Source organism: Candidatus Pelagibacter sp. HIMB1506, assembly GCF_052047935.1.
Lineage (GTDB): Bacteria > Pseudomonadota > Alphaproteobacteria > Pelagibacterales > Pelagibacteraceae > Pelagibacter.
This window is the reverse complement of sequence record NZ_JBNAIS010000001.1, coordinates 230,686-288,356: the sequence shown is the minus strand read 5'-3', so window position 1 is coordinate 288,356 and position 57,671 is coordinate 230,686. Positions and strand designations below refer to the sequence as shown.

The following is a 57,671-nucleotide window of genomic DNA, read 5'->3' as shown; positions in this document are numbered from 1 at the left end:
TGTGATTGAGCTTCTGGAATATGTTTTGTATGTTTTCCAATTACAATTCCTAATTCTACTTCCCAGTCTAATTTTTTTGAACCAGACACAATTTCGATATCATCGTTAGGACCATTGATACAACTTGTTGCTTTCATAAAAGTAATTGGCTCAGATGGAACTTCTGCTCCTGTTTCAGCAGCGTGATCTGAAAAGTTTAAACCAATTGCAATAAATTTTCCTGGTTTTGTAATACATGAACCAATTCTTTCACTTGAAGATATCTCTGGAAGACTTGCTAAATCAGCACTTTGTAATTTTGAAATAGTTTCAAAATTTAAATGATCAGGATTTAAATCTGAAATATGTGAACTGATATCTCTAATTTTACCATCATTGTCTAAAGCCGCTGGTTTTTCTTGTCCTTTTTGACCTACTCTTAATAATTTCATAATTGTCCTTCTGTTATTAAATTATATTGAAATTCCACCATCAACAGAAATTGTAGTTCCTGTTGTAAATGTTGCATCATCACTTGCGAGATAAACTGCAACTGCAGCAATCTCTTCTGCAGTTCCTAATCTTCCCATTGGTTGTCTTGCAATAAAATCTTTTTTTGCCTGAACTGGATCTGGGCTCTGGTTTACTCTGTCTTGCCAAGATGGTGAGAAAACTGTTCCAGGAGCAATTGAATTACATCTGATATTTTGTTTTACAAAATCTGCTGCAATTGCTTTAGTTAAACCAATGACAGCACCCTTTGTTGTTCCATAGACAAATCTGTTTGGAAAACCTTTTAAGCTTGAAGCACATGAAGACACATTAATTATACTTCCACCTTTTTGTTTTACCATTAGTGGTAATATCGCCTTACACATAAAATACATTGATTTCACATTTACATTTGATGAGAAATCCCAATCTTTTTCATCACATTCAAGAATTGTTCCATGATGAACAAATCCAACTGCATTAAATAATACATCTACTTTATTAAGAGTTTTAGTAAATTCTAAGATAGCGTTGTTATCAGTTGAGTCTAATTTGGTAACTTTAATATCTGGATATTCTTTATTTAATTCTGCTAAAGTTTTATCGTTTAAATCTGTAGCTGTTACATGAGCTCCTTCTTTATGAAATGCAATTGCTGTTGCTTTTCCAATTCCTTGTCCTGCTGCTGTTACAACAATTTGTTTTCCATTAAGTCTTCCGCTCATTTTTTATTTATCCTTTCAATCTCGTTATAAAGTGAACTGTGATCAGTGTTACCATGACCATTATCAACTAAAGTCTTATACATTTCTTTAACTAAATTTGAAATAGGTAAATGAGTGTTATAAGAATTTGCACATTCTAAAATATTATTCATATCTTTCAAATGAGTATAGGTCTTACCCTTAGGACTAAAATCTTTATCAATCATCCTTTTTCCATGTGTTTGAAGTATTTTACTATCAGCCCATCCACCAGAAAGAGCTTTGATTAATTTATTTGGATCTGCTCCAGCCTTTTCACATAATGTTATGGCTTCTGCAACAGCTCCTATTGTAACTCCAACAACAATTTGATTTGCTAGTTTTGATACCTGTCCACTTCCAACAGGTCCAACTAATGTTGGGTTTCCCATTGCTTTTAAAATTTTTTCAGATTTATCAAAAATACTTTGTTCACCGCCAACCATGATAGCTAGTGAAGCTTCTTCTGCTCCGATTGTTCCTCCTGAAACTGGTGCATCTAAATAATTTACATTTTTTGATTTTAAATTAGTTCCATGTTTTGCTGCTGTCGTGGGTTTTACAGAGCTCATATCTATAACTGTTGATCCTGATTTTAAGTTGTCTAAAAAATCTGAACTAGAAGTTATTGCATCTACAGCACTATCATCAGTTAACATGGTAATGACAAAATCACTATCCTTAACTACATCGCTTATTGTTTTTGAAATTTCTGCACCAAACTCTTTTAGTGGTTCTGCTTTTTCTATTGATCTATTAAAAGCTTTTAATTTAAATCCAGATTTTAATATATTTTTAGCCATTGGTAGGCCCATTAGGCCTGTTCCAATAAATCCAATTGTTATCATGGTTTAGGTTTAAACTCGTGGAAATTTTGTGTCATTACTTCAGGGAAGAACATAACACATGCTAATACAATTAACTGAATTACTATAAATGGAGCAAAACCTCTAAAGATATCTGTTAAAGATATGTGTGGAGGAGCAACCGATTTTAAATAGAAAGCGGCGGGTCCAAATGGTGGACTTAAAAATGAAACCTGCATATTTACACAGAATAATATTCCAAACCAAATCGGATCAAAACCAAGTGCAAGTACTATAGGTAAAAATACTGGCATTGCTAACAATACAATTCCAACCCAATCCATAAATGCTCCCATGATTAAAAACATAATCTGCATCATAAAAATTAAATACATTGGTTTTAAATCATAAGCTAAAATTGTTTCTGCAACGTATTTTGGGCCACCAGCAAGAGAATAAGCTCCCGCTAAAACTGTTGCACCAAATGTAATTGTCAAAATAGTTCCAGATGCTTTGAAAGTTCTTGTTAATGCATCCTTAAATAAAAACCATGTCAGTTCTTTTCTTGCAAAAATAATAATTAAAGTAGCAACAACACCCATTCCTGCTGCCTCAGTAATACCAGTCATTCCAGAATAAATTGAACCTAATACAATAATTACAATTCCAATTGGTGGAAGTAGACCTGGAAGGTAAGACATTTTTTCTTTTAAAGTTAAAGCCGGCTCATCACTTAATGGAGCTAAATGAGGCTGTAATCTTGTTCTAATAAGAATGTATGTAATAATTAAACCTGAGATCATTAAACCTGGAACAATTGCTTCTTGGAATAACATCGTAATAGAAGTCTCTGTTGTTAATCCATAAATAATTAAAACAATTGATGGAGGTATCATTGTTCCTAAAGATCCAGATGCACAAATAATACCAATAGACATGTCTTGATCATATTTAAGTCTTAACATTTGTGGTAATGCAATTAATCCTAATAAAACTATTTCTCCTCCAATAATTCCACTCATTGCAGCCATGATGGTTGCCATGATTGCAGTAACTACACCTACTCCACCTCTAGTTTTTCTTAACCAAGCGTTTAATGCATCATAAAGATCTCGTGCAATATTAGAGCGTTCGAGCAAGGAGGCCATAAAGATAAACAAAGGTACTGATAAAAATGAATAAGTAACAACCAGTGAGTAATACCTTGAAAGCAATATTCCTAATGCATGCTCACCTATGTATAAAAATACTAGTACTGCACCCATGAAACCTGATGCAAATCCCATCGGAACACCAATAGATATAAGTGCTAATAATCCAACTATTAATATTATCGAGAGTGTTCCTATTTCAAATTCCATCTTACTTTAATTCTTTAGAAGGGTCGTATTGTTTCTCTTTTGGATTTCTCCAATCAATGATTAGGTTATTTACAGATTGAACTGCTATAAGAAATACACATAAAAGTGTAAGTGGTTTCATTGTAGCTGGAATTGGAGGATCCCAATAAGTTGCAAATCTTTCCCAGGTAGTGAAAGATCTGTGTGCATCTTCCCATCCACCATAAATTACTGCTGTAGCAAAAAGTACAATAATAATAGTACTAATTAAGTCAAAAATTCTTTGAGTTGGTCTTCCCACCCAGTCGTAAAGTAAAACTATTCTAATATGGCTTCTTAATCTTGTTGCATATATTCCACCAACCAAATAGCAAACACCTGCAAGCCACAAACATAACTCATTTGCCCATAAAGTTGGCTTAAATAAAACATATCGCATAAAAATTTCATACATCATCACAATTACAATTACAGGAATTAGATATTTTATTGTGTGACTTAAAAATAAGGAAACTCTATCAATCCAATTAATTGGAAAATCATCTTTACTCGCTACTTTTTCGTTTTGTTCTTGTAACTCTTTATCTATCATTGAGTAAAAATTTTAGATTTTATTCGAAGGGCCTTTTCAGGCCCTTCAAAATTTATTTATTACATAATACCATTAGCTTTCATGTAAGCTTTGTGTATTTCGATTAAAGCCGCAGCTTCTGGAGATTTAGTCTTCCATTCTTCCCAAGCAGCAAGTGCAGCTGTTCTGAATTTAAGTCTATCTTCTCTAGACCAGTCATGAAGAGTAACGCCCATTTCATTTAAAGCTTTAACAGCTTCAGCGTTTTTTCTCTCAACTAGACTAGTAATAGTTCTTCCAGCAATTTCTATTCCAGCTTTCATAGCACCTTGCTCATGTGGCTTTAACTTGTTCCATACTTTTGTGTTACAAGCTAAGTGGTCAGCCGGCATAGAGTGGAAACCTGGGTATGTAGCATATTTGTTTTGCTCATAGTGTCCACCAGCATAGTTAGTTGCTAAAGATGAATAGTCAGCACCATCGATTAGACCAGTTTGTAAAGCTGTAGGAACTTCACCAAAGTCCATAACGATTGGCTTAGCGCCTAAAGTTGTAAAGATCATACTTTCCATTCCTGGAGGTGATCTAAATTTAAAGTCTTTCAATGAAGCAACATCTGGAATTGGTCTGCTAGATATTAAAGACTCATGTCCTGGTATCCACCAACCAATTAAAGTCATTCCATATTTGTTGTATAATGCATCAACAGCATCTTGAGCACCTGGGTAGTTCAAGAATTCATATTGTTGGTATGGGTTATCGTATCCACCCATTACATCACCTGCGAATTGGAACGCTGCATTTTTACCAGTTTGGTAACCAGCACCAGTCATATCACAATCGATAATTCCAGTTTGTGCAGAGTTAAATACCTCAGCAGATTTACCTGTTACTGAAGATGAGTAGAACATTTCAATTTTCAAGCTTCCACCAGAAAACTTTTCTACATTTTTTGCGAACTGAGCCGCAACTTCACCATTTGGTGAGCTAGCAGTAAAGTGAGTTTCAATCTTTAAAGTCTTTGCATTTGCAGAGCCAAATAAAGCAACTGAAACCATAGCCACCGCTGCTAAAGTTTTAGATATTAATTTAAACATTATCTTCCTCTCGTTTATGTTTTTTCGAAAGTTAATCATAAATGATTTTCTATTTCAATTAAATCGGTTTAATTATTATATATAGAAATTATATATATTTTATAAACACATAGGTTAGAATTGCTCTAAACTACTTCTGAAATCAAAGGTTTTTCATTAAAAAAACAATAGATATTGTCTACCGCCATCATGCTCATTGCAAGACGTGTTTCATGTGTCGCACTACCTACATGAGGAAGAACAAAACAGTTATCTAGTTTTAAATATCTGTTATCTAAATTTGGTTCATTGTTGAAAACATCTAAACCGGCTGCATAAATTTTTTTATTTTCTAGTGCATCAATCAATGCATCGTCATCAATTGTTGAACCTCTTGATGTGTTTATGACAACTGCATGTTTTGGTAATAAACTTATTGTATCTTTATTAAGAATATATTTTGTTTCTGCGGTAGCTGGTGTGTGTATGCTTACAAAATCACAATTTGGTAACATCGAATTTAAATCTGAATAATATTTTGCACCATCTTCTAAATCTGCAGACAACTTATTTCTATTATAATAAATTATTTTCATTCCAAATGCTTTTGCACTTTTAGCAGCCATTCTTCCTATTCGTCCCATACCAATAATACCTAAAGTTTTGCCAGTAACTGAGTTACCAATCATAAATTTAGTTAAGTCAGGTTTTTGATTTTTCCAATTATCAGTTCTAACTAAATTATAAGCTTCGCCAATTCTTCTTGAGGCAGCTAATATTAAAAGAATAGTTAGCTCTGCAACAGCTTCGTTTAATACATTTGGTGTATTGGTAACTTTTATTTTTTTTTCTAAAGCTGAGTTAATAGAAATATTATCGTAACCTACTCCTACCTGAGCAATGATTTTTAATTTACCATTTAGATTATTGAAAAAATTTTCTCCAATTTTATCAAATCCTGTAGAAATCATCCCATCATAGTCATTTATTATCTTAATTAATTCACTTTCTGGAATTGGCTCATCTTTTGGATTTAATGTTACATCAAATTCTTTACTTAATTTTTCTTCTGCTAAATCTGAAATTTTTCTAGAAACTAATATCTTTGGTTTCATTTAATGAGAGTCTCTAGGTAAACCTTTTGTATGAGATATATCCAAATATTTTCCTCTAGAATTAATACAAGCACCATCATCTAATTGACCTACTGTATTTCTGAATATTTCTTGCCAAGGAGTTTGATTATTTGCTTTAAATTTCTTTCTATTTTTTCTTCGCTTCTTAAATTCAGGTTGAGAAATTAGTAAATCAACTCTTCTTTTATTTAAATCAATTTTAATTTTGTCACCTGTTTTAACTATTCCTAAATCTCCTCCAACTGCAGACTCTGGAGATACATGAAGTATTGAAGGACTTTCAGATGTTCCACTTTGTCTTCCATCTCCTAAAGTAGGAAGATGTCTGATACCTTTTTTTAACAATCTGTCAGGTGGTTGCATGTTCACAACTTCTGCAGAACCAGGGTAACCTACTGGACCACATCCTCTAACAATTAGTATTGAGTTCTCATCAATTTTTAATTTCTTATCATTAAGTCTTTTATGGTAATCTTCAGGACCTTCAAAAACTATCGCCTTACACTCAAAAGCATTAGGGTGTTTAGGGTTTGATAAATATTGATCTCTAAATTCTTTACTAATTACTGATGTTTTCATTATTGCAGATGAGAAGAAATTGCTTCTCATAACTAAAAACCCAGCTTTTTCTGTTAGAGCATTTTTAAATGTTTTGATTACTTTGCTATCTACATCAATTTTCTTTTTCAAATTTTCACCTACTGTTTTTCCAGTTACAGTCTTTATATTGGTATGAATTTTTTTATTCTTAATTAATTCTTTCATAACAGCTGGAATTGCACCTGCTCTGTGAAAACTTTCCATTAAATATTCACCAGCTGGCTGGCAGTTTACTAGCAAAGGAATATTATGACCTAATTTTTGCCAATCAGATAAATCAAACTTAATTCCCATGTGTTTAGCTATTGCACTTAAATGTGTTGTGCAGTTACTTGATCCACCTATTGCACTTGCAACCACTACTGCATTTTCAAATGCTTTACGTGTCATAATTTTTGATGGTGTTAAATCTTCATGAACCATTCCGACAATTCTTTTTCCAGTTTCATATGAAATCTGTTCTCTTTCTCTGTAAGGTGCGGGAATTACAGCTCCTCCGGGTAGAGACATGCCTAAAGCTTCTGCAACTGAATTCATTGAAGATGCTGTTCCCATAGTATTGCAATGACCAGCACTTGGTGCAGAAGATGCAACCATATCCATAAATTCTTCGTATTTAATTTCTCCCTTAGCTAACATTTTTCTAGCTTCCCAAACTACTAATCCAGATCCAGCAAGTTTTCCTTTGTAAACTCCATCTAACATTGGACCACCTGAAAGAACTATTGCAGGAATATTAACTGTGGCTGCTGCCATTAAGGCTGCAGGAGTAGTTTTATCACATCCTGTAGTTAAAATAACTCCATCTATTGGATAACCATACAAAACTTCTACCAAAGATAAATAAGATAAATTTCTATCCAACATAGCTGTTGGTCTTTTTCCGGTTTCCTGAATAGGATGAGTTGGAAATTCCATAGGAATTCCTCCAGCTCTTCTGATCCCATCTTTAATTCTTTTAGTCAAAGACATAAAATGTCTGTTACATGGAGAAAGATCACTGCCTGATTGAGCAATACCTATAATTGGATTTCCAGATTGTAATTCTTTTCTTGTAAGACCATAATTTAAGTACCTTTCTAAATATAAAGCCGTCATGTCAGGGTTTTTTGGATTATTGAACCACTGTTGACTTCGGAAACTCTTTTTTCTTTTTTTAGGCATAATTAATATAATGGTTTGTTTAAGTTATTGGTTATATAATAAATTTATGAATAATCTAATAGTTTTAAATGGCAATGACAATGTTGGCGTAAGTCAATTTATCATACCAGAAAAAACAAAAATTGAAGGACATAATATAAGTACGTTGGATCCAATCCCTTTTGGTCACAAAGTATGTTTAAAAGAGATTAAAAAAGGTGATCCTATTATCAAATATGATCAAATTATTGGATTTGCTTTAAATGATATTAAACCAGGAGAGCATGTTCACTCTCATAATTTAGAATTTAGAGAATTTAAAAGAGATTTCAAAGTAACTGATAAATCACACAATGTTGACGAAAAAGCAGATACTTTTTTCAATGGAATATTAAGAGATAACGGCCAAGTAGCTACAAGAAATTATATTGGAATAGTTAGTACCGTTAATTGCTCTGCAACAGTTACAAAAATGATTGTTGAAAAAATAAAGTATTCAGAAATTTTAAAAGATTATCCAAATATAGATGGAATTGTGCCAATTACTCACTCAACAGGATGTGGGATGAATACTGAAAGTGAAGGAATGCAAATTTTTCAAAGAACGATTGATGGTTTTAAAAATCATCCAAATTTTTCTCATGTTTTTGTTATTGGTTTAGGTTGTGAGTGTGCCCAGGTAAGTTTATTTGATGAGTCTCTTAAAAAGCACAATAGAATTCACTTCTTAACTATCCAAGATGAAGGTGGAACTAAAAAAATTGTTGATAAAGTATTATCTCAAATAAAAAACCTATTATCTGAAGCAAATAATGTTCAAAGAACATCTCAGCCTGTTAGTCATTTAACTTTAGCCTTACAGTGTGGAGGATCTGATGGTTATTCAGGAATTACAGCAAATCCTGCATTGGGAGTTGCTGCAGATATTTTAGTTAAAAAAGGTGGAAGCTCAATATTATCTGAAACACCAGAAATATATGGAGCAGAACATTTATTAATTAATAGAGCTAATTCACAACAAACTGCAGATAAATTAATTAAAAGAATTGAATGGTGGAGACATTATACATCGATAAATAATAGTTCTATGGATAATAACCCCGCACCAGGAAATAAAAAAGGTGGACTTACAACTATTTTAGAAAAATCTTTAGGAGCAGTTGCTAAAGGTGGAAACTCAATTTTACAAGACGTATTGAATTATGCTGAACCTTTAAAAAATAAAGGTTTCAATTTTATGGATTCACCTGGATATGATCCAGTATCTGTTACAGGGCAAGTTGCATCAGGCGCAAATGTAATTTGTTTTACAACTGGAAGAGGATCTTGTTTTGGATGTAAGCCAGTTCCAAGTTTAAAGCTCTCAACTAATTCAGCAATGTTTGAAAGAATGTCAGAAGATATGGATATTAATTGCGGAACAATAGCTGAAGGAAAAGAAAAAGTTGAGGAAGTTGGTCAAAAAATATTTGAATTAGTAGTAAATACTGCATCAGGAAATAAATCAAAAAGTGAAATCAATGGCTACGGTGACGAGGAGTTTAATCCTTGGCAAGTAGGCGTTGTAATGTAAAAAATTTCCTAAAGTGCAAAATCAAACATCTTTATTAAACGTAATTTTATTAGCTGCAGGTGGTTTCTTTATGTTTGTTTGTATGGATTCTAGTGCAAAATACCTAGGTACAGTCATGCCTATTCCACAGGCTATATGGGGAAGATTTTTTTTTCATCTAGTATCTTTAATTGTGTTTTTTTTAATTTTTAAGCCAAAAGTAAACTTAAAAAAAAATTTCAAAGTTCAAATAATTAGATCAACATTAATGGTGACAGCTACAACGTTTATGTTTTTTTCTCTTCAAAAGTTTGACCTAGTAGATATTTATGTAGTTTTCTTTACAGCCCCATTAATCGTTGCTTTACTTTCTGCTTATTTTTTAAAAGATATTTTGACTTTTAAAGGAATTCTTTTGATGCTCCTTAGTTTTAGTTCAATTGTTTATTCTTTAAGTCCTAGCATGAAAATATTTAGTGTAGATTTAATTTTTCCAATCGTTCCACCTATATGTTGGGCGCTTTACCAATTTTTTACAAAAGTAGTATCAAGTGATAACGATCCATTTGCAGCAATATTTTATACTTCTATTTTGGGAGCAATAATATTTAGTATTTATATTTTTTTTAAATGGGAACCATTAAGTAATAATATTTTTTGGTTATACTTAGCGCTACTTGGTTTTGCAGGCTTTGTAAGCCACTCTTTAATTATTTATGCAATTCAATTATCAAATTTATCTTTTGTAACTAATTTTCAATATTCTCAATTAGTTTGGTCTACAATTTTTAATTTTTTCATTTTTGGTGTACCATTTGATATAAATAAGATTGTGGGTGTTGTGGGTGTAATAATATTTGGTTTATTATTTATAAGAACTGAAGGTAAAAAAACTTAAAATTGGAGGTTTGATGAAAAATATTGGTTTTATTGGTGTTGGTTATATGGGTTATGGAATTGCTAAAAACATCATTAAGCACAAAAATAATCTTTTTGTAATTGCTAACAAAAATCGTAAACCTATTGAAAAGATAGTAAGTGAGGGAGCTAAAGAAGTTAAATCTTTTGAAGATTTTGCATCTAAAAATTTAGATGCTTTGTTTATGTGTGTTACCAATACACCTATTGCGAAATCTATTTCAGAAAAATTATCAAATATCTTAAGCAATAAAACAATTGTAATTGATATTACTACTCACAATAAAACGGGCTCTATTGAAACTGAGGCAATTTTTAAATCAAATAATATCAACTACGTTGAATGTCCAGTAATGGGAGGACCTGTTCAAGCAGAAGAAGGTGTTTTGGGTGGTATAGTTGGGGCGTCAGATGAGAATTTTAAAATAGCAGAGCCTTATTTTAATATATTTTGTAAGGATTATTTTCATTTTGGTCCAGTAGGTATGGGTGCAAAATCAAAACTTTTAAATAACTTTTTATCTTTAGGAAATGGAGCATTAGTAAATCATTTAGCAAAATGTGCTACTGGATTAGGATTAGATCTAAAAAAAGTATTTGATGTTGCAAAACTAGGATCTGGAAACTCTGCGGCTCTGAACAGAGTTTTTGATAATTTACTTAAAGGTGATTACACAGGATTTAAATTTACTGCAAGTAACTCTGTTAAAGATTTAACTTACATTCAGGATCTTTTAAAAGATTTTCCTGAAGCTGAAAAAGTTGCTGAACTAAATAAAAATTATTTTCAAAAAGCTGTTGATGATGGTTATGGAGAAAACTTTATTAGTGAATTAATTAATAAAAAATAATTGAAGGAAGTTAAATAAGATATCGGGAATCTACTAAAGCAGTAGGTTGTATTCAACTTATATATTTGCACTAAATGCAAATAAATTTATTGAAAATAATTTTGATATAATTACCTTTTTATATGAAGGAGGTTTATGTTAAAATTGCTACCACCTGATACTTAGCTGAAGATCGTTAGATATAAAAAAACTTAAAATAATAAAATCCGTTTGGATTTAATGCCAAAGAGGCAATAAAAAGGGAGCTCTTTAGGTATCAACTAAAGAGCGAACCCTTAAAAAAATTAATTTTTAGACTTTAATATTTCTAGCGGAAGTGGTGCTTCAGGATATTTTTTTTCACATAACTTTTCATAAATTTCACAAAAGTTAAAAATTGTTTTTACAACTTCGTTTTCATCTGTTGAGTTTAATTTTGTAATTAACATATCTCGATCTTTTTCTAACTCTTTAATTTGTTCACCTGAAAAAAATTCTTCAGTTTCAATTTCCCAGTAAGTATCCTCTAATTCTACTTCACTTAATTCATTTAATTTTTTTTGTAACATTATAATTGTTTCATCATCAGTTTCTGTGTTTCTCATAGGAGAATTTTTTAATTTGCCTAAACATTTGTCTCTTAAACCATCAATAAAATGATCATAAGGTTTTCCTAAACTTAATTCTTTAAAATGATTACTAATAAAATATTTTTTGATTGCTGAATCTGTAGAAATTTTTTCTTTACCCTTAATTATTGCAACCTGAACATATATCTCTTGAGAAACGTATTCCTCTATATGATCTGTTACTGATACTGGAAGCATTGTTTATTTTAAGACTTTAGCCTGTCGTTATTTACATCAAAAGCAGGTCCATCAATAACTTTTGATTTAACATCTTTTCCTTGGATTTTAATCAAAAACTCATTTCCAACTTTAGCAAATTCAGTTTTGACATATCCAAAGGCTAAACTTTTGTTTACTCTATACCCATAAGCCCCTGATGTAGTGAGACCCACTAAATTACCATTAGAGTAAATTGGTTCATTTCCATGAGCATCTGCATCTACAGCATCAACTTCCATATAAACTAATTTAATTTTTGGACCATTTTTTATTAAATTCGATACAATTTTGGATCCTTTAAATTCAGATTTTTTTTCAATATTAAAAAACCTTTCCAAGCCTGCTTCAACTACGCTAATTTCTGGAGTTAATTCTGACCCCCAACCTCTGTATCCCTTCTCAATCCTCATAGAATTCATTGCATGAGCTCCAAAATCTATAATATCAAATTCCTTACCAGCTTCACTTAATAACTCATATAGTTTTTCCATGTCATTAAAGTCATGATGCAGTTCCCAACCTAGTTCACCCATATAGTTTACTCTTAAAGCTTCTACAGTAATGTTACCTAAACTTATTTCCTTACTTTTTAACCAAGGGAAATTTTCATTTCCTAAATCTGTATCTGTTAATTTTTGTAAAACCATTCTTGATTTTGGTCCTATAATACCAATTACACCTTTGTCTAAAGTTATATTTTTAATTTCAACTTTTTCGTTTTCTTTTTTATTCTGATTTAGCCAATCCAAATCTCTAATTTCTGATACTGCACCTGATAATGCGTAATAATGGTTATCTTTTAATTTAGTTAAAGTTAGTTCAGTTTGAATTCTTCCAATATCATTTAAAAGATGAGTTAAAACAATACTTCCATCTTTTTTTGGAACTCTATTAACACAAAGTCTTTCTAAAAAGTTATAACTATCTTCTCCAGTAATTTCATATTTTGAAAAAGTTGATAAATCTATCAAGCCTACATTGTTGTGAACATGTAGACATTCTTTTTGAATTATGGGAAATAAATTATTTCTTTTGTAACTTAATTCTTCTTTAGTATTATCTTTATTAAACCAAGCTGGTTTTTCCCATCCATATAAATCAAAATATTCAGCACCTTTTTCTTTCAACTTTTGGTAAATTGGCGTTGTTTTCATTGGTCTTCCAACCTCTACAACATCATTAGGCATTGGAGTTACATACATTCTTCGATATTGCTCTTTTGATTTTTCAACTGAATAATTTTTATCAACCCAGCTCATGTATCTTCTTGGTTCAAATTCCATCATGTTTATTTCTGAGTCACCATGCACAATCCACTGAGCCATGTATTTTCCAGCTCCCCCTCCATGAGCAATTCCAATACTTGCTGCACAAAACATCCAAAAGTTTTTTAGTCCAGGTGCAGGACCAGCTAAAAAATTATCATCAGGAGTATGTGTAATAGGACCACATATAATTCTTTTAATACCTACATCTTTAAACTGTGGAATACGATCCATTCCTTTTTCTAAGTGTTCTGCAATTCTATCAAGATCTGGATCTAACAATTCCATATCAAATTTCCAATCCATTCCATCTAAAGCCCAAGCTGCTACATCTTTTTCATAAGGACCAATTAAAAGTCCTTTGCCCTCTTGTCTTAGATAAGAAGAAGAGTCTGGATCTCTCACAACTGGCAATTCTTTACTTAATTTTTCTATTTCAGTATGTGCTTCTGTAACTAAGTATTGATGGATCATATTTATACTTGGAACATTTTTTAAACCAACCATCTGTGCTACTTCTGGACAAAAACTTCCTGCAGCATTAACAACATGCTCACAAACAATATCACCCTTTTCAGTAATTACTTTCCACTCTCCTGAAGGTAATTGTTCAATATCAGTTACTCTATTTTTTCTATAAATTTTGGCTCCACCATTTCTTGCACCTTTAGCCATTGCATTTGTTGTGCTGGTTGGATCTGTATAGCCATCTTCTGGAGTTAAAAAAGCACCTTTAATTCCATCTAACTTTATAAAGGGATGATATTGATGAATTTCCTCTGTTGATATAATTGAGCAAGGAGAACCAGCTATATCTAAAATTCCTTTAGTGTAATCAAACCACTCAAGATCCTCTTTGGTATATGCTAACCTTAAACTTCCTGTTTCATGAAATCCTGTTGGTTGCGCAGTTTCTTTTTCTAGTGACTTATAAAGGTTAGTTGAATGAAGATGAATTTTTGCAAGATTTAAACTCGTTAACATATGAGGACATTGACCTGCAGCATGCCAAGTTGATCCTGAAGTAAGTTCACTTTTTTCAATTAATACAACATCATTCCATCCTTCTTTTGTAAGATGATAGAGTAAACTAACTCCCATTATACCACCGCCAACAATCACTAGCTTGGCGTGAGATTGAATTTTATCCATAAAAAAAGAAACTACTTAGATTTTAAATTAATTAAACAAAATTAATTTTAATTAACCAAAATGGGTATATGAATTTATTAATGAGGTTTTCTATATTTGGAATGACAGGCCTTACAATTCGCCCACATTAATTTTCCTAGAGTTCCTCTGATATCATCTGCATCTTCTATAATAGAAGTGAGTTTAATCATATCATCAGCAGATTTTTGCATTAATGAATTAAAAGCATCTTTTTCTTCCCAAATTATAGTTAGTGCTTCTGTTTTAAATCCTTCTTTAGAATTTTCTGGAAATAGATCTAATAAAGTAATGTAATTTTCACTCATTTCTTTCATTAGTTCTATCGCTTCATCAAAATCTCCATTTGAAGAAAAAGATTGTACCCTCTTAGCGGTACTATAATTCTTACTAAATAGTGCTTTTCTACTTTTAATAATATCTTCTACTGACAACTCAGCATTAGCTAATGAGCCAGAAAACACCATAATTAAAGATAATATTATTGTACCAAAGATCTTCTTGGTATGTTTTAATAAGTTATGCATGTTAAGAACACCTTAACAGAATATGGACTGATTTCAAAGTTAATGCACTGGTTAAGTGCAATCTTGCTTTTAATTCAAATTCCTCTTGGCTTTTATTTAGTTGGTTTAGATTTTGGTGAGGAAAGAATAACTATTGAAAACATTCATGTATTGATTGGTCTTGGAATATTTTACGTTATAATTTTTAGATTACTTAATAATTTGATTAATCCTGTTCCAAAGTTAGGACCTGCTACTTTTATGGGGCAAAGGTTTATTGCTAAACTAAATCACTTATTTTTATACATCACAGTCTTATCAATAACTATTTCAGGAATTTTAAAGAAACTATTTAACGGTGAACCTCTAGTGATTTTTTTAAAAGAAATAAAAATAAAAGACAATTTTGAACTAGCTGATCAATTTTATAACATTCATATAATATCAAACTATGTACTTATTGGTTTAGTTGCTTTACATGTAAGTGCCGTAATAATTCATAAATTATTCTTTAAAGAAAATTTATTAAAAAAAATATTATAATAATTAATAATCAGACATGGAAAAATCATCTATTGGATATATCTTAAAATTATCTATTCCAATTTTTTTTGCCAACCTTGCGATTCCATTAGTGGCAATTATTGATACGTCTTTAATGGGTAACTTAGGTAATGTTTCTTATTTATCTGCAACCTCTGTTGCAGCAAATTTATTTTCAATGATTTTTTGGAGCTTTGGATTTTTAAGAATGGGAACAGTCGGTATGGTTTCTCAAGCTAATGGAGCTGAAAATTATAAAGAAATTATTAATATTGTTTTAAGAAATTTGTTATTTGTAATTATACTTTCTATTGTCTTATTTTTTGCTCAAAATTTAGTTCTTAAGATAAGTTTACAAATATTTGATCTAAATTCACAAACTACTTCTTTTTATGAGGAATATTTTAAAATTAGAATTTATTCAGCTCCAGGCGAACTTACTATTTATATTATAACAGGTCTTTTTGTTGGATTACAAAAAACTAAAATTTCAAGTATTGCAGTAGGATTTTTCTCAATATTAAATATTATATTGAGTATAATTCTCGTAACTCAATACAATTTAAACATTAAAGGTGTTGCTTATGGAACTCTTTTTTCTGGGATAATTACCTCTACTGTTTTTTTAATTTATACTTTTTTTTATTTAAACAAGCTTACAAAGATTAATTTTATATTAAGGGAAATTGTTGATCTAAATAAATTAAAAAATATTTTTAATATTAATTTTAATATTTTTATTCGAACTATATTACTTACTTTTTCTTTTTTGTGGTTCACATACCTTGGATCAAAAATTGGAGAAGAGTATATAGCTGCTAACGCGATATTAATTAATCTCGTCTTTCTATCAGCATTCATTTTAGACGCTTACGCATTTTCAACTGAAGGAATTATTGGTTATTCATTGGGTAAAAAAGATAAAAATTTATTCAGTTCAATTGTTAAAAATTCTTTTATTTTAAGTTCAGTTACAGGCTTAGGTATTTCTGTTGTTTATTATTTTATACATAAGAATGTGATTTATATGATGTCTGATATTGATCTAATAAGATCTTTAAGTTTAGATTATTCAATTTGGATGATTATCTTGCCTTTTTTTGCATCTTTTTGTTATCAATTTGATGGTATTTTTATTGGAGCCTCTCAAACAAAAGAAATTAGAAATGCTATGTTTTTTTCTGTTTCTTTATATTTATTAATTTCTTTAGTTCTTACAAATTATATTTCAAATCATGGGGTATGGATATCACTAACGATATTTATGATTTTGAGAGCTTTGTCTTTATTTTATTATTTAAACAAGATTTATTTAAGATTTAATGACAGTTAATCCCGTATTTTTTTAATCTCCAGTAATTGTAGGGCCATGGAGTTAAAAAACCTACTATCAGCATAATTGGAATAACCCACCAAGTTAAAATGGCACCACCTGTTAAAACAAAGTCAGTCAAATTCATCATTACTTCCATACTAATCATTGAAATCAAACTCATTCCAGAAGCTGTCTTCAAAGCATTATTAAATACAAAACCTTGTCTCATTAGGATTATTGTTTCTAATATTATACTTGTAATTAAACCGTTTATTATTGCTAGTATCATTATTCCTAATACTGGAAACGGAATTTGTGTAAGTTGAAAAAATAAAATTGTTCCAAAATCTCCAATGGCACAACCTAACAAACACCAGGCTGTATTCTTTGCGCTTCTTCTCCAAGTATGTTTACAAGACCAATGAAAAGTTGATGCTGTCATTATTTAATTTCTAATCCTTTTTTTTTCCATTTTTCCAACCCACCAATTAAGTGAAAGCAGTTACCAAAATTATATGATTTAGAAATTTGAACTGCCAAAGTAGATCTGTGTCCATGAGCACAGTAAAAAAGAATTTTTTTATTTTTTAAGCTATCTTTATTTTTTTCAATGTAATCATGCATGGAAGGAAATGGGACTATATTACTGTTATCTAATTTACCTTCTTTATCTATTTCATTTTGCTCTCTTAAATCTATCAGAACTGTATTCTCCTCTTTTTTGATCTTGTTAAACTCCTCTGGCTCAATTCCATTGTTTACTTTTTGGCGGTTTAAATCAATGCCCAACTTAAGATTACTTGGAACTGCAACATCCATCATTTTGGGATCTGGTAAATTTAAATTATTCATAATATCCACGTACTCTTCTACTGATTTTACCTGTAATCTTGGATTAAATTGTCTTTCTTCTATAATAGTACTTACCATTTCTCCTTTATAATCATGCGCAGGATAAACTAGAGTTTGATCAGGTAGTTTTAATAATTTGTTAAATATTGAATTATAAGAGTCTTTAGGATCTCCGTTTTGAAAATCTGTTCTACCAGTACCTCTAATTAATAATGTATCTCCTGTAAACACTCTATCACCCATCAAAAAACTAAAGCTCTCAGAAGTATGGCCAGGAGTGTATAAAGCTTGTAGATCAATTCCATCTATTTTAATTATCTCTTCATCTGATACTCTCATTGCAACTACATCGGCAGGAGTTTTATTACCCATAACAGTTACACAATTAGTTTTATCTCTTAGTTCAGCAATTCCAGAGATATGATCTGCGTGAATATGGGTATCTATCACCTTTACTAATTTTAAATCTAATTGATTTAACAAATTAATATACTGATCAACTTTTTCTAAGACTGGGTCTATTATTAAAGCTTCTCGTCCCCTTCCAGATGCAATTAAATAAGTATAAGTACTAGAAACACTATCGAATATTTGTCTAAAGATCATTTTAGATAAATATCAAAAACCAATAAGAAATTAAACCAGACAAAATAGTTGCGATTATATTTCTTGAAAAATAACCAACAATTACCGCAACAATTGCAGCAAATATTTTAGGGTCATTCATTTCAATGAACTGACCGTAGTCATTTATAAAAATTCCTGGAAATATTATTGCAGGAAACACGGCTGATGGAACATAAGCTAACACAGCTTTTATTTTATCTCCCAACATGTCTCGACTTACTAGAGCTACCATCGTCATTCTAGTAAAGTAAGTTAATATTCCTGCAACAATAATTGATAACCAGGTCATTTTATTTTTTTAACCTCAATATTAAAGCCGCAACAAACAAAGCAAGTATAGGTGAAATAATTATATAAGATCTAAATGGAGCATCATAAAATAACAATGAACTCAATCCACACACAATCATTACAATTAAGTGATCAATTTTTTTTAAATCTTGTATTACGATAGCTATAAACGTAAGTGGTATTGCAAATTTTAATCCAAGTTCCTCTGGAACAAATGAACCTAAAATAATCCCTGACAATGTAGCAATTTGCCAACAAACCCACATCGTGCAACCTGTACCAATCAAATGATAATGTAAGTATTGCTCTGATTTGTTTTTTTTAAAAAATTTATTAGATTCTGCAAAACCTTGATCAACAATAATATAAGAGATTAATAATTTTTTTATTAATGATAATTTTTCTAGGTACTCTGATAAAACTGCTCCATACAAAAGATGTCTTGAATTAATAACACCGACAGATGTTGCTGCTACCAATCCAGATGCACCACCTGATAGTAATTGTAAAAAAACAATTTGTGATGCACCACCAAAAATTATTATAGACATCGCATAAACTAATAATGGGTCAAAACCCAATTCAACACCGATAGCTCCACAAATTATTCCAAATGGAATCACCGACAACATGTGTGGAGAAATATCCAACATGCCTCTAGTAAATAATTGTTTTTTTGTAAGCATTTATTTGGGTTCTATTAAAAACAAACTATGTGATCAATATTTATCGGTCGTTTAATCCCAAATTTTTCGTCAATTTCATGTTGATGAACGTGGTGAGAATGGACAAAAACAGGAATTAACAAATCACTACTAGTTTTTAGAGTATATATAAAATTTGTTCCTCTAAACTTTCTATCTACCACTTCTAATTTTAAATTGCTTTTATCATCATGTTCTAAATCTTCAGGCTGTAACAATAACTGGACTTTAGATCCTTTTGGATAATGTTTTGTAAAATTACCTTTAATTGTACCTAAATCATCATTTTCTAAAGTATTTTCATCTGTAACTTTTGCTGGAATTAATATTCCTCTGTTTAAAAAATTAACTACATCAACAGAATTTGGGAAGTGATAAACATTATAGGGATCATCAAATTGTTTGAGTTCTCCGTCTAAAATAATTCCACATTTGTTACCTAAATAGAATGCTTCGTAAGAGTCGTGTGTAACAATTATTGTTGTAATTTTTAAGTCTTTTAAGATTTGCTTTAACTTTACCTGTATTTCTTCTTTGAAACTTTGGTCTATATTCGACAAAGGTTCATCTAATAGTAACAAATCAGGATTTGATAACAAAGATCTGGCTAAAGAGGCTCTTTGAGCTTCTCCAGAACTAATTTCATGAGGATATTTTTCTAAGATTTTTTCTAAATGAAGAAATTTCACTATTTCTTTAAAATTTAAACCTTTCTTCTTTTTTTTATTTCTCTCAGCCCCAAAATTTATATTTTCCAAAACATTGTAGTGAGGAAATAGAGAGTTGTCTTGAAAAGCCAAAGATATATTTCTATCCTCAGGTTCAACATGGTTTTCTTTAGATGAAATAATTTTATTTTTTAAAATAATTTTACCAGAATGAATTTTTTCAAGACCAGCTATTGTTCTTAATATTGTAGTTTTTCCAATTCCAGAGGGGCCTAACAAACAAACTATGTCTCCTTCATTTTCAATATTAAATGAAACATTGGTTACTTTATTTTTAGAGCTTGCAGCAAAAGTAACATTCTCAATTTCTAAAAAATTATTTCTCATTTTATTTATCTTTAAACATATACTTAGATGTAATTAATATAAAAATACTTGCAATCATAATAAGTATTAATGAAGGTGCGGCAGCAGCTTCTAGTAAATCTTGTGAAGCAAATATATAGGCTTGAGTGGCAAATGTTTCAAAATTAAAAGGACGCATAATTAATGTAATTGGTAATTCTTTGATTATTTCGATTGATAACAATATAGCAATTAATAAGACTGAGTTTTTAAGATAAGGGATATGAATATTTAAAAAAGTTTTTAATTTTGAATAACCTAATAGATATGCACTTTCATCAATTGAATAATTAATTTTTAAATATCCAGATTTAATACCGTTGTTAGCTAAAGAATAAAATCTTACAAAATAAACAATTACTAAACCAATTATAGATCCAATAAAAATTTGTTTTATATCAAAAAAATAAAAAACATTTTCATCAAACCAAGAAATAAAAGTTATGAAGGCAACAGCTAATATTATGCCTGGTATCGCGTAACCAGTAATTGAAAAAGTTGTTAGTATGTTTAGTAACTTATTTTTGCTAATTCTATTTCCATAATTTGATATGAAAGATAAAAATATTAAAAGGAAGCCTGATAAGAAGACTAATATCAATGTGTTTGACAGTAATTCTACAATATTTAAATCTATAAAATGTTTTGGAAATTTAATTGTCCAATACAACATTTGCAAAACCGGGAATATAAAACTTGCAAGAAATACAAATGAACAAAATATTATTGCCATTAAAGATTTATAACCAGTTAATTTTTTGAGAGTTTTCGTTTTAAAATTTCCTTTAGCAGGCGAATGATACTGTGCTTTTTTTCTAGATATATTCTCTAAAAAAAATAATCCAAATATAAAAATTAAAAGAAAAAAAGATATTCTGTTTGCTAAAGCCAAATCATCAAAAGATATCCACGCATCATAAATTCCAGTGGTTAAAGTCGATATCCCAAAAAAAGATACTGCACCAAAATCTGATAAAGTCTCCATAGCAACTAAAGATAATCCGGCAATAATTGCTGGTCTTGCTGATGGTAAAATAATATTAAAAAATGTTTTTTTTGTTGAAAAACCTAGGTTTTTTCCAAGTTCTAGCAAATTTTGAGACTGATAATGAAATGAAGTTCTTGTTAACACGTAAACATAACCAAATAGTGAAAATGAAATTGAAATTATAGCTCCTAGCATTCCATCAAATTTAGGTAAAAAAGAATTATAATTTCCATCACCGAATAAGCTTTTCATAATTGAAAAAGCTGTTCCATAATTTTCAAAAAAAGCAGTTAATGAATATGCATAGATATAAGCTGGAACTGCAAAAGATAAAATTAAAACCCATTTAAAAAAATTAACTCCAGGAAATTTGTAAAATGAAACTAAATAAGCAGATCCCACACCAATTACAAAAGTTGTAATTAAAACTCCAATTACAAGAATTATTGAATTAGAAATGTATTCATACAAAAATGTATTTTTAACAATTGATAAATAGTCACTTGTTGGTTCAAAAAAACTACTAAATACAGTTACAATTGGTATTGCAACTATCATAGAAATGAGCAAAGAGCTCAAAAACCAAATATTAATTTTATTACCCATTTTTAACGAAGTACTAATGGTATTAAGTAGGGTAATAAACTTTATACCAAAAGTACTTAGTGTTAACCTCTTTTATTTCCAACCAGACATCAACATTACTTCTAATGCATCAGCCTGATTTTTTTTATAGTCTCCAACTTTTGTTTTTAAATCCTGTTTAAAATTTTCACCCATTTTTTTTATAAGAGGGTGTGGTTCAACACCATCTATCATTGGGTATTCAAATGTATTGTTTACTATATGTTGTTGTGCTTCTTTTGTTAAAAGAAATTCTAGTAATTTTTTTGCATTTTCAGGATTAGGAGAATTTTTTAAAATACCTCCACCACTTATATTCATATGTGTCCCTCTATCATTTTGATTTGGGAAATAAGGTAATACCTTTTGAGCAGCTTCTTTTTGATCTTCTCCTTTTTGACCGGATAACATCAAAGCATAGTAATAAGTGTTTGCTATAGCTAAATCAGCTTCACCAGCGGCAACAGCTAAAATTTGAGCTCTATCATTTCCTTTAGGATTTCTTGCAAAATTTGAAACTAATTTTTTTGCCCATTCTAAAGTTTGTTCTTTACCATTATTTTTGATTAATGATGCAACAAGAGATTGATTGTAAATATGATTAGATTTTCTAATTACAATTTTTCCTTTCCATTTTGGATCTGACAAACTTTCATAAGTTGTCCCTTTTAAATCTTCTAAACTTACTCTTTCTGGTGAATAATAAATAATTCTTGCTCTTTTAGCGATACCCGTCCAATTATCAGATCTAAAGTTTGCTGGCACTGAAGCTTCGATCTGCGCTGACATAGAGTTCTGAAACATACCTTTTTCGTCAAAAGCACCTAGTCTTCCAGCATCTGCTGTAATATACAAATCAGCTTTGGAGTCTTTTCCTTCTTCAGTAATTCTTTTTTGCAACGCTTTGTCTTTGCCTGAAACTACGTTAACTTTTATACCTGTTTTGTTCGTAAACTTTTCATACAACTGAATGTCAGAGTCGTAATGTCTTGCACTAAAAACATTTACTTCACCTGCTAAGCTCATTTTGGCAAAGAAAAATAAAATTAATGCTAGTAATGTTATATTTTTCATTTGTTTCCTTTTCTTTACCCTAGTTTTTTTGAGAATGAGAATTATTCGCAATGCGAATGATTATCAATCGCATATATTGACGCATATATCAATATTTTTTTTTATATTGCTTAATATAGGGAATTTTTATTTCCAGTCGCCGATTTTACTAAATAAGAAATTTCTAAATGCTTGAACTCTAGCAGTATTTTTTAATGACTGAGGGTAAACAAAGTGCGCTTCTGTTATAGGCCCTTCTACTTTCGGAAGTACTTTAATTACGTTATTAGAATTTATTACTAAATATTCAGGAAGTGCAGCCAATCCTACCCCAGATTCTACAGCTAACAAGAGCCCCATTACACTATTTACCTTCATGATTGATTTTCTTTTTTTACCATCATGCATTCCAATTTTTAGTGCCCAATCTGGATTATAAACTGGAGAAGGTGCACCTTTTCCAAATGAAATAAATTTATGTTTATTTAAATCGTTTATTGTCTTTGGCATTCCATTTTTTTCTAAGTACTTATTTGATCCATAAATATAGTATTTGATATCGACTAGCTTTTTTTGAATATAATTAAGCTGTTTTGGTCTTCTCATAAAAATTCCAATATCAGCCTGTCTTGTACTTAAATCTAATTCTTTATCATCAAAGACTAATTCAATCTCAATCTCTGGATTAAGTCTCATAAATTCTTGAATTCTAGGCGTTAACCAGTGAGTACCAAAACTTCTTACTGTTGTTATGGTTAATTTTCCTGTTGGCTTATTCTTCTGATCACCTAAAGATGTTTCAACTTCTTTCAACTTACTTATTACTTCATGTGCAGTTTTAAAAACATACTCACCGTTTTCTGTAAGAGTTAATCCTCTTGCATGTCTTTCAAAGAGTTGTACTTTCAAATCTTGTTCTAGGGACTGTATCTGTCTACTGATTGCAGATTGGCTAAGGTTTAAATTTACAGTAGCATTTGTAAAACTTCCAGCTTCTGCGACTGCATGAAAAATTTTTAATTTATCCCAATCCATTATTTATTTACATCCACTAATACTCTTCCAGAAATTTCTCCTTTTAATATTTTAGGATAAGTTTCAATTAGCTCTTCTAAACCTACTGTTAAAACTGATTTTTCAAGCAATTCAAAATCAATTAATTTTGAAGCTTCACCCCACATAAATTCTCTTCTTTTTATACTGCAATTTGCAGAATCCATTCCCCAAACCTTAATACCTCGTAACATAAAAGGAAGCAAATTGGTGTTAAGCTCATTACTATTTGCATTTCCACATACAGCTATAATTCCATTAGGCTTTGTTTGTGCAATTGCGTTTGCTAAAATTTTTCCTCCAACAGTATCTACCACTCCGTCCCATAAACCTTTATCTATTGGTCTTGGGTCTTTATCAAATTCAGCTCTATTTATAATGTTTTTTGCACCTAAAGATTTTAAATAATCTGACTTACTATCTTTTCCAGATACAGCAGTTACATTGTATCCTAATTTTGTTAAAACCATTATTGCAACACTGCCAACGCCTCCTGTTGCCCCTGTTACCAAAACATCATTTACTTTTTCTCCAAGCAAAATACTTTCTCTTGCTTGAATTGCAAAAGCACTCATTAAAGAAGTTAAGCCTGCTGTCCCTAAAATCATTGCCTGCTTGCTACTTAAGTTATCAGGTTTTTTTACTAGGAAGTCTGCATTAACTTTTGCTATCTGAGAATAACCACCAAAAAATACTTCTCCAACTCTAAAACCAGTTAATATTACTTCATCGCCTGATTTAAATTTTGAATTTTCACTTTCAATTACTTTTCCTGAAAAATCTATTCCTGGTATGTGCGGATACTCTTTTACTAGTCTTCCACCATTCTTTAGAATCATTCCATCTTTAAAATTTAAATCTGAATATTCTACCTGAACAGTTACATCCCCATGTTTTAAAAATTTTCTATCTAAAGATTTTACTTCTCTAGAAAAATTTTCTCCTTCTTGATTAAGAACTATTGCTTTGAATTGATCAGACACTTTAATCTTTTAGCGTAGTGCTAATAAATCGTAAATATCTATTTTGAAAACTTAAATCTTCTTTAAATTGACCTAAATAATAATTTGTTACCGTAGTTGCTTGTTCTTTTTTAATTCCTCTCATAGTCATACACTGATGAGTTGAATCAATTGTTACTGCAACACCTTTTGCATCTAATGATTCCATTAAAGTATTTGCAATTTGCATTGTAAGTCTTTCTTGAGTTTGAAGTCTTTTAGAAAATACTTCAACTACTCTTGCGAGTTTACTTAAGCCTACAACTCTTTCTTTCGGAATATAAGCAAGATGAGCTTTTCCAATAATTGGTGCCATGTGATGTTCGCAATGACTTTGAACAGAAATATTTTTTTGAACAACCATGTCATCATATCCCTCTACATCACCAAAAGTTTTATCCAAAATTTTATCTGGATCTTCTTTGTAACCTTTAAAATATTCTTTAAATGCTTTAACAACTCTTTTTGGAGTTTCTAATAAACCTTCTCTATTTGGGTCTTCACCCATCCATGTTAAAATTGTTTTAAAAGCTTCTTCAGCATCTTTGTCTGAAACTTGCTTATTTTCATTTAACTTGTTGTCAGTGTCTTTTACTAATTTCATAGCGCCTTTTTATACAGTAATTACCTAATTTTAAAATATTTATTATATCTAGATATGTGCTACATAATCACATTCTATGTTCAAAAAAAGAGAAAATATCTACGATATCGAGGAAGGAAATCTTCTTTCACCAAAATTTGATAATGATGGCTTAATACCTGTCATTACAATGTGTTCAAAAACCAAAGATATTTTAATGCACGGCTATATGAATGTTGAAGCATTAAAAAAAACAATTGAAACTAAAGAAGCTCACTACTTTAGTAGATCTAGAAAAGCAATCTGGCACAAAGGTAAAACAAGTGGGTTCACTCAAAAAGTGACTGAGATCAGAATTGATGATGATCAGGACTCAATTTGGTTAACAGTTGATATAGGTGAAGGCGCTAGTTGCCATGTTGGATACAGATCATGCTTTTATAGATCTATTCCTATGGGACCAATTGATAATGGACGTAAAGTAGAAATGGAATTTCTAGAAAAAGAAAAAAAATTTGATCCTGAAGAAGTTTATAAGGGACAACCAAATCCTACTAAAATTTAATGAGTGAAAAACAAAAAAATGTTCTAGGCGAAGATCTGGAAGAATGCTCCAATGATCCATTAACAGGTTGGTTTCGTGATGGTTGTTGTAACACTGACGAGAATGATCATGGACTTCATACAGTTTGTGCTAAAGTTACTACCGAATGCTTAGAGTGGATGAAAGAAGCAGGTAATGATTTAATTACTCCACATCCTGAATTTGGGTTTCCAGGTTTAAAAGATGGAGATGGATGGTGTCTGTGTGCTAGTTGGTATGCAAGAGCAATTGAAGCTGGTAAAGGATGTCCAATATTTCTGAAAAGAACCCACGAAAACACTCTTAAATATGTACCTATTGAAACTTTAAAAAAGTTTGCGATAGATTTGTCCTAATTTACATATTTCCATATCTTGGTCCACCGCCACCTTCTGGTGTCACCCAAGTTATGTTTTGTGAAGGCTCTTTAATATCGCAAGTTTTACAGTGAATACAATTTTGCGAATTAATTACAAACTTATTAACATCATTTTCTTTCTGCACTTCGTATACTCCAGCAGGACAATATCTTTGTGCAGGTTCATCGAATTTTTCTAAAGTGTATTTAATTGGTAAATCAGGATCTTTAAGTTGTAAGTGGACAGGTTGATTATCAGCATGGTTAGTTCCTGTAAGATAAACTGAACTAGTTTTGTCAAAAGTTATAACATTGTCATATTTTGGATAATTTATTTTGGGCATTTGACTAGCAGGTTTTAATGTTTCATGGTCTGCATGTTTATGTTTAAGAGTGAAAGGAAGTTTTCCTCTAAACAAAATTTGATCAATACCTGTAAAGATAATCCCCAAAATTAATCCCCAACTAAAACTAGGTTTTACATTTCGGGCCTCAAATAATTCTTTATATAACCAACTTTTTTTAAATTTATCTTCATAAATAGATAAATCCTTATTTTCTTTTAAGTGTTCGTTAATAGTTTCAGCTGCTATCATTCCACTTTTCATTGCGGTATGAGAGCCTTTTATTTTAGGCATATTTAATGTACCAGCATCACATCCTACTAGTAAAGCACCTGGCATAAACATTTTTGGTAAACTTTGAAATCCTCCCTCGATTAATGCTCTTGCGCCATATGAAATTCTTTTTCCTCCCTCTATTATTTTTTTAATTGCTGGGTGAGTTTTAAACCTTTGAAACTCATCATATGGAGATAAATGCGGATTTTTGTAATCCAATCCTATTACATAGCCTAAAAACACTTGTTTATTTTCAGCGTGATACATAAAGCTTCCACCGTAAGTATTGTTATCAAGTGGCCATCCAGCTGTATGCATTACTAGTCCTTCTTCATGATTTTTTTCTTCTATTTCCCAAATTTCCTTAAAACCAATTCCATATTGCTGGGGATCTTTTCCTTTACTCAGTTCAAATTTTTGAATTAATTGTTTTCCTAGATGACCTCTGCAACCTTCAGCAAATACTGTTACTTTTCCTAAAAGCTCAATGCCTGGTTCAAAACTATCTTTTTTGTTACCCTCTTTATCTATACCCATATCTTGGGTAGCTACTCCTTTAACAGACCCGTCATCGTTATATAAAATTTCACTTGCTGGGAAACCTGGAAAAATTTCTACACCCAAAGCTTCTGCTTGTTCAGCTAACCATCTACATAAGTTAGCTAAACTAATAATATAATTTTTATGATTTTGTTGAACTGCTGGCAAAAGCCAAGTTGGCCAACTTAAAGATTTTGTTTTTCCTAAAAATAAAAATTTTTCTTTTGTTACTTTTGTTTTAATTGGTGAGTTAAGTTCTCTCCAATTAGGTAATAACTCATCTAGAGCTCTTGTTTCAAAAACATTCCCACTCAAAATATGAGCTCCTATTTCTGAAGCTTTTTCAAGCAAACAAACATTCAAATTTGAATCTAATTGTTTTAATTTAATTGCAGTCGCTAATCCTGATGGGCCACCACCAATGATTACAACATCATATTCCATAGATTCTCTAGACATAATCTAATTTTTAACTGTAAGGATTATTTTTGTATAGTGTTTAATTTGTTCAGCTCTTCCATGAACTGAGGCAAAGCTTCAAAGAGATCTGCTTCAAGACCATAATCAGCAACGCTAAAAATTGGGGCCTCACCATCTTTATTAATTGCAACTATAACTTTACTTTCTTTCATACCCGCTAAATGCTGAATTGCTCCTGATATTCCAACAGCTATGTATAAATCTGGCACAACAACTTTTCCGGTTTGCCCAACTTGATGATCATTGCTTATATAACCTGCATCAACTGCAGCTCTTGATGCTCCAATGGCTGCTCCAAGCTTATCAGCAATTTCAGTAATTAATTTAAAGTTATCTCCACTTTGCATTCCTCTTCCACCTGATACAACAATTCTAGCTGTACCAAGTTCAGGTCTATCAGATTTAATTTCTTCTCTTTTTACAAATTTTGTATTTGAAAATTCTTCACCAGCATCAATTTTCTCAATTGGTGCTGAGCCTCCTGAGCTTTCACAAGGTTCAAATGAAGTTGGTCTAATAGTTACACATTTTTTTGCATCATTACTTTTAACTGTTGCAAAAGCATTTCCAGCATAAATTGGCCTAACAAAAGTATCAGATGATATTACTTTTATAATGTCACTAACTTGTGAGGTATCAAGATGAGCTGCAATTCTTGGCATTAAATTTTTACCAAATGTATTTGCTGAACAAATGATATGAGAATAATTTTCTGCTAACTTAACCACAACTGGAGCAAAATTTTCTGCAGTGAAATTTTCATAGTGTGGTGCTTCAACACTTAATACTTTTTTAATTACTGGAAGTTCTGATAATTGTTTTGATGCCTCTGCGCTATCATTTCCAATTATCACAGCATGAACTTCGCTATCAATTTGTGAAGCGGCTGTAGCCGCATTTAATGTAAATGGTCTTAACTCTTTATTATTATGCTCTGCTATAAGTAAAACTGCCATTATATTACCTTTGCCTCATTTTTTAGTTTTTGAACTAATTCTGCTACATTAGCCACTTTAATGCCCGCTTTTCTTTTTGGTGGCTCTTCTACTTTAATTTGTTCTACTCTTGGAGAAGTATCAATACCTAGATCAAATGCAGAAATTTCTTCAATTGGTTTTTTCTTTGCCTTCATAATGTTTGGAAGAGAAGCGTATCTTGGTTCATTTAATCTTAAATCGCAAGTTACAATAGCAGGAACATTTATTTCAATTGTTTCAAGTCCCTCATCTATTTCTCTAGTAACTTCTAGCTTATTATCTTTTACATCAATCTTTGATGCAAAAGTTGCTTGTGGCCAATTTAATAATGCACTCAACATTTGACCTGTTTGATTACAATCATCATCAATTGCTTGTTTTCCCATAAAAACTAAATCTGGATTTTCTTTTTCAACAATCTTTTGTAAAATTTTTGAAACAGCTAAAGGTTCTAGTATTCCATCTGCTTTAACATGAATTCCTCTATCTGCTCCAACTGCTAAAGCCTTTCTAACAGTTTCTTGAGCTTTTTCTTCACCTACAGTTATTGCAACCACTTCAGTTGCCTTTCCTGCTTCTTTAATTTTTACTGCCTCTTCGATTGCATTATCATCTGGTGGATTGGTTGACATTTTTACATTGTCTGTAACTACACCAGTGCCATCCTCTTTGACTCTGATTTGAACGTTATAATCAATAACTCTTTTTACTGCTACTAAGATTTTCATTAAGCTCTCAACAAATTATTTTCTGAATCGTATGGACTTTCATCTAAAACGGTAGCGTCATACATTTCACCCAATATATCAACTTGTAATTTGTCGCCCACATTAGAACAATGAGGTTTTACCATTGCAAGAGCAATTGATTTATCTAATCTAAATCCAAACTCACCACCCGTTGCTCTTCCAACGACTTTACCGTCTTTAAATATAGGATTATTTCCTAGAACATCTGCATCTTTAGTATTGTGAACTTCTAAAGTTACTAATTTGTTATCAAAACCTTTTTCTCTCCATTTATTAAGTGCCTCTAAACCAATAAAGTTTCCTTTATTTGGGTGAATAAATCTATCTAGTCCAGATTCGTATGGAGAATATTCAATTGATAATTCTGTTCCTACTAGTTTGTAAGATTTTTCAACTCTTAAACTATTCATTGCTCTGATACCGAATGGTTTAATTCCTAAATCTTTACCAGCTTCCATTAATTTATCAAAAATATGATTTTGATACTCGATTGGATGATGAAGTTCCCATCCAAGTTCACCAACAAAATTTACTCTCATGGCATTAACTGGTGCATATCCTACATTTACATTTTTTGCTGTAAGCCATTTAAAGTTTTCATTAGAAAAATCATCTGTTGAAACTTTTTGCATTAGTTGTCTTGCTTTAGGGCCAGCAACTACCAATACACCTGTACTATTTGTTAAATCTTCAAAAATTACAGATCCATCATCTGGCATCCATTTTTGAATCCAATCATGATCTAATCTTAAATTTGCTCCAGCTGATACTAAGTAATAACTATTTTCAGCTTCTTTCATAATTGTAAATTCTGAATGCACACCACCTTTGGTATTTAATGCGTGGCATAGATTTATTCTTCCAATTTTTTTTGGAAGTTTGTTTGCAACTAAATAATCTAAAAATTCCTCTGCTTTAGGTCCTCTTATTCTGCATTTTGCAAAAGCAGTCATATCTAAAAGACCAACATTTTCTTTTACGTTTTGACATTCCTTTTTAATTGCATCAAACCATTTTGATCTTCTAAACGACCAATCATCCTTTTGTTCCATTCCATCTGTTGCAAAAAAGTTAGGTCTTTCCCATCCAAATTTTTGTCCAAAAACTGCTCCTAAATTTTTCATTCTTTCGTAACATGGAGCTGTTCTTAAGGGTCTTGCTGCAGGTCTTTCTTCGTCTGGATAGTGAACTATAAATACATGACTATAAGCTTCTTCATTTTTAGCCTTCAAATAAGATTTTGTTGCATAGTTTCCATATCGTCTTGGCTCAACACCCAACATATCAATTGTTGGCTCACCATCTACAATCCATTCAGCAAGTTGCCAACCAGCACCACCTGCTGCAGTTATTCCGAAACTGTGACCTTCATTAATCCAAAAATTTTTTAATCCCCAAGCAGGTCCAACAATTGGATTTCCATCAGGTGTATAACAAATTGCTCCATTATAAACTTTCTTTACTCCAACTTCTCCAAAAGCCGGAACTCTATGTATTGCTCCTTCAATATGTGGGGCTAATCTATCTAAATCTTCTTGAAATAATTCGTATTCAGAATTCTTTGATGGTCCTTCTACATAACATGCTGGTGCACCATCTTCATAAGGTCCTAAAATTAATCCACCCGCTTCCTCTCTCATATACCATCTACTATCGCTATCTCTTAAAACTCCCATTTCTGGTAAACCGTCTTTTTTTCTTTGTTGAATTAAAGGATGAGGTTCAGTCACGATATATTGATGTTCAACAGGAATAACTGGGATATCTAATCCAACCATTTCACCAGTTTGTCTTGCAAAATTTCCAGAACAAGAAATTACATGTTCACACTCTATTGATCCTTTATCTGTTTCAACAATCCATCCATCTTTTGTTTGTCTCATTGATAGAACAGTTGTGTTTCTATAAATTTCTGCTCCCCTATTTCTTGCACCGGTAGCTAAAGCTTGTGTTAAATCTGCTGGTTGGATGTATCCATCTTCTGGGTGTTGAATTGCTCCAACTAAATCATCTGTATGACATAGAGGCCAAATTTCTTTTACTTGTTGTGGAGTTAAAAATTTTACATCTACTCCAATTGTTCGAGCTACACCTGCATACTGATGGTACTCATCCATTCTATCTTTTGTACTTGCCAAACGAATATTTGAAACAACACTAAAGCCAACATTTTTTCCAGTTTCTTCTTCTAAAGTTTTATAAAGATTTACTGCATACTTGTGTAGCTGACCTACAGAGTAACTCATATTAAATAATGGCAATAAACCTGCTGCATGCCAAGTTGAACCTGAGGTTAATTCTTTTCTCTCAACAAGGACTACATCAGACCAACCTTTTTTTGCTAAATGATAAAGAGCACTGACACCAACTACTCCACCACCAACTACTACGACTTTAGTTTTTGTTTTCATTTCGTGATTCCTACTAAATTTTTATTAGTAACGAAACAAAAATGTATCTGTGGATAATCAAATTGAGCTGCCGAGTGGAATTGGACTTGAGACCATTGTGGTCAACCAACAATCTTTTAAAACTCCTTCGTCTGTATATTTTTCAACCTGCCAATTGAACTTGTGATAAATTTTGTCCTTATCTAAAATAATGACCTCAAATTGGGCCCATTTGTCACTACTGCCAAGCTCTGTAATAGTGTGGCTTAGATGATTAATCATCATTTTATAGGAGGCTCCTTTGATCATTCGCTTAAAATTATCTAGGGGACCTGTTACTCTTTTATTATTCGGGTGAGCAAAGGTCCAGGTTTGCTCTATCCCTCTATCTTTATATTCCAAATCATTTTGTTTGAGACCATTAAGTTGAATTTCAACAACTTCTTTTGGAGTAATATTTTTGCTTGGGTTTATCAACTCTGAATATGAATAAACAGTAGTTAATAATAGAATTAATAAAGTGCTAAATATTATTCGCAGTTTTTCTAACATCTTCTAAGAACTCTTGTCTTTTTGAGTCGCTTACAAAAGGTACTGCAAAATATCTTCGATAGGTAATGTTATATATGCCACACATATGAAATACCCCTCTTTTGAGTCTTCTAATCGGTAAATTTAAAAAAAATGTAGTGATAGCTAGTCTTGGTGAACCATATGTGCAAAAAATTACCGCTTTCTTTTTTCTTAAATTACCAATTGGATAACCATAGTTTCCAACTAGTTGCTTAAATCTAAATGCCCATGGCGGTGCCAACACTTTATCAATCCATCCTTCAACAATTGCTGGCATTCTAAAATTCCATATTGGCGCAACTAATACAATTGTATCACACTCTTCTATTCTCTTACGATGATCTAAGACTTCAGCACTTGGGTCTTCTCCAGCAAATACAGGATCAAATTTTTCTTTGTATAAATCTACAACGTCTACTTTGTTACCTTTTAATTCAGAGTGTTTGATAAATTCATTTTTAATTGCTGCGTTAAATGAATTTTCATTATAATGACCGTAAACTAGGAAAATTTTTTTCATAATTTTTAATTAACAAAAAAAACCAAAAAAACTATAAAATTATTGTTTATTCTGAGGTTTTGTACTTACTATTGTTAATTATATAGACAAATAAAATAGGCAAAATAAGTGTAAGTAAAGTTACAACAATTAACAATATCCCAAGCTCTGAATAATCAGCAGTAGTTTGAATTTCTCCTGAAACTTTATCTTTTACTTCTCTAGTAACTGTAAAAATTTGATTTAAATATTTTGTCCCTAAAGCACTTGCTGAAAGAGCTAAATTTGTAAAAGAAGCAAAAACTGCAAAAAAAGTTGCTTTAAGATGTGAAGGGGCATTTTTAGCAATCCAAGCTAATAAAGGTATCATTGATACCTGACCTAATGGAGACTCTAAAGCTGTATTTAGTATCGCTATAAATTTAGCATCAACTACACCACCTGTTATTGAAGCGGTCCAATTATGAAATCCATAATACATTCCAACACTTGGTAAAAATAAAATTGCACCAGCTATACTTAATACAACAATAATTTTTGCAATTGAGTTATTGGCCATAAAAGGTCTCAATAAAACAATTCCAGCCAATGTTAAAATTGATGCCAGTAAAGACAAAATTGAAAAAAATTGTTCATTAAAACCAAGTTCATCAATTTCAAACCACGTTAGACCAGGACCAGGACCTGGCATTGCTCTAAATATAAATATAATTACTGCAGTACCAACAATTGTTAACCTTAAATTTTCTGGCAACTCTTTGATGAGCTTAAACATCAAAAATAAAATTATGATAACTGAACCAATGAAAACAATTTCTTGTGCAAAAGGAACTTTGAACGATCCGATAGATAAAGTGAAAATAACAAAAATTAAGCTTCCTCCAAGGATCCACCAATTAATTTTTGTTTTCTCAGTTCCTCTTTCTTCTTTAAATTCAAGTCCTTTAGATTTTAAATTTTGAATTTTCTTATTCCTTAAATATTTTGCTAAAAATACCCCTAAGATTGAAACAACTGGAATAACTAACGCATATAAATAAATTTTACCGTATAGAGAAATTTTAGCAGACTGATCTAAGCTATCTACATCTCTAAATAAAATTACATTCACCAACGCAACTAAAACAGTGCCTCCAATAATTGCAAAACGACCAAGAGTTTGCATTGTTGTATGCATAATTTTAACTTGATCTTTACTGTAATCATTTCCACTCTCATCAGTTAATGGGACAGCTTCAACAGTCATAGCATCAGCAACAACATCTTGAATTACATAACCAACAGGTGCTAAAATTACGCTAATCACAAACCAAGTCTCAACTGTGAAAATTTCAGACATGTCTTCTGTATGAATTATAAGTCCATACATAATCAGCAAACTTAAAGCGATTAAAGAAGCGCCAAAGTAAACCATATAATTTTTTCTATTCCATATAAGATCTACCAAATGTCCTAAAGGCATTTTTAATGCCCATGGAATTCCAGCCCAGAACCCAAGTCCAGCTAAAAAAGCTGCAGATAAATTTAAGTAATCTTTAACAAAAAAAGTTCCAACTATTCCAGTTAATCCAGAAATACCAGCCGCAACATAAACCATCAAAGGAGGCAAATAAGTCCATTTAAATTGTCGACCTAAATCTAAAAAAGTACTGTCTAAAAATTTTAAAACTTTATTCATAAAAATTATTTCTACTCATTATAAACAATTAAGAAAAATTATAAATTTATCTTGAGGAGCTTAAATTGAATGATTTAACTAAGTAAAATCCTACAAACATTGAAACAACAAAAGTTATTGAGTAAATATTCAATAAAGCAACAGATGTTATCGCTGGACCAGGACATAACCCTCCTAAGCCCCATCCAGCACCAAATAATGCTGAACCTAATATTAATTGATTATTAATTGTTTTGTTATTTGAATAATTAAATTTCTCTGCAAGTAGTGGTTTTTCTTTTTTCTTAATTATATGAAACAAAGGAGATGAAACAGCCAAAGCTCCCATCATGACAAATGCAAGAGAAGGATCCCAATTTCCAAATAAATCTAAAAAGCCTAATACTTTTGCTGGATTAACCATTTCAGATATCACTAAACCAATACCAAATATTATACCTGAAATAAGGGAAGCTAATTTGTTCATAATAAATTTTTAATAAATACAGTTAATATTCCAACAATCATAAATGTAATTGTTGCAATAATTGATCTTAAAGAAAATCTTCCAATACCACTTATACCGTGGCCACTTGTACAGCCACCACTGATCCGTGTTCCGATTCCAACCAACAAACCCGCTGCTATCATCAAGACATAAGAATTAGAAATACTAATGTCAATTCCTCCTTTAGAAAATAAGGAATAAATAAATGGTGCAATAATTAATCCCAATAAGAATAATAAATTATCAAATTTATTTTCTTTTTCTGTTAACGCATTACTTGCGATACCACTTATTCCTACTAAACGACCGTTCAGTAAAAAAAATACCACTACTGCTAATCCAATTATCAATCCGCCAGTAAAGGCAGGAATTGGTGTAAAATTTTCTATGTTCATAAAATTAATTACTCAAAACAGGAAAAGCCTGTCTGACTTTTAAAAAAAATTTTTGATATTCCATTTTAGTACATTTGTTTTCTACGTATTCTATATTATTTTTTTCTACAAGTGACTTAGCATTTTCGTCTCTTATTCCAAGTTGTAGCCATAATACTTTAGCGCCAATTTTCACAGTATCTTCAGCTATGCCAAAGGCTTCTTTAGAAGGTCTAAAAACATCTACAATGTCTATAGGATCTTTAATCTCTGTTATCGAAGCATACACTTCTTCACCTAAAATTTTTTTACCCTTAGCTGATGGATTAACTGGATAAACTTTATAACCATACTCTTGCATATATTTCATGACAATAGTTGAGGGTTTTTTTAAATCATTACTGACACCAATCATTGCTATAGACTTAGAATTTTCTAAAATCCTCTTTATGTCACTCATTTTGTTATTTCTTTTCTTTTTTAATTTGTTCCTCGCAGAATTTTCTTGCTTCTTCCAAATCAGTAATTTTAGTCTCAGATAATTTTTGACTTCCGGCAATACAAGCATCCACTGCTCTTTTAAAATTATGATCTTTAAAATTTAACACAAAGTACATTCCAAAAATAATAAATAAAATAATGAGTATATTTTTTTTATTCTTCATTATTATTTATGTTTCCAATTTGGTTTTCTTTTTTCTAAAAAAGCCGAAATACCTTCTTTGGCATCCATTGCCATCATATTAACAGTCATCATTTTGCTAGTGTAAGCATAAGCTTTTCTTAAAGGCATTTCTAATTGTTTATAAAAAGCTTGTTTTCCAATTTTAATGGTCAAATTTGATTTAGATGCAATTTTTTTTGCTACTTTTAAAACTTCATCGTTTAATTTTGATTTAGAAAAATGATCATTTATTAAACCAATTTCTTTTGCATAATTTGCTTTGATAGGTTCTCCTGTTAAAAGCATCTCCATCATTGGTTTACGATTAATTTTTCTACTAACCGCCACCATTGGTGTGCTGCAAAACAATCCAATATTTACACCAGGTGTCGCGAATAAAGCGTCTTTGGTGCTATATGCGAGATCACAACTTGCAACTAACTGACAGCCTGCTGCAAAAGCTGCCCCATGAATCTTTGCAATAACTGGTTTTTTTCCTTCAACAATTTGCAACATAACCTTAGAGCAAAGATTAAATAACTTTTGATATTTATCTTTTTTTTTTAGACTTCTGACTTCTTTTAGATTATGGCCAGCACTAAATCCTTTTCCTGCGCCCTCTATGATTATTACTTTAGTTTTTTTATCAGCATCTAATTTTTTTAATGATTTTAATAAATCGGAAAGATTTTTAAATGAAAGAGAATTATATGTTTTTGGTTCATCAATTATTATTGATGAAATCTCAGAATTAATTCTCTTTATTTTAATATTACTAATCATTTAATCAGTTAATCCATCGGATCTAGCCTGATTTCTTTCTATATGAATTGGCAAAACTTTACCATAAATTGCTTTTGAGTGTTCTGGGGTATTTACTCTATAAGGATCTAAGACATAAGCAGGAATACACATATATCTGGATTTTTGACCTTCTACTTTTGTAACTCTATGAAGAGTAAATCTTCCTTTAAAAATTTGAAGATCTCCTGGCTCTAATTTAAGCTGCCTTACTCTTGATCGATCTCCTTCTAAAACTTTTTTTACCTCATCAAAATTTTCGTTTCCTGGTGCTCTAATATTTGGACAATATTCAAAAACACCTCCTTTTTCAGGTTTCTGTATCATCAAGCTTAGAGTGAATTCACAACTATCAAAATGCCAAGGAAGAATTCCATCTGGTTTCATAACATTGTACGCATGACAAGCCAAAGGGTCTGCCCATCTATAAATAGGCGAAATACCTAAACATGCAGAAACAAATTTTAAAAGTTCTTCTGTTTCATAAAGATATTTCATTTCTGAATTTTTTGGAAAGCAATCAGAATTTAAATATCCATTATACCTTTCCATAAAATTTCTTTTTGGATGTTTTGCAGGTAAACTTGGATCATCTTTAGCATAAAGATATGCATTGATACTTTCTTTTGACATATAAACTTCATCAAGTTGTTTTTCCAATTCTGTATTCATTATCTCTAAAGATTTAGGTAAAATAAAATTTGGAATAGTTGAACAACTATATTGGTCTAATTCTTCCTTACATTTTTTTATTAAATTTTTAATGATTGGAGAATTTAAATCGTGAATAGGATATTTTTTTAAATCAACAATAGTGTTTAATCTATCATTCATTAAAGGTTATTTTAATTTACCTTCTTCTCTCATTTGAGCTCTAATTTTAGTAGCTGAAATTTTTTGAGTTTCTTCATCTAAAACTATTTCCTCAATTTTATATCCAACACCTCTTCCGTAACAAATATTTGTAATATTAGGAACCAACATAATTTTAAATTGACCTTCAAACTCAGGATTTAATCTTTCTTCAATATTTTTTTTTACAGTTTCAAAATCAAACGGATTGTCATCAACACCTTGTACATCTCTTATTTGAATACAAACTTGTTCTGTTTTTTTAATTATTTCTTTAAACAGTTTATAGTGCCCATCATGAAAGGGTTGCCATCTTCCTAACATTTGCGCTGTAGGTTTTTTATTATCCCATTGATATGTCATTTTTTAATCTCCTCAATTATTAACGGTGCCCATTTCTTAGCATCCTGAGTTGTTACATGGTAGTCAAAGTTTTTTGGATTAACAAACATTTGGTTAGTATCTTCAAATCTACCTTTTTTTATTGTATCTACCCAAATTCTAAAATCTGCTGGAAACAAGCTTCTTGCCTCTGGTGTTGGAGCAACAAAGTCTGCAATTACATAATGACCCTCGGCTTTTAATTTTAGAGCAAATTCAGCCATTCTTTTAGCTTGTCTTACTCTACCTTCCTCTGAAAAATCCCAATCATCAGCTGCTTTTCTAACTTCATCAGCATTTAATCTTTTTGCATTTAAATGAGGCGCCATTTCATCTGCTAAAGTTGTTTTACCTGCACCAGGTAATCCCATTACTAAAATTATTTTCATTAAATATCTTCTAACGGATGATGGGACATTAATTCAAGTCCATTTTCACCAATTAAGTATTGTTGCTCAAGCTTGACACCTTCTTTACCACCTACTTTACCTATATAGCTTTCAACTGTTATAGTCATATTTTTTTGAAACATTCCACTTCGTTCACCACCATCTGTTGGATATCTAATTGCAGGCCACTCATCGCAAAGACCTATTCCATGTACCATTACAGAGTATCTATTTGGGTAGTAATCTTCAGGTAAAACCCATGATTTATCTGTGAATTCTTTAAAAGATAAACCATCTTTAATTAGTCTTGAATTGTAATCTATTTGTTCAACAGCCATTGAATATAATTTTTTTTGTTCCTCATTAAATTTATTACTAACTACAAATGCTCTAGAAATATCTGCACAGTATCCATAAGGTCCTACCATGTCTGTGTCAAAAGCAACTAGTTCACCATCTTGAATGACTTTGTTTCCACATTCTTGCATCCAAGGATTTGTTCTTTCTCCTGACGCTAACAATCTACACTCAATCCATTCACCATAATTTTCTATATTTGTTTGATGAAGAATTGACCATAACTCATTTTCTGTCATTCCTGGTTTTAATTGTTCTCTCATTTTAACAATGCCTATTTCAGCAACATCTATTGCTGATCTCATACATTTAATTTCTTCAGATGATTTAATTACTCTTGCTTGTTCTAAAATTAATTTAGCATCAACCACTTGAATTTGTTCTTTATTTAACGCTGAAACCGCGGGACCATTTAAAACATCAATAGCAATTTTTTTAGATTTAAAATATGAATTTGATAAATCTTTAACTTCATTAACCCATTTTTTTAATTGTACTTCAGATTGATCTCCGTTACTAAAATAATCCCAAGTTATTGCTAGTCTCAATTCATCTATGAGATGAAGATGTTCAGATAACTTTTCGCAATTAAAATATTCATAAAGAATTACAGGGCCATTAACTGGAACAAAGCAGTATCGAGTTAAATTATGCATATTATAAACACTCATGTTTACTGTGTCTAATGCATAACGAACATTTACTGGATCAAATAAAAAGCATGCTTCTAAATTATTTTTTTCTAACTCTTTCCTGACTCTATCTAAACGATATGATCTTAGTTTATCAAAATCTATTTCGTCTTCTCTTAATCTTTTTTTGGTAATAAAATTCTGTTTTGGTTTAAATTCTGGAGCTATTTTTCTACTAAATCTCATTTTGTAACTTTATAAATTCCTAACCATGCATTTACATTTTTACTAGCAATGTAATCTGATTTGAAGAAATCTTTTTCTTCCCACAATTTGTTCTGTTTAAATTGATCTATTTTAGTATCAAAACTATATTTCTTAAAAATACCCTCATTTATAGTGAAACCTATATAACCACCTGACTTAGTGATTCTTAAAAACTCATCTAAAGCATTATTTTTGACATGACCAAATGTGAAGGTTCCAACGCATAACACACTATCATAAGTATTATCTGCTTCAGGAATTTCTTTATTTAAATCTAATTTACTTAATTTTTTGTAAAGATTTTTTGGAACTGAATTTAAAAGATCTTGCGATAAATCTATTCCATGAAAATTATTAAACCCAAATTTCTCTAATTCTTGCGCAACTAGCCCTGTACCACAACCTGCATCGAGTATTAATGCATCTTTATTTTGCTGATGTTTTTTAAATGCTGCAACTGTTTCTTTTGGACCTGTATAGTTCCAATCAATCATATCTTTATTATATTTGTTATTTTCAGCCCAATCTGCGTAATAACTCATCACGTCTTCTGTTTTGTCTAATTTATAAATGTTTAAATTTTTAGATACGTCTTTATCCTGATCAGACATTAACTTCTCATTTTTTGACCACTTGGATCATAAAGTGGTTCTTTAATAATTGAGCAATTAAATAAATCTCCATTTATCTCTACTTGAACTTTATTTTCGGATTTAATTTTATCCTGATCAACAAAAGTAAAAGCAACACTCTTATTTACAAAATGAGCAAAACCACCTGAAGTAACATAACCTATACTTTGATCTCCATTCATAACAGCTTCATTATTTGTTACATCAATATCATTGGTTTCAACAATTAAAGGTGTAAGTTTATGTGAGGAGTTTTCCTTTAGTGCACTCTCTTTACCTATAAATTCTTTATCCCAATTGATAAAAGCATCTAATCCTGTTTCTTTAGCAGTAAAATCTGGTCTATAATCTAATGTCCATGCTCCCCAATTTTTCTCAAGCCTCATAGACATTAATGCTCTTCCACCAAAGGATTTAATATTAAATTCTTTTCCAGCTTCCATTAGTTCTTCGTATAATTTTAATTGATAATGAGGTGCTACATATATTTCGTAACCAAGCTCTCCAGTAAATGAAATTCTATTTACTAATGCAGGAACTCCTCCAACAAACATTCTTCTTGAGTCTCTAAATTTAAATTTTTCATTTGAAACATCGTCTCTTACAATTTTTTCTAAAACCTTTCTTGAATTAGGTCCTGCAATAGATAAACCATGATACTCATCAGATCTATTAGAATAACTTAAATTAAATCTATCTAAATGACTCTCAAACCAACGTCTATGCATTTCTTGAGCAGCACCAGATCCAAATACCATGAATTCATTTTCATCCAAACAAGCTACAGTTAAATCTCCACACAATTTTCCTCTATAAGATAACATTGGTGATAAAGATATTCTTCCAGGTTTAGGAAGTCTTCCAGCCATAATATGATCTAAAAATTTTCTAGCATCTGGTCCTTTGAATTCATGTTTCGAAAAATTTGCAACTTCTATCAAGCCAACATTCTCTCTTACATTAATAACTTCCTTTGAAACATAATCATGCGATCTTGATCTTTTTATCGTTGGTTCTTCGTGAGCATCTTCTTTATTATTTGCAAACCACAAAACATTTTCTAAACCAAAACTATCTCCCATCACAGCTCCTTGATTAACAAAACGATCATAAAGTGCTGTTGTTTTTTGTTTTCTTCCTTTTGGTAAAGTTTCATTAGGAAATGTCATGATAAATCTTCTTTCATAATTTTCTGAAGATTTTATTGTTCCATATTGAGGAGATGCATAATCTCCAAATCTTGCAACATCCATTGCCCAAACATCAATAGAAGGTTCACCATCAATAATCCATTCAGCAATACATTTTCCAACACCACCCCCTTGGCAAAATCCAGCCATCACACCAACTGCAACCCAATAATTTTTCATTCCAGGCACTGGACCAATCAATGGACTTCCATCTGGACCAAAAGTAAATGGTCCATTAACTATATTTTTTATTCCTGCTCGCTCTAATGCTGGCATTCTCTCAAACCCAATTGCTAATCGATCTTCAATATTATCTAATTTCGGTTCCAATAATTCATGACCAAAATTCATTGGTGTCCCTTGTACTTTCCAGGGAGTAGATTTTGGTTCATAAGTTCCAAGCAACATTCCTTTTCCTTCTTGTCTAAAATAAATATTTCCCTCAAAATCTGTTCCGATAGGCAATCTTTGGTCACCCATTGCTTCAATTTCTGGAATAGGTTCTGTAATCAAATAATGATGCTCCATTGGTTGAACTGGAAGATTTAATCCTGCTAATTGGCCAACTTCTCTTGCCCACAAACCACCCGCATTAATTACTATTTCAGCATTAATGTTTCCTTTTTCAGTAAAGACATCCCAGGTTCCATCTTCTTTTTGTTTCGTGTCTTTAACAACTGTATGAGTGTAATATTTTCCACCATGAACTTTTGCAGCTTTTGCAAAAGCATAAGTAACACCTGATGGATCAACTTCACCATCAATAGGATCCCATAAAGCTAGAAGATATCTTGAAGGATCAATTAAAGGATGTTTCTTTTTTACTTCTTCTAAAGAAATAAATTCTTGGTCTAGTCCCATGTATCTTGCTTTTGATCTTTCTCTCTTTAAATAATCAGCCCACACTTCATTTGAAGCTAAATAAAAACCTCCACTAGGTTTAAATCCTGTTGAATGACCAGACTCTTTTTCAATCTCTTTATATAAACCAATTGTGTAAGCCATCATCCGAGAGATGTTTGGGTCAGAAGAAATTACATGAACATTTCCGGCAGCATGCCATGAAGAACCTGAAGTTAGTTCATTTCTTTCAAGTAAAATACAATCTTTTAATCCAAATTTTGATAAATGGTAAAGAATAGAACATCCAACTACGCCACCACCTATGATTACAACTTTGGCATGTTTTTCCATTAATATTTAATTTCCTTATTTACTTTTTTTAAAGATTTATCAGTACCATGATGAAAATGTTTACTCATATCTGGCATGTATTTCATTGAAATTGGTTTTTTACCAATTGCAACAGACATTTCTCTAACATGATGAGCTTCGGCACCACAACAAATCCCAATAAAATTTATTTTATTTTCAACACACTCTTTTGCAAATTCTGCCATTTCAAATCTGTTACAAAATAAATTATCTAAAGCTACGGGAAATGCATTCCCACCAGGAATACAATCACAACCATGATCGGTAATATTTAAAAAACCAGGTTCTTTCTCAGTAGTTCTGTATGGAACTGGAAGCCCTGATACGTGACAAGAAACTTTGTCTCTAACTTTTTTTAAAAGTTTCATTGTCATCTCTGGTCCTCTATAACAATTTAGACCAACTACATCGGCGCCTAGATCTTCCATCATCTTACATGCATCTTCAGCACTATGTCCTTCTCTCGTTTTATCGCCTCTAGGAATTGCAAAATTACAAACTGCAATCAGCCCAGCGTCTTTGATTGCTTTTAATGCAATTTTCATTTCATCAGTCCAACTAATTGTTTCGGCAATAACAAAATCAACTCCAGCCTCTTTTGCCCAAGCAACTTGTTCTTCATACATTTGTTGACATTGTTTGTGGGTATTAGGATCACCAGGATCAAATACGTTTGTGTTTGCAACATCTCCACAAACCATCAAATCTAAATCTTTAAATTCAGCTGCAGCGTCTTTTGCAATTTTAAGAGCGCCTTTTTGCATTGTTTCTAACAAATGTTCTTTACCAATTATTCTTAGTTTTTCTCTATGACCATAATAAGTAAATGCCTGAACTACATCTGAACCAGCTCTGATAAACTCTCTGTGTAATTGATTTACTACTTCAGGATGCTCCAACACAACCTCAGGAACAAATGGACCTGCTGAAAGATAACCTCTTCTTTCCATTGCAAAAAGGTATCCTTCTGCACACATGATAGGACCCTCATTTAACCTTGTAATTAAATCTTTTTTCATAATTTATCCTTTCATTTTGTTAAATTTGCTGCAACCCATTTGTGAAACATCAAAGTAGGCGTATCCATTACAGGCGAAAAATTTCCACCATTGTAAGCCGGTGAACTTCGCCCTTTTTGCATTCCTTCTATTGCAGTAACATCTTCGTTCATAACTTCTCGCCAAAATGCAAAATTTTTTTCTCTTATCCCTTTAAACTCGTCGCTCGAAGCACTTTCGTCTCCAATATAATATAATTCAAAATGCTCTTTTGTCTGATTATTTGAAATTGGTTCTAACCAAAACGCATAAAAATGGTCAATATGAATTCCTAGCATTACATTTGGATATAATGATACATATTCTGACTTTTCAGAAAGTTCTGCCGGCCAATTTGGAAAACATTTAAATTTTATATTTCCATCAAACTGTTGTGAATATTTATCACTTCCTTGTCCAGAAAAATTAAAATTTTCATCTTCAATATGATAATGATCTGCAATATTTGAAACTCTATTTAATTCTGGATGTATCCATGGCAAATGATAGCTTTCACAATAATTCTCAATAGCAAATTTCCAATTACTTTTTACTTTCATATTAAAGTAACCATTGTCAGAAGCATGTCTTATTAATTGCTGATCTTTTTTAGAAATAAATTTAGACCATCTATCTTCTAAAGGTTTAATAAATTCTTCAAATGGTTTTGCATTAGAATTAATATTTATGAAGATTAAATCCATCCAAACTTTTGATTTTATTTCTTTTAGGTTGCTATTATTTTTATCAAATCCTCCTACATCATGTTTTCCTAACCCACCTATATGAGGAGTAACAGTTAATTTGCCATTAAAATCATATGACCAGGAATGATAAGGACATCTTATTACATTTTTTAATTTACATTCTTGGTCAACTAATTTGAAACCTCTGTGACTACAAACATTGTGAAAAACTTTTATTTCATTCTCTTTGTTTCTGACTATCAATATTGGAATATCTAAAAGATTAAAAGGCTTTGCGTCACCAGGATTTGGAACAGAGCTTGCAACACCAACCATAGTCCAATTATTTTTAAATACTTTTTCTTTTTCAAATTCTAAATAATCATGACTCAAATAACACTCATTAGGTAACCCATGAGCTTTCTCTATAGGATTTTTAACAACTTCTATTTTTTTAGGATCTAAGATGTCTGATAATTTTTTATTTAAATTCATAAACCTCCTTTAATTAATTAATTAAAAAATTAATTTAGGGTTTAAAAATTACGACTCTCTAATAATGATTTGCTGAAAAACTGTTTTGCAATTTAAAATATAAACAAACTCTTTGAAAAAAAAATTTGCAGAAAATTTCATGTTAAAACCATAACTAAATTTATTGCATAGTTAAAGACAATTTGACTTCAACTCATAATTGAATTTAATTTGCAATATTTCTCTCAATATGTTCAACTTGATTTTTAAATGAATCAAATATTGGGAGATATAATGAAAATTAAAAGAATACTTCTTTCCCTAGTCGTTGTTTTTGGTCTTACTTCTTTTGGAAGTGTAGCTAATGCTGCTTGTGGAAATATAACTATCGCTAATATGAACTGGGCCTCAGCAAACTTTATGGCTGAAGTTGATAAAATTATATTAGAAGAAGGTTATGGATGTTCTGTAGAATTGGTGCCAGGTGCAACAATGCCTACTTTTACGTCTATGCAAGAAAAAGGTGAGCCAGATGTTGCTCCAGAATTTTGGGCTAACGCTGCAATAGTTGCTTTGAACAAAGCTGTTGATGAAGGCAAAATGCATTCAATCAACAAAGCTCCAATCACTGGTTTAGGTGAAGGTTGGTGGGTATTACCTGCTACTCTAGAAAAGCATCCTGAGCTAACAACTGCCGCTGCAATTTTAGAAAGACCTGATCTATTCCCTCATCCAGAAGATCCTTCAAAAGGTGGTTTCCACATTTGCCCTCCTGGATGGAACTGTGAATTAAGTAACAGAAATCATTTTAGAGCTTGGGGCATGGAAGAAAAAGGTTGGGCAATTGTTGAAACTGGTTCTGCTGCAGGACTTGATGGTTCAATTGCTAAAGCTGCTGAAAGAGGAGAAAATTGGTTTGGTTACTATTGGTCACCAACAGCTTTAATCGGAAAATATGATATGAGAGCTGTAGACATGGGTGAATGGGGTGGTAAAGATAACTGGGACAACTGTATAGTTTTACCAGAGCAAGAATGTGCTGACCCTAAAAAAACTTCATGGGTTAAATCAGAAGTTTTCACTATTGTAACAGATAACTTCAAAAACACAGCTGGAAGTTCTGGTATGGATTATTTCAAAAAAAGAACTTATCCTGGTCCAGTGATGAACGGTATGTTGGTTTGGATGGGTGAAAACCAAGCAGAAGGTGCTGACGCTGCAATTGAATTCCTAAAAACACAAGAGAGTGTTTGGTCTAAGTGGGTTTCAAGTGACGCCGCTGCAAAAATTAAAAAAGCACTTTAATAAATAAAATTATCGAACCCGTTTAAAAACGGGTTCGATTTTAAAAAAAATTTATGGATTTCTTTACTAAAATTCCAGTAATGGATAGGACAGCCTTAAGAGAGTTAAAAAAAGGTATTGATTTTAGCTTTAAAGAATTTTCACGAGCGTATGGAGATGGGATTGAAGGTTTTTTTGATCCCCTATTATATTTTTTAATTTGGCTAGAAAAACTTTTAGTAAATAGCCCTTGGCCAATCGTTATTGCAGTCTTTGCAATATTAGCATGGATAGGTTCAAGAAGTATAAAATTAACTATTGGAACGATTGTTTGCTTTTTGATAATTGGTTATTTTGGTATGTGGAAAAACTGTATGGCTACAGTTGCCATCATATCAGTTTCGACGTTAGTTTGTATTGTAGTTGGAATCCCAATTGGAATTTTAATGTCTAAATCTTCAAGAGCAGAAAAAGCAATTTTACCCATATTAGATATGATGCAAACTATTCCAAGTTTTGTTTATTTAATTCCTATAATCATGCTACTTGGTATAGGAAAAGTTCCAGGGCTTTTAGCTGTTTGTATTTATGCTTTACCTCCAATTGTAAGACTGACCAATCTGGGAATTAGAGAGGTAGATAAAGAAACTCTTGAAGCAAGTGAGGCATTTGGAGCAACTCCAATGCAGAAACTTAAATCTGTTCAAATTCCATTGTCACTTCCAACAATTTTTGCTGGGATTAACCAAACGATCATGATGGCTTTAGCAATGGTTGTTATTGCATCTATGATAGGTGTAAAAGGCCTTGGAGTGCCTATTTTACAAGCAATTTCTAACCAATATTTGGCATTAGGAATGATGAATGGTTTAGCTATCGTTGCCTTAGCAATTATCTTCGACAGGGTCACTCAGCAGTACGGACAAAGAATTCAAAAGCACAGAGGTCAGCTTAAAAAGTAGACCAATTGTCATAATCGAATTTTCTAGACTCATATTTCAAAATCAATAAAGATCCGAAATATGAATTTTTCTTTGGAGATTGGTCCTAAAACAGATCTTGAAACTGTGCCTCCATTAAGTGATGTCTATATCACGATGCTTCCAGGAGGAGATTATAAAGAAACGGCAGACAAAGCAGTAGAGCTTGTAAAAAAAGGATTTAATCCAGTTCCACATTTTCCAGCAAGATCTATGGTAGATGAAAATGAGCTTAAGGATTATGTTACAAGATGCAAAGATGGAGGAGTGAAGCAAGCACTAATTATTGGAGGAGGAAGAGAGCCTCTTGGAAAATTTGATAGTTCATTTCAACTTTTAGAAACAGGTTATTTTGAAAAAATGAAAATAGGAATAGCTGGACATCCTGAAGGGAGTCCTGATATATCCGACACAGATTTAGAAAAAGCAATGATAGATAAAAAGCCTTACGCTGATTATATAGTAACTCAATGGTTATTAGATCCTCAGCCTATTATTGATTTTATTTCTAAACAAAGCGTACCAGTGCATGTTGGAATCACTGGGCCCTTAAAAATATCTAGCTTAATTAAATTTGCTAATATTGTTGGGGCAAAAAATTCCTTAAACTTTCTTAAATCTAATTTTAGTAAGGCGTTAGATTTATTGAAACCTAAAGACCCTAATGATTTAATTGGGAAAGTTAAATCGCACACTGATAACTTCCACATTTATACATTCGGCGGCTTGAAGGAAACTAACAAGTGGTTGAGGGAGAATAGTTATGTCTAATGAATTTGACTATACTAAATTAAAACATGTTACTTCTGTTGATCAATCAGACAGAGAAGTACCATATAACTTAAGACAAAGTGGGCCAACAAAAGTTGAAATGTTAATTTCAACAAGGGTAAGAAAATCACCTTATTGGCATTTATCAATGCAGGCAGGTTGTTGGAGAGCAACTGTATACAATCGTATTTATCACCCAAGAGGTTATGTAAAACCTGAAGATGGTGGAGCTATGGTTGAATACGATGCTATCGTAAACCATGTAACAATGTGGAACGTTGCTGTTGAAAGACAAATAAGAGTTAAAGGTCCAGATGCAGAAAAATTTACTGATTATGTGATCACTAGAGATGCAACTAAAATTTCACCAATGAGAGCAAGATATGTAATCCTATGCAATGCATATGGTGGGGTTTTGAATGATCCAATTCTTTTAAGAATTTCTGAAGATGAATTTTGGTTTTCATTATCAGACTCTGATATTGGTTTATATCTTCAAGGTGTAAACGCAGATGGAAGATTTGATTGTAAAATTGAAGAAATTGATGTGAGCCCAGTTCAAATTCAAGGTCCTAAATCAAAAGCATTAATGAAAGATTTATGTGGAGATCAAGTAGATTTCGATAATATGCCTTTCTACGGATTAGCTGAAGCAAAAGTTGGTGGAAGAGATGTTGTGATTTCACAATCTGGTTTCTCAGGAGAAGCTGGTTATGAAATTTATCTAAGAAACTCTACTTTATATGCTGAGGATATGTGGAATGCTGTACTTGAAGCTGGAAAAAAACACAGCTTAATGGTTATTGCTCCTGCTCACCACAGAAGAATTCAAGCAGGAATTCTTTCATGGGGACAAGACATGGATCAACAACACAATCCGTTCCAATGTAATTTAGGTTATCAAGTTTCTTTGTCTGGAAAAGGAGAATGGAACAAAACCGCTGATTATGTTGGTAAGGCTGCACTAGAAAAAATGAAAGAGGAATTAAAAGCAGGTAAAAAACCATACAAACTCCAACTAGTTGGTATGGAATTAGGTGGTAAACCTATTGATAATTATGCACCTGACTTTTGGTTAGTTTCTCCTGAAAGTGGTGGAGATCCGGTAGGATTTTTAACGTCACCATGGTGGCATCCTGAAAAGAAAACAAACATTGCAATGGGATATGTTCCGTTCGATGGAACATTAAATGCAAATGGTTTTCCAAAAGGAAAAGTGGGAACTAAATATAAAGTTCATCTACCTGCAGAATATTCAGAAACTCCAGGAACACCTGTTGATGCTGTAGTAGTGGATATTCCATTCAAAGAGTCTTTCAACGCAAACACAAGAGAAGTTGTAAAAGGCTAAATTTATTTAGGGGGAGTTATTTAAACTCCCCCAAATTTCAATGACAAAAGGGTTTTTAATAGCAATTTGCATTATTATTGCGATTGCTTTAATAGTATTTCCATTAATTGTTTCATATAAAGCTCAAAAAAATAAAAGAGATAAAAATTAATGTTTGGTGAATTTTTAAATATAATTTTCAAATCAATAAAATTAGATAAAACACTTTATTCTGATAACAGAAATTTTGGTGAAGCTTCCATATATTTTGCGGGATTGATAATGATTTTAGATGGAGTTGCTGGTGCAGTAGCAGCTAACACTGTCATTAAAACAGCAATAGGAATGTCTGGTCTAACAGCAATAGTTACTTGGTTAATATGGGCGATCTTTATTTTTGTGATAGGTGTTAAACTTTTTCCAGATAAACAAACCAAAGTATCATTTAAAAAAGTTTTAACTGCAGTTGGTTTTGCTCATGCTCCTGGTTTACTAAGATTTTTTGCAGTAACTCCAGATTTAATGATACCTATAATTTTTCTTACTCAATTTTGGATTTTTGCAGGTTTAATCATTTCAACAAAAGAAATTTTAAATTTAAAATCTAATTTTAAATCTTTTGGTATAATCTTATTATCTTTTTTGATAATAGCTTTTCTTTCAATTACATTCGTAATGAGTAGAATGAACATGCTTCCAACTAATCAGATTAGCTAGATTGGGAAAATAGTTTTAGAAACTCTACACGATTTACAAATTTTAAAGCCAGTTAAAATTAAATTTTGAGATACACTCTCATCCTCTTCTTTACACTCATCACAAATATTATTTAAATCTTCACTGTTATCTTGATCCTTAATTTCATCAAAATTATCAGTCATTATCTGTTAGGCCTGCACCTGCCCCACCTTGTTTTAAACTCTCAGACTCTTCAACAAAAGTATCTTCAGATAATTTGTACAAATTCTTCCACTCTTCCTCCAAAAAGTTATCAATATTTTCTAGAAAACTGACCTCTAAATGATTTGCAATAGACGGAAATTCGTTATTAGGAATATTAGAATAAATATTTAAATTTAGATTTAAAATAATTTCTTTTTTATCTAGATTTATATGAATTTTTTTACCAATAATTTCTGATGCTCTGCTTACAAAAGCTAAAAATATTGAAGGGTAAGCAACATTATTTAGTTCAATTTTTTTTAAGAATTCCAAAGATTTTGATTGGTCTAAAAAACTAATTCCAAGAATAATTGGACAATAAGGTTTTACTGAAGTTTGATTTTTTTCTAATATTAGATTTAAATTTTGAAAACTATTTTCTTTTCTTTCAGAAAAATATTTATTTATATGCTTTACACCTGGAAGACCAAAGGACTCTAATAGTCTTACGCACTTTGCTGTTTCTTCAGCAACTCCCCATGAATATCCGCTAGCTTTAGTTGCTCTTTTAACAGTGGTTTCGATTTCACTTAATGATTTCATATTAAATTTTAGTTTTATAAACCCACTGCTCATCATAATTTTTTAATTCATGAGGTAATGGTGCTCCTTGAAACATACAAATTCTTAACCACTTGTCAGATCTTGGGTCAAATTTTAACGCCCCAAAGAAAGATAGCTTCAATCTCAACATATCAATAGGCATTATGTTTTTACCAATTGTATTATCTTGAATTTCTGAATAAGGAAATTTTTCAACTATAAAAACCCTTCTAATAACATGTCTTAAATCAGAGTTTTTTATTAAAAAGTCAGATACGGTTTGACTATTTTTAGAAACCAATAATATTTCGTAAAGTTTTTTTATGTCTCTGGCTATGGCTAAAGGTTGCTCTAATTCTGAGCCGTGTTCTTCAAATCTATCAGCTAATCTTGGCTCTTCTTTATTTTTTGAGATAAACCAAAAATTTTGATTATTTTCTTTTTTTTCAAAATTTATTTCTAAAATATTTTGATATTTTTTCTCAATTATATTTCTTAAATCTTCAACAGTCCTATGAGTTGGTATATTAAAAAATTTTTCTTCATCAGAGCTCATTTCTTTTACTAAAGGTTCAGTTATTTCACTATATGGTTCCATCATAATGGATACTATGTATTCAATACATTCTTCACATGTTTCTTTCTCAAGCCACTTATAAATACTGTTGAAAGGATATTCTCCTGTAAAATCAAAATCATTCTCAATGAATTTCAAAAATTTTTGAACATCTTTTAGTAGATTATTAATTTTATTTTTTTGATATTCACTATCAGTGTTCCAACTTGTAATGTTTGTTAGTGATTTTTTTACACAATCAATAAAAAGTTCACCATCCTTTTTATTTACATTTTGAATTTCTCTAATTTTTTTTAAAGCTATTTCTCTACTTAAAATCCAGTTATTTAAAAGTGTTGGATGATTAACAATAAAAGGTGCCATTCCTAATCCAGTAGAATTTCCAATACCTAGATTTTTAGAGATTTGCTCGTCTAGTTTGACTGCTTTTTTTGGGTTCTTGTGATAAGCAACATGATTTACTTGGTCGAAAGTGAACTGTCTTACAAGATAAACCAGCATCATTTCTAATCTAAATGGTCCATTAATTTCCTCACGATTTTTTATTCTAAACCTATCTGCTAAACCAAATTTACCAGATCCATAAACAGCAGTAGTTCTGTATAAATAACCCACTTTTGATAATAAATTTAAATCTGGTTGTAATCCTTGACTTAAACTCTCTGTTACATGGTTAAATAAACGTACAGATTTATTCGCTCTTGATAATGTAAGTTCTTTATAAGAAAGTCTTCCTACTTCTTGTTTGGGAACTTCATTTTTTAATCTTTCAATATCTTTTTTACCTGGTACTCCATCATGAAGAGTAAAAGCCGCATCCCATTTAGTAGCTATAACTCTGTCTGATCTTTCCTCATCTTTAATATGATTTGCAAAACAAACTAAAGAATAAACTCTTCTGTCTTTTTTAAATGAATATACTGCCTCACCATAACCATTTTCATCTAAATTAAACAAATCTTGTTTATATTCCCAGTCTTTAAATTCATTCAAAAAACTTCTTAAAAAAGATAATTTAGATTGATGAAAAGATCCCAAACGAGATAATTTCATAATAGTATTTGGATCTCTTAGTTCTACTTGCATAACTTAAATTGATTTATAAAAATTGTACCAATTATTTCCTAGTATCCCATGTGTCTCATCATCTGAAAATCCAATCTTTTTGAGACCTTTTTCTATATTTGCAAATCCTCTTGTGTCTTCAAACCAATTAGGTTGTTTTGGAAAGCCTGGTTTATTTTTGGATCCTTCTCCGTAATTTTTAGTTTTGGTCCAAGTACCATTTCTCATCCACTCAACTATGCTGTCAGGTTGATCAAGACAAAGATCAGACCCTATACCAATTTTACTTGCTCCCATAATTTCTACTGTCTTTGCTACCATTTCACAAAAACTATCAAGAGTACAATTAGTATTTTCTTTCAAGTGATGTGGATATAAAGATAAACCTAACATTCCTCCACTATCACTTAGCATCTTAAGTAAATCTGAAGACTTGTTTCTTTTTGCAGCATGCCAAAAAGAAGGGTTTGCATGTGTAATCGCAATTGGTTTTTCACTTATTTCAATTGCATCCATTGTACTTTTTTCTGCAGAATGAGACATATCAACAACGATGCCTACTCTATTCATTTCTTTTATTGCTTCTCTTCCAAAATTAGTTACTCCGCTATCAATTTTTTCATAGCAACCGGTAGCAAGAAGAGATTGATTGTTGTAAGTTAGTTGCATAAATCTACATCCAAGTTCATGAACTTTTTCAACTAAACCTATGTCATCCTCAATTGGTGAACAATTTTGAAAACCAAAAAATATTGCAGTTTTGTTTTCAAGCTTTGCTTTTTCAATATCTTTAAAATCTTTGCCTAGAAATATAAGATCAGAATTTGCTTCAAAAATTTTTTCCCACTTATTTAATTCTATTAGTAGTTCATCATAATCTTCATGATAAACTATGGTTACATGAACTGCATCTAAACCTGCAGCTCTGTTTGTTTCAAAAATTTTTCTAGACCAATTGCAATATTGCAAATTATCGATTTTAAAATTCATAACGAAATAAGATTAATCAATCTAAATTGAAATACTATTAATTTTATTGAAATTTTTGATTAATTTTGAAATAAACAAGAGGGTCATTTTCATGAAAAAAAATACTAATAAAAAAGTTTCAATAGTTATGGGTAGTCAATCAGACTACAAAACTATGCAATTAGCAGAAAAAACTCTTAAACAATTAGGTGTCTCGTTTGAAACTAAAATTGTTTCTGCTCATCGTACCCCAAAGAGAATGTACGATTTTGCATTAAATGCAGAAAAAAATAATATAGGGGTAATTATTGCTGGAGCTGGTGGATCAGCACATTTGCCGGGAATGATTTCTGCATTAACTCAAATTCCAGTTTTGGGTGTACCAATTGAAAGTAAAAAATTAAAAGGTTTAGATAGTTTGCTATCGATTGCTCAAATGCCAAAAGGGATACCTGTCGGTACTTTAGCAATTGGAGAAGATGGTGCTATTAATGCTGCATTACTCGCAGCTGAAATAATGGCTATTAATAATTCTTCGATCAAAAATAAGTTAAAAAGTTGGAGATCAAACCAAACTAAATCTGTTAAAAGAGCTCCAAAATAAAATGTCTAATATTACTCTTGGGATTATTGGTGGCGGCCAATTAGGAAGTATGCTTGCAATTGCTGCAAAAAAATTAGGGATAAAGATAATAATTTTTTGTGATGATTTAGAAGCACCAGCTCAAAATTTTTGTGACGAATTTATTGGTGCAAAATATGACGATAAAGAAAAAATAAATGAATTTGTAAACAAAGTTGATATCGTAACTTATGAATTCGAAAACATTCCATATGAAACATTAAATGATATCAACAAGTTAAAACCAGTTTTACCAAAACCTTCGGTAAATAGATTAATTCAACATAGGTTAGCAGAAAAAGATTTTGTAAATAAATTAAATATAAGAACAACTAGATACGTCTCAGTTGAAAATCAATCTGATATTGATGTCCTCGAAGATTTTTTACCAGGTATAATTAAAACTACAACGTTAGGTTATGACGGTAAAGGGCAACACCCTGTCTCAACATCAGAAGAATTAAAAAATCTTAAATTAGATTTATCAAGAGGATATATTTTAGAAAAATTGGTCAAACTTAAAAAAGAGATATCAATTATCATAACTAGGTTTAGTAATAATAAATATGAAATCTATGAACCTATAGAAAATACCCATGAAGATCAGATCTTAAAACATTCTAAAATACCTGCAGATATAAATGAAAAAATATTTAATCAATCAAAAGATTGGGCAATACTTATTGCCGAAGAACTTAAATATGTTGGCACTCTATGTGTAGAATTTTTTATAGATAGAAATGATAATCTTTATGTAAATGAAATTGCTCCAAGGGTTCATAATTCTGGACATTTAACAATTAATGCTTTTAATGTAAGTCAATTTGAAAATCACATCAGAGCTGTTTGTGAACTTGAACAGATACCTTTAAAAAAATTATCAAATGCAAAAATGATAAATTTACTAGGAGATCAAATATCTAACTATAGAAATTCTCCAAAACTTAAAGATAATGAATTCTTTTTTGATTATTTAAAAAAAGAAATTAAAGATAAAAGAAAAATGGGTCATATCACTATTCTGGAATAATATGTTAAAATCAATTGAGGGAAATTTTGATGATCCAGAAGTTCACAAACTTTTAACTAAGCATTTTGTTGAGCTTAGAGCTGCCTCACCTGAGGGAAGTGCTCATGTTTTAGACATCCCTGGTCTTAAAGTTCCATCAATTAAATTCTGGAGTTTATATAACAACGATCAATTAATGGGATGTGGTGCATTAAAATTTTTAGATGAGGGTCACGGAGAATTTAAATCAATTAGAATTCATGACAATTTTAGAAAAAAAGGACACGGTGTTATTGTTATTAATCATCTAATAAGTGAGGCAAAAAAATTAGATATTAAAAGATTAAGTATTGAAACAGGTGCTGGAAATTTTTTTATTCCTGCTAGAAAACTCTTTAAATCTTGTGGTTTTGAGCCTTGTGAACCTTTTGCTCATTATAAAGAAGATGTTAATTCCGTTTATTTGACTAAATTGATTGCTACAGATTGACAATAAGATCGAATAATTTCTCTATTTTGTTGACAAAACCCATTAAAATCTAAACAAATCCAAAATTACTTAATTATAAATTTTAAGTAATAATTAATATAACAAAAAGTAAGAAGAAATAATATGAGTCTAACAGGTAAAGTAAAATGGTTCAATCCAACCAAAGGTTTTGGTTTTATTGAAAGAGAAGACAAAGAAAAAGATGTGTTTGTACATGTTTCAGCAGTAAGAGATGCTGGTATGAACGGTTTAGATGAGGGTCAAGCTTTGACTTTCGATGTTGAAGATGGTCCTAAAGGTCCTTCAGCAGTTAACTTAAAAACTGCATAATTTCACACTTCCTATTGGCTGAAAAAATTTTATTTTTTAGTAAATAATTTTATTCAGCCAGTACCAGATCTTATAAAAAACAACTTTTAGTCAAAAAATTTAATTATATAAGTTGTATTTAAAATAATATAAAATTTATGATCGGAATTTTAGGTGGAATGGGTACTCAAGCTGGTCTTGATTTTTGTAATAAGCTTGCAGTGCTAAATAGAGGTAAAATTGATCAAGAATATCCTTTATTTGTTTTGTATAACAAATCAAATATTCCAGGAAGACCAGAATCTATAGGTACTCAAACAAAAAACTTATCAAATCTAAATACAAATAAATCCAATAAAACAAAATATAATAAAGTTTTAAAAAGTCTTCTTGAAGGTTGTAAGTTATTAGAAAAGAATAAATGCAAATTTATTGTTATCCCATGTAATACAGCTCATTACTGGTTTGATGATCTACAAAAAAAAATCAATATACCAATTATAAATATGCCAAAAGAAGTTTTTAAATTTACAAAAAAGAATTGTAAAAAAAATTCAAAAGTTGGTTTATTGGCCACTGAAGGTACTTTAAAAACTGGAGTGTATAATAAATTTTTTGATCAGAGCTATCAATTAGTTAACCCATCTGAAAATCTTCAAAAAAATTCAGTAAATAAAGCAATCAAGTTTGTAAAAATGGGTAATGTTAGAGCTGCTGAGAAAGCTATCAAACCAGCTATAAAATATTTGCTTAAAATGAAATGTAAAAAAATAATTTTAGGTTGTACTGAGTTGCCAATTGCAATATTCGCTTTTAAATCATTCAAGAATATTAAATCTTCAAAGATATTTTTAGATCCAAATTTAATTCTTGCTCACTCTGCAATGCAGAAACACAAAAGATAAACAGTGACATCTAAAATTGATAAGCCCTACGTTTTAAGAGTTGCTGAACTAATATATTCTAAAATAATTGAGATAAAAAATGAAAATCCTGAAGTTAATAACATTCAAGCTTTTGAGATTTTTATGACAACAAAAGATTATGATTTTATTAGCTCAGGAGAATTTCATGAAAATTGGATATCTGAATTAAAAGATAACAATTTTATTGATAAAATTACTGGTAAGAAAATTAATGATGAAACATTAAGACTTTTAGACATTCAAAAAGATTCTATGGTTAAATTTTTGCTTAAAATACCAAAATTGTA

63 protein-coding genes (2 of these 63 only partly in view) are annotated in these 57,671 nt (G+C 31.0%); 18 read left to right on the top strand and 45 right to left on the bottom strand.

What is annotated here, in order from left to right:
- The 8 genes from ACTTA8_RS01460 to ACTTA8_RS01425 form a co-directional block, all read right to left on the bottom strand.
- On the bottom strand, positions 1-431 hold the 5' portion of the coding sequence (locus ACTTA8_RS01460) for a fumarylacetoacetate hydrolase family protein (RefSeq protein ID WP_440653939.1). 412 nt of this gene lie to the left of the window's left edge; the window shows 431 of its 843 coding nt (coding positions 1-431); its start codon is at positions 429-431; its stop codon lies beyond the left edge, outside the window.
- 21 nt (positions 432-452) lie between these two features.
- Positions 453-1,196, bottom strand: coding sequence for an SDR family oxidoreductase (locus tag ACTTA8_RS01455; protein ID WP_440653937.1), 744 nt, complete (start codon positions 1,194-1,196; stop codon positions 453-455).
- Complete coding sequence (locus ACTTA8_RS01450; RefSeq protein WP_440653936.1) at positions 1,193-2,062, bottom strand: NAD(P)-dependent oxidoreductase; 870 nt, start codon at positions 2,060-2,062, stop codon at positions 1,193-1,195. The genes ACTTA8_RS01455 and ACTTA8_RS01450 overlap by 4 nt, the downstream gene beginning before the upstream one ends.
- Positions 2,059-3,381: a TRAP transporter large permease gene (locus ACTTA8_RS01445; protein WP_440653934.1), complete on the bottom strand. Its 1,323-nt coding sequence runs from the start codon at positions 3,379-3,381 to the stop codon at positions 2,059-2,061. The genes ACTTA8_RS01450 and ACTTA8_RS01445 overlap by 4 nt, the downstream gene beginning before the upstream one ends.
- A 1-nt stretch (position 3,382) precedes the next feature.
- On the bottom strand, positions 3,383-3,952 hold the full coding sequence (locus ACTTA8_RS01440) for a TRAP transporter small permease subunit (protein ID WP_262590473.1): 570 nt from the start codon (positions 3,950-3,952) through the stop codon (positions 3,383-3,385).
- A gap of 59 nt (positions 3,953-4,011) precedes the next feature.
- Complete coding sequence (dctP, locus tag ACTTA8_RS01435) at positions 4,012-5,028, bottom strand: TRAP transporter substrate-binding protein DctP (RefSeq protein ID WP_262590472.1); 1,017 nt, start codon at positions 5,026-5,028, stop codon at positions 4,012-4,014.
- A gap of 125 nt (positions 5,029-5,153) precedes the next feature.
- A complete protein-coding gene (locus tag ACTTA8_RS01430; RefSeq protein WP_440618229.1) occupies positions 5,154-6,122 on the bottom strand; it encodes a 2-hydroxyacid dehydrogenase in 969 nt (322 codons plus the stop codon).
- Positions 6,123-7,907 (bottom strand): IlvD/Edd family dehydratase, encoded by a 1,785-nt coding sequence (locus ACTTA8_RS01425; protein ID WP_440653932.1) that lies wholly within the window; start codon positions 7,905-7,907, stop codon positions 6,123-6,125.
- A 46-nt stretch (positions 7,908-7,953) separates the two neighbouring features.
- Between ACTTA8_RS01425 and ACTTA8_RS01420 the strand changes: the two genes are divergently transcribed.
- From ACTTA8_RS01420 to ACTTA8_RS01410, 3 genes are read left to right on the top strand one after another with little or no spacing between them, the layout of a single operon-like run.
- Positions 7,954-9,459 carry a UxaA family hydrolase gene (locus tag ACTTA8_RS01420; RefSeq protein WP_440618227.1) on the top strand — a complete coding sequence of 502 codons (1,506 nt, stop codon included), beginning with the start codon at positions 7,954-7,956 and terminating at the stop codon, positions 9,457-9,459.
- 13 nt (positions 9,460-9,472) lie between these two features.
- Positions 9,473-10,336: a DMT family transporter gene (locus tag ACTTA8_RS01415; RefSeq protein ID WP_440614164.1), complete on the top strand. Its 864-nt coding sequence runs from the start codon at positions 9,473-9,475 to the stop codon at positions 10,334-10,336.
- A gap of 13 nt (positions 10,337-10,349) precedes the next feature.
- Positions 10,350-11,207, top strand: coding sequence for an NAD(P)-dependent oxidoreductase (locus ACTTA8_RS01410; RefSeq protein WP_440614163.1), 858 nt, complete (start codon positions 10,350-10,352; stop codon positions 11,205-11,207).
- Positions 11,208-11,491: 284 nt separating this feature from the next.
- Here the strand turns inward: ACTTA8_RS01410 and ACTTA8_RS01405 are convergent, their stop codons facing one another.
- The 3 genes from ACTTA8_RS01405 to ACTTA8_RS01395 form a co-directional block, all read right to left on the bottom strand.
- Positions 11,492-12,013, bottom strand: coding sequence for a hypothetical protein (locus ACTTA8_RS01405; RefSeq protein ID WP_440653930.1), 522 nt, complete (start codon positions 12,011-12,013; stop codon positions 11,492-11,494).
- An 8-nt stretch (positions 12,014-12,021) separates the two neighbouring features.
- On the bottom strand, positions 12,022-14,451 hold the full coding sequence (locus ACTTA8_RS01400; RefSeq protein WP_440653928.1) for an FAD-dependent oxidoreductase: 2,430 nt from the start codon (positions 14,449-14,451) through the stop codon (positions 12,022-12,024).
- 77 nt (positions 14,452-14,528) lie between these two features.
- Positions 14,529-14,996: a c-type cytochrome gene (locus ACTTA8_RS01395; RefSeq protein ID WP_440653927.1), complete on the bottom strand. Its 468-nt coding sequence runs from the start codon at positions 14,994-14,996 to the stop codon at positions 14,529-14,531.
- Here ACTTA8_RS01395 and ACTTA8_RS01390 point away from each other — a divergent pair.
- On the top strand, positions 14,991-15,518 hold the full coding sequence (locus ACTTA8_RS01390) for a cytochrome b (RefSeq protein WP_440614159.1): 528 nt from the start codon (positions 14,991-14,993) through the stop codon (positions 15,516-15,518). The genes ACTTA8_RS01395 and ACTTA8_RS01390 overlap by 6 nt on opposite strands.
- Positions 15,519-15,534: 16 nt before the next feature.
- Complete coding sequence (locus tag ACTTA8_RS01385) at positions 15,535-16,851, top strand: MATE family efflux transporter (protein ID WP_440653926.1); 1,317 nt, start codon at positions 15,535-15,537, stop codon at positions 16,849-16,851.
- Here ACTTA8_RS01385 and ACTTA8_RS01380 read toward each other — a convergent pair.
- From ACTTA8_RS01380 to folE, 10 genes are all read right to left on the bottom strand, one after another.
- A complete protein-coding gene (locus tag ACTTA8_RS01380; protein ID WP_262590461.1) occupies positions 16,838-17,275 on the bottom strand; it encodes a DUF4396 domain-containing protein in 438 nt (145 codons plus the stop codon). The two genes, ACTTA8_RS01385 and ACTTA8_RS01380, sit on opposite strands and share 14 nt — an antisense overlap.
- On the bottom strand, positions 17,275-18,291 hold the full coding sequence (locus ACTTA8_RS01375) for an MBL fold metallo-hydrolase (protein ID WP_440614157.1): 1,017 nt from the start codon (positions 18,289-18,291) through the stop codon (positions 17,275-17,277). The genes ACTTA8_RS01380 and ACTTA8_RS01375 overlap by 1 nt, the downstream gene beginning before the upstream one ends.
- Position 18,292: 1 nt before the next feature.
- The gene (locus ACTTA8_RS01370) at positions 18,293-18,601 is read right to left on the bottom strand and encodes an AzlD domain-containing protein (RefSeq protein ID WP_440647620.1); all 309 of its coding nucleotides are present in this window, start codon (positions 18,599-18,601) and stop codon (positions 18,293-18,295) included.
- 1 nt (position 18,602) lies between these two features.
- Positions 18,603-19,289 carry an AzlC family ABC transporter permease gene (locus ACTTA8_RS01365; protein WP_440647618.1) on the bottom strand — a complete coding sequence of 229 codons (687 nt, stop codon included), beginning with the start codon at positions 19,287-19,289 and terminating at the stop codon, positions 18,603-18,605.
- Between the two features lie 14 nt (positions 19,290-19,303).
- Entirely contained in the window at positions 19,304-20,362 is a 1,059-nt protein-coding gene (locus ACTTA8_RS01360; protein ID WP_440653925.1) for an ABC transporter ATP-binding protein, read from the bottom strand.
- Between the two features lies 1 nt (position 20,363).
- On the bottom strand, positions 20,364-21,974 hold the full coding sequence (locus ACTTA8_RS01355) for an ABC transporter permease (protein ID WP_440653923.1): 1,611 nt from the start codon (positions 21,972-21,974) through the stop codon (positions 20,364-20,366).
- A gap of 72 nt (positions 21,975-22,046) precedes the next feature.
- Entirely contained in the window at positions 22,047-23,066 is a 1,020-nt protein-coding gene (locus ACTTA8_RS01350; RefSeq protein WP_440653921.1) for an extracellular solute-binding protein, read from the bottom strand.
- 126 nt (positions 23,067-23,192) lie between these two features.
- On the bottom strand, positions 23,193-24,080 hold the full coding sequence (locus ACTTA8_RS01345) for a LysR family transcriptional regulator (protein ID WP_440614153.1): 888 nt from the start codon (positions 24,078-24,080) through the stop codon (positions 23,193-23,195).
- Positions 24,080-25,081, bottom strand: a complete 1,002-nt coding sequence (locus tag ACTTA8_RS01340) for an MDR family oxidoreductase (RefSeq protein WP_440653919.1) — start codon at positions 25,079-25,081, stop codon at positions 24,080-24,082. Before ACTTA8_RS01340 ends, ACTTA8_RS01345 begins: the two co-directional genes overlap by 1 nt.
- A gap of 1 nt (position 25,082) precedes the next feature.
- On the bottom strand, positions 25,083-25,703 hold the full coding sequence (folE, locus tag ACTTA8_RS01335; RefSeq protein ID WP_440653918.1) for a GTP cyclohydrolase I FolE: 621 nt from the start codon (positions 25,701-25,703) through the stop codon (positions 25,083-25,085).
- Positions 25,704-25,779: 76 nt separating this feature from the next.
- On the opposite strand from folE, the gene hisI reads away from it, so the two are divergent.
- Together hisI and ACTTA8_RS01325 are read left to right on the top strand one after the other, a co-directional pair.
- Positions 25,780-26,247, top strand: a complete 468-nt coding sequence (gene hisI, locus ACTTA8_RS01330) for a phosphoribosyl-AMP cyclohydrolase (RefSeq protein ID WP_440653917.1) — start codon at positions 25,780-25,782, stop codon at positions 26,245-26,247.
- On the top strand, positions 26,247-26,621 hold the full coding sequence (locus tag ACTTA8_RS01325; protein WP_440653916.1) for a DUF2237 family protein: 375 nt from the start codon (positions 26,247-26,249) through the stop codon (positions 26,619-26,621). The genes hisI and ACTTA8_RS01325 overlap by 1 nt, the downstream gene beginning before the upstream one ends.
- 1 nt (position 26,622) lies before the next feature.
- Here the strand turns inward: ACTTA8_RS01325 and ACTTA8_RS01320 are convergent, their stop codons facing one another.
- Genes ACTTA8_RS01320 through ACTTA8_RS01225 form a run of 20 tightly spaced genes read right to left on the bottom strand, consistent with a single transcriptional unit; the run spans position 26,623 to position 45,588 of the window.
- A complete protein-coding gene (locus tag ACTTA8_RS01320) occupies positions 26,623-28,242 on the bottom strand; it encodes an electron transfer flavoprotein-ubiquinone oxidoreductase (protein ID WP_440653915.1) in 1,620 nt (539 codons plus the stop codon).
- Between the two features lie 23 nt (positions 28,243-28,265).
- A complete protein-coding gene (locus tag ACTTA8_RS01315) occupies positions 28,266-29,219 on the bottom strand; it encodes an electron transfer flavoprotein subunit alpha/FixB family protein (protein ID WP_440653913.1) in 954 nt (317 codons plus the stop codon).
- Positions 29,219-29,968 (bottom strand): electron transfer flavoprotein subunit beta/FixA family protein, encoded by a 750-nt coding sequence (locus tag ACTTA8_RS01310; RefSeq protein WP_440653911.1) that lies wholly within the window; start codon positions 29,966-29,968, stop codon positions 29,219-29,221. Before ACTTA8_RS01310 ends, ACTTA8_RS01315 begins: the two co-directional genes overlap by 1 nt.
- Positions 29,968-32,400 (bottom strand): GcvT family protein, encoded by a 2,433-nt coding sequence (locus ACTTA8_RS01305; protein ID WP_440653909.1) that lies wholly within the window; start codon positions 32,398-32,400, stop codon positions 29,968-29,970. The genes ACTTA8_RS01310 and ACTTA8_RS01305 overlap by 1 nt, the downstream gene beginning before the upstream one ends.
- Before the next feature lie 57 nt (positions 32,401-32,457).
- A complete protein-coding gene (locus tag ACTTA8_RS01300; RefSeq protein ID WP_440653907.1) occupies positions 32,458-32,931 on the bottom strand; it encodes a hypothetical protein in 474 nt (157 codons plus the stop codon).
- A complete protein-coding gene (locus tag ACTTA8_RS01295) occupies positions 32,903-33,472 on the bottom strand; it encodes an NAD(P)H-dependent oxidoreductase (protein ID WP_440633576.1) in 570 nt (189 codons plus the stop codon). Before ACTTA8_RS01295 ends, ACTTA8_RS01300 begins: the two co-directional genes overlap by 29 nt.
- 46 nt (positions 33,473-33,518) lie before the next feature.
- Positions 33,519-35,129, bottom strand: coding sequence for a hypothetical protein (locus ACTTA8_RS01290; protein WP_440633577.1), 1,611 nt, complete (start codon positions 35,127-35,129; stop codon positions 33,519-33,521).
- A 46-nt stretch (positions 35,130-35,175) separates the two neighbouring features.
- A complete protein-coding gene (locus tag ACTTA8_RS01285; RefSeq protein ID WP_440653906.1) occupies positions 35,176-35,595 on the bottom strand; it encodes a DUF6691 family protein in 420 nt (139 codons plus the stop codon).
- Entirely contained in the window at positions 35,592-36,011 is a 420-nt protein-coding gene (locus tag ACTTA8_RS01280; protein WP_440653904.1) for a YeeE/YedE family protein, read from the bottom strand. Before ACTTA8_RS01280 ends, ACTTA8_RS01285 begins: the two co-directional genes overlap by 4 nt.
- 4 nt (positions 36,012-36,015) lie before the next feature.
- Complete coding sequence (locus tag ACTTA8_RS01275) at positions 36,016-36,450, bottom strand: CoA-binding protein (RefSeq protein ID WP_440618200.1); 435 nt, start codon at positions 36,448-36,450, stop codon at positions 36,016-36,018.
- A 4-nt stretch (positions 36,451-36,454) separates the two neighbouring features.
- A complete protein-coding gene (locus ACTTA8_RS01270; RefSeq protein WP_440653903.1) occupies positions 36,455-36,655 on the bottom strand; it encodes a hypothetical protein in 201 nt (66 codons plus the stop codon).
- A 2-nt stretch (positions 36,656-36,657) separates the two neighbouring features.
- Complete coding sequence (locus ACTTA8_RS01265) at positions 36,658-37,437, bottom strand: enoyl-CoA hydratase (protein ID WP_440653902.1); 780 nt, start codon at positions 37,435-37,437, stop codon at positions 36,658-36,660.
- Positions 37,438-38,289 (bottom strand): HalD/BesD family halogenase, encoded by an 852-nt coding sequence (locus tag ACTTA8_RS01260; protein ID WP_440653900.1) that lies wholly within the window; start codon positions 38,287-38,289, stop codon positions 37,438-37,440.
- 6 nt (positions 38,290-38,295) lie between these two features.
- Positions 38,296-38,670, bottom strand: coding sequence for a cytidyltransferase (locus ACTTA8_RS01255; protein ID WP_440653899.1), 375 nt, complete (start codon positions 38,668-38,670; stop codon positions 38,296-38,298).
- The gene (locus tag ACTTA8_RS01250; RefSeq protein ID WP_075506149.1) at positions 38,667-39,077 is read right to left on the bottom strand and encodes an AAA family ATPase; all 411 of its coding nucleotides are present in this window, start codon (positions 39,075-39,077) and stop codon (positions 38,667-38,669) included. The genes ACTTA8_RS01255 and ACTTA8_RS01250 overlap by 4 nt, the downstream gene beginning before the upstream one ends.
- Entirely contained in the window at positions 39,077-40,312 is a 1,236-nt protein-coding gene (locus tag ACTTA8_RS01245) for a M24 family metallopeptidase (protein WP_440653898.1), read from the bottom strand. Before ACTTA8_RS01245 ends, ACTTA8_RS01250 begins: the two co-directional genes overlap by 1 nt.
- A complete protein-coding gene (locus tag ACTTA8_RS01240) occupies positions 40,309-40,944 on the bottom strand; it encodes a class I SAM-dependent DNA methyltransferase (protein ID WP_440653897.1) in 636 nt (211 codons plus the stop codon). Before ACTTA8_RS01240 ends, ACTTA8_RS01245 begins: the two co-directional genes overlap by 4 nt.
- Positions 40,944-43,349, bottom strand: coding sequence for a GcvT family protein (locus ACTTA8_RS01235; protein ID WP_440653895.1), 2,406 nt, complete (start codon positions 43,347-43,349; stop codon positions 40,944-40,946). The genes ACTTA8_RS01240 and ACTTA8_RS01235 overlap by 1 nt, the downstream gene beginning before the upstream one ends.
- Positions 43,349-44,389, bottom strand: coding sequence for a homocysteine S-methyltransferase family protein (locus ACTTA8_RS01230; RefSeq protein ID WP_440653894.1), 1,041 nt, complete (start codon positions 44,387-44,389; stop codon positions 43,349-43,351). Before ACTTA8_RS01230 ends, ACTTA8_RS01235 begins: the two co-directional genes overlap by 1 nt.
- 11 nt (positions 44,390-44,400) lie before the next feature.
- A complete protein-coding gene (locus ACTTA8_RS01225; RefSeq protein WP_440653893.1) occupies positions 44,401-45,588 on the bottom strand; it encodes an aromatic ring-hydroxylating oxygenase subunit alpha in 1,188 nt (395 codons plus the stop codon).
- 273 nt (positions 45,589-45,861) lie between these two features.
- Between ACTTA8_RS01225 and ACTTA8_RS01220 the strand changes: the two genes are divergently transcribed.
- From ACTTA8_RS01220 to ACTTA8_RS01200, 5 genes are all read left to right on the top strand, one after another.
- Positions 45,862-46,872: a glycine betaine ABC transporter substrate-binding protein gene (locus ACTTA8_RS01220; RefSeq protein ID WP_440653891.1), complete on the top strand. Its 1,011-nt coding sequence runs from the start codon at positions 45,862-45,864 to the stop codon at positions 46,870-46,872.
- 53 nt (positions 46,873-46,925) lie between these two features.
- On the top strand, positions 46,926-47,813 hold the full coding sequence (locus ACTTA8_RS01215; protein ID WP_440614127.1) for an ABC transporter permease: 888 nt from the start codon (positions 46,926-46,928) through the stop codon (positions 47,811-47,813).
- A 60-nt stretch (positions 47,814-47,873) separates the two neighbouring features.
- A complete protein-coding gene (locus ACTTA8_RS01210) occupies positions 47,874-48,602 on the top strand; it encodes a methylenetetrahydrofolate reductase (protein WP_440653890.1) in 729 nt (242 codons plus the stop codon).
- Positions 48,595-49,953: an aminomethyl transferase family protein gene (locus ACTTA8_RS01205; RefSeq protein ID WP_440634385.1), complete on the top strand. Its 1,359-nt coding sequence runs from the start codon at positions 48,595-48,597 to the stop codon at positions 49,951-49,953. Before ACTTA8_RS01210 ends, ACTTA8_RS01205 begins: the two co-directional genes overlap by 8 nt.
- 150 nt (positions 49,954-50,103) lie before the next feature.
- Positions 50,104-50,649, top strand: a complete 546-nt coding sequence (locus ACTTA8_RS01200) for a hypothetical protein (RefSeq protein WP_440653889.1) — start codon at positions 50,104-50,106, stop codon at positions 50,647-50,649.
- Here ACTTA8_RS01200 and ACTTA8_RS01195 read toward each other — a convergent pair.
- From ACTTA8_RS01195 to ACTTA8_RS01180, 4 genes are read right to left on the bottom strand one after another with little or no spacing between them, the layout of a single operon-like run.
- Positions 50,646-50,813, bottom strand: coding sequence for a hypothetical protein (locus ACTTA8_RS01195; RefSeq protein WP_262590424.1), 168 nt, complete (start codon positions 50,811-50,813; stop codon positions 50,646-50,648). The genes ACTTA8_RS01200 and ACTTA8_RS01195 overlap by 4 nt on opposite strands.
- Entirely contained in the window at positions 50,806-51,417 is a 612-nt protein-coding gene (locus ACTTA8_RS01190; protein ID WP_440652254.1) for a DUF3726 domain-containing protein, read from the bottom strand. The genes ACTTA8_RS01195 and ACTTA8_RS01190 overlap by 8 nt, the downstream gene beginning before the upstream one ends.
- 1 nt (position 51,418) lies before the next feature.
- Positions 51,419-53,080 (bottom strand): hypothetical protein, encoded by a 1,662-nt coding sequence (locus ACTTA8_RS01185; RefSeq protein WP_440653887.1) that lies wholly within the window; start codon positions 53,078-53,080, stop codon positions 51,419-51,421.
- A 3-nt stretch (positions 53,081-53,083) separates the two neighbouring features.
- Positions 53,084-54,049: a membrane dipeptidase gene (locus tag ACTTA8_RS01180; RefSeq protein WP_440653886.1), complete on the bottom strand. Its 966-nt coding sequence runs from the start codon at positions 54,047-54,049 to the stop codon at positions 53,084-53,086.
- A gap of 91 nt (positions 54,050-54,140) precedes the next feature.
- Between ACTTA8_RS01180 and purE the strand changes: the two genes are divergently transcribed.
- The 6 genes from purE to ACTTA8_RS01150 all read left to right on the top strand — a co-directional run.
- Positions 54,141-54,632: a 5-(carboxyamino)imidazole ribonucleotide mutase gene (gene purE / locus ACTTA8_RS01175; RefSeq protein WP_440653885.1), complete on the top strand. Its 492-nt coding sequence runs from the start codon at positions 54,141-54,143 to the stop codon at positions 54,630-54,632.
- A 1-nt stretch (position 54,633) separates the two neighbouring features.
- Positions 54,634-55,680, top strand: a complete 1,047-nt coding sequence (locus ACTTA8_RS01170; protein ID WP_440653884.1) for a 5-(carboxyamino)imidazole ribonucleotide synthase — start codon at positions 54,634-54,636, stop codon at positions 55,678-55,680.
- 1 nt (position 55,681) lies between these two features.
- Positions 55,682-56,149, top strand: coding sequence for a GNAT family N-acetyltransferase (locus ACTTA8_RS01165; protein ID WP_440614119.1), 468 nt, complete (start codon positions 55,682-55,684; stop codon positions 56,147-56,149).
- A 123-nt stretch (positions 56,150-56,272) separates the two neighbouring features.
- Positions 56,273-56,479 (top strand): cold-shock protein, encoded by a 207-nt coding sequence (locus tag ACTTA8_RS01160; protein ID WP_075506166.1) that lies wholly within the window; start codon positions 56,273-56,275, stop codon positions 56,477-56,479.
- 137 nt (positions 56,480-56,616) lie between these two features.
- Positions 56,617-57,363: an aspartate/glutamate racemase family protein gene (locus ACTTA8_RS01155; protein ID WP_075506167.1), complete on the top strand. Its 747-nt coding sequence runs from the start codon at positions 56,617-56,619 to the stop codon at positions 57,361-57,363.
- Positions 57,364-57,366: 3 nt separating this feature from the next.
- Positions 57,367-57,671: the 5' portion of a hypothetical protein gene (locus tag ACTTA8_RS01150; protein WP_440653883.1), read on the top strand. 136 nt of this gene lie beyond the right edge of the window; only the first 305 of its 441 coding nucleotides appear in the window; it begins with the start codon at positions 57,367-57,369; its stop codon lies off the right edge, out of view.

Coding starts and splice junctions, on each gene's coding strand:
- ACTTA8_RS01455 (WP_440653937.1), bottom strand. CDS start 1,196: ATGAGCGGAAGACTTAATGGAAAACAAATTGTTGTAACAGCAGCAGGA.
- ACTTA8_RS01450 (WP_440653936.1), bottom strand. CDS start 2,062: ATGATAACAATTGGATTTATTGGAACAGGCCTAATGGGCCTACCAATG.
- ACTTA8_RS01445 (WP_440653934.1), bottom strand. CDS start 3,381: ATGGAATTTGAAATAGGAACACTCTCGATAATATTAATAGTTGGATTA.
- ACTTA8_RS01440 (WP_262590473.1), bottom strand. CDS start 3,952: ATGATAGATAAAGAGTTACAAGAACAAAACGAAAAAGTAGCGAGTAAA.
- dctP (WP_262590472.1), bottom strand. CDS start 5,028: ATGTTTAAATTAATATCTAAAACTTTAGCAGCGGTGGCTATGGTTTCA.
- ACTTA8_RS01430 (WP_440618229.1), bottom strand. CDS start 6,122: ATGAAACCAAAGATATTAGTTTCTAGAAAAATTTCAGATTTAGCAGAA.
- ACTTA8_RS01425 (WP_440653932.1), bottom strand. CDS start 7,907: ATGCCTAAAAAAAGAAAAAAGAGTTTCCGAAGTCAACAGTGGTTCAAT.
- ACTTA8_RS01420 (WP_440618227.1), top strand. CDS start 7,954: ATGAATAATCTAATAGTTTTAAATGGCAATGACAATGTTGGCGTAAGT.
- ACTTA8_RS01410 (WP_440614163.1), top strand. CDS start 10,350: ATGAAAAATATTGGTTTTATTGGTGTTGGTTATATGGGTTATGGAATT.
- ACTTA8_RS01405 (WP_440653930.1), bottom strand. CDS start 12,013: ATGCTTCCAGTATCAGTAACAGATCATATAGAGGAATACGTTTCTCAA.
- ACTTA8_RS01400 (WP_440653928.1), bottom strand. CDS start 14,451: ATGGATAAAATTCAATCTCACGCCAAGCTAGTGATTGTTGGCGGTGGT.
- ACTTA8_RS01390 (WP_440614159.1), top strand. CDS start 14,991: ATGCATGTTAAGAACACCTTAACAGAATATGGACTGATTTCAAAGTTA.
- ACTTA8_RS01395 (WP_440653927.1), bottom strand. CDS start 14,996: ATGCATAACTTATTAAAACATACCAAGAAGATCTTTGGTACAATAATA.
- ACTTA8_RS01385 (WP_440653926.1), top strand. CDS start 15,535: ATGGAAAAATCATCTATTGGATATATCTTAAAATTATCTATTCCAATT.
- ACTTA8_RS01380 (WP_262590461.1), bottom strand. CDS start 17,275: ATGACAGCATCAACTTTTCATTGGTCTTGTAAACATACTTGGAGAAGA.
- ACTTA8_RS01375 (WP_440614157.1), bottom strand. CDS start 18,291: ATGATCTTTAGACAAATATTCGATAGTGTTTCTAGTACTTATACTTAT.
- ACTTA8_RS01370 (WP_440647620.1), bottom strand. CDS start 18,601: ATGACCTGGTTATCAATTATTGTTGCAGGAATATTAACTTACTTTACT.
- ACTTA8_RS01365 (WP_440647618.1), bottom strand. CDS start 19,289: ATGCTTACAAAAAAACAATTATTTACTAGAGGCATGTTGGATATTTCT.
- ACTTA8_RS01360 (WP_440653925.1), bottom strand. CDS start 20,362: ATGAGAAATAATTTTTTAGAAATTGAGAATGTTACTTTTGCTGCAAGC.
- ACTTA8_RS01355 (WP_440653923.1), bottom strand. CDS start 21,974: ATGGGTAATAAAATTAATATTTGGTTTTTGAGCTCTTTGCTCATTTCT.
- ACTTA8_RS01350 (WP_440653921.1), bottom strand. CDS start 23,066: ATGAAAAATATAACATTACTAGCATTAATTTTATTTTTCTTTGCCAAA.
- ACTTA8_RS01345 (WP_440614153.1), bottom strand. CDS start 24,080: ATGGATTGGGATAAATTAAAAATTTTTCATGCAGTCGCAGAAGCTGGA.
- folE (WP_440653918.1), bottom strand. CDS start 25,703: ATGAAATTAGTAAAAGACACTGACAACAAGTTAAATGAAAATAAGCAA.
- hisI (WP_440653917.1), top strand. CDS start 25,780: ATGTTCAAAAAAAGAGAAAATATCTACGATATCGAGGAAGGAAATCTT.
- ACTTA8_RS01325 (WP_440653916.1), top strand. CDS start 26,247: ATGAGTGAAAAACAAAAAAATGTTCTAGGCGAAGATCTGGAAGAATGC.
- ACTTA8_RS01320 (WP_440653915.1), bottom strand. CDS start 28,242: ATGTCTAGAGAATCTATGGAATATGATGTTGTAATCATTGGTGGTGGC.
- ACTTA8_RS01315 (WP_440653913.1), bottom strand. CDS start 29,219: ATGGCAGTTTTACTTATAGCAGAGCATAATAATAAAGAGTTAAGACCA.
- ACTTA8_RS01310 (WP_440653911.1), bottom strand. CDS start 29,968: ATGAAAATCTTAGTAGCAGTAAAAAGAGTTATTGATTATAACGTTCAA.
- ACTTA8_RS01305 (WP_440653909.1), bottom strand. CDS start 32,400: ATGAAAACAAAAACTAAAGTCGTAGTAGTTGGTGGTGGAGTAGTTGGT.
- ACTTA8_RS01300 (WP_440653907.1), bottom strand. CDS start 32,931: ATGTTAGAAAAACTGCGAATAATATTTAGCACTTTATTAATTCTATTA.
- ACTTA8_RS01295 (WP_440633576.1), bottom strand. CDS start 33,472: ATGAAAAAAATTTTCCTAGTTTACGGTCATTATAATGAAAATTCATTT.
- ACTTA8_RS01290 (WP_440633577.1), bottom strand. CDS start 35,129: ATGAATAAAGTTTTAAAATTTTTAGACAGTACTTTTTTAGATTTAGGT.
- ACTTA8_RS01285 (WP_440653906.1), bottom strand. CDS start 35,595: ATGAACAAATTAGCTTCCCTTATTTCAGGTATAATATTTGGTATTGGT.
- ACTTA8_RS01280 (WP_440653904.1), bottom strand. CDS start 36,011: ATGAACATAGAAAATTTTACACCAATTCCTGCCTTTACTGGCGGATTG.
- ACTTA8_RS01275 (WP_440618200.1), bottom strand. CDS start 36,450: ATGAGTGACATAAAGAGGATTTTAGAAAATTCTAAGTCTATAGCAATG.
- ACTTA8_RS01270 (WP_440653903.1), bottom strand. CDS start 36,655: ATGAAGAATAAAAAAAATATACTCATTATTTTATTTATTATTTTTGGA.
- ACTTA8_RS01265 (WP_440653902.1), bottom strand. CDS start 37,437: ATGATTAGTAATATTAAAATAAAGAGAATTAATTCTGAGATTTCATCA.
- ACTTA8_RS01260 (WP_440653900.1), bottom strand. CDS start 38,289: ATGAATGATAGATTAAACACTATTGTTGATTTAAAAAAATATCCTATT.
- ACTTA8_RS01255 (WP_440653899.1), bottom strand. CDS start 38,670: ATGACATATCAATGGGATAATAAAAAACCTACAGCGCAAATGTTAGGA.
- ACTTA8_RS01250 (WP_075506149.1), bottom strand. CDS start 39,077: ATGAAAATAATTTTAGTAATGGGATTACCTGGTGCAGGTAAAACAACT.
- ACTTA8_RS01245 (WP_440653898.1), bottom strand. CDS start 40,312: ATGAGATTTAGTAGAAAAATAGCTCCAGAATTTAAACCAAAACAGAAT.
- ACTTA8_RS01240 (WP_440653897.1), bottom strand. CDS start 40,944: ATGTCTGATCAGGATAAAGACGTATCTAAAAATTTAAACATTTATAAA.
- ACTTA8_RS01235 (WP_440653895.1), bottom strand. CDS start 43,349: ATGGAAAAACATGCCAAAGTTGTAATCATAGGTGGTGGCGTAGTTGGA.
- ACTTA8_RS01230 (WP_440653894.1), bottom strand. CDS start 44,389: ATGAAAAAAGATTTAATTACAAGGTTAAATGAGGGTCCTATCATGTGT.
- ACTTA8_RS01225 (WP_440653893.1), bottom strand. CDS start 45,588: ATGAATTTAAATAAAAAATTATCAGACATCTTAGATCCTAAAAAAATA.
- ACTTA8_RS01220 (WP_440653891.1), top strand. CDS start 45,862: ATGAAAATTAAAAGAATACTTCTTTCCCTAGTCGTTGTTTTTGGTCTT.
- ACTTA8_RS01215 (WP_440614127.1), top strand. CDS start 46,926: ATGGATTTCTTTACTAAAATTCCAGTAATGGATAGGACAGCCTTAAGA.
- ACTTA8_RS01210 (WP_440653890.1), top strand. CDS start 47,874: ATGAATTTTTCTTTGGAGATTGGTCCTAAAACAGATCTTGAAACTGTG.
- ACTTA8_RS01205 (WP_440634385.1), top strand. CDS start 48,595: ATGTCTAATGAATTTGACTATACTAAATTAAAACATGTTACTTCTGTT.
- ACTTA8_RS01200 (WP_440653889.1), top strand. CDS start 50,104: ATGTTTGGTGAATTTTTAAATATAATTTTCAAATCAATAAAATTAGAT.
- ACTTA8_RS01195 (WP_262590424.1), bottom strand. CDS start 50,813: ATGACTGATAATTTTGATGAAATTAAGGATCAAGATAACAGTGAAGAT.
- ACTTA8_RS01190 (WP_440652254.1), bottom strand. CDS start 51,417: ATGAAATCATTAAGTGAAATCGAAACCACTGTTAAAAGAGCAACTAAA.
- ACTTA8_RS01185 (WP_440653887.1), bottom strand. CDS start 53,080: ATGCAAGTAGAACTAAGAGATCCAAATACTATTATGAAATTATCTCGT.
- ACTTA8_RS01180 (WP_440653886.1), bottom strand. CDS start 54,049: ATGAATTTTAAAATCGATAATTTGCAATATTGCAATTGGTCTAGAAAA.
- purE (WP_440653885.1), top strand. CDS start 54,141: ATGAAAAAAAATACTAATAAAAAAGTTTCAATAGTTATGGGTAGTCAA.
- ACTTA8_RS01170 (WP_440653884.1), top strand. CDS start 54,634: ATGTCTAATATTACTCTTGGGATTATTGGTGGCGGCCAATTAGGAAGT.
- ACTTA8_RS01165 (WP_440614119.1), top strand. CDS start 55,682: ATGTTAAAATCAATTGAGGGAAATTTTGATGATCCAGAAGTTCACAAA.
- ACTTA8_RS01160 (WP_075506166.1), top strand. CDS start 56,273: ATGAGTCTAACAGGTAAAGTAAAATGGTTCAATCCAACCAAAGGTTTT.
- ACTTA8_RS01155 (WP_075506167.1), top strand. CDS start 56,617: ATGATCGGAATTTTAGGTGGAATGGGTACTCAAGCTGGTCTTGATTTT.